This window comes from Sphingomonas sp. TX0543 (assembly GCF_048565505.1).
Taxonomy (GTDB): domain Bacteria; phylum Pseudomonadota; class Alphaproteobacteria; order Sphingomonadales; family Sphingomonadaceae; genus Sphingomonas.
Map to the genome: position 1 here is coordinate 3,357,501 of NZ_JBLZUS010000002.1, position 54,990 is coordinate 3,412,490.

The window sequence follows — 54,990 nt, forward strand, 5'->3', positions numbered from 1 at the left end:
AAACCGACGCCCTGCCCAACCCCTTTTCCTCGGGGCGGCCATAGCGCCTGATTTCCGGTGACCAACAAAGCAAACCAAATGGCCACCCCGTCGGTGAAACCCCTCTAGGCCCCACCACACCAACTCGTCAAACACTTTTTGCAATTTTGTTGCGGTCGACAGAGAAAAGTACGGTTTTCTGCCATTTTCCGTTCTCGCGGGCCGCCGACGGCCGCTCCCGGGCCGGCGAATCATCCACGCTCCGGTCCCCTTCCGGCGTAAGTTTCGTCAGCGGTCAGCCGATGCGGCGCAGCCAGTTGTGCGGGTCGGGCGAGCGACCGCGCTGGATGGCGGTGAGCTGCTCGAGAAAGCGCTGGGTCTTCTGCCCCATGCCACCGGCGCCGATCTGAAACGAATAGTCCGGCCCGGATACCTGCCCGATGGGCGTGACCACCGCAGCCGTCCCGCAGGCGAAACTCTCGACCAGCTTCCCGCTCTCCGCATCCGCGCGCCACTGATCGATGCCGTAGAGTTCTTCGCGCACCGCCAGCCCCTGATCGCGAGCGAGCGCGATGATCGAATCGCGGGTGATGCCCGGCAGGATCGTGCCGGTCAGCGGCGGCGTCACGATCGAGCCGTCCTCGAACACGAAGAAGATGTTCATGCCACCGAGTTCCTCGATCCAGCGCCGCTCCGCCGCGTCGAGGAACACCACCTGATCGCAACCGCGCCGAATCGCTTCGGCTTGGGCGACCAGGCTGGTCGCGTAATTGCCGCCGCACTTCGCCTCGCCGGTGCCGCCCGGGGCGGCTCGGCTGTAATCATGGCTGACCCACAGCGAAATCGGCTTCACCCCGCCCTTCCAGTACGAGCCGACCGACGATGCCAGCACCATGTAAAGATATTCGGACGACGGCTTCACCCCGAGAAACGCCTCACTGGCGATCATGAACGGGCGCAGGTAGAGCGAACCACCCTCGCTCGCCGGAATCCAGTCCCGATCGGCGCGCACCAGCGCCTCCACCGAACCGAGGAACAGATCGTCGGGAAGCTCCGGCATCGCCAGACGACGCGCCGAATTCCGGAACCGCTGGGCGTTCGCGTCCGGGCGGAACAGCGCAGCCGCGCCGTCTTCCATCCGATATGCCTTGAGGCCTTCGAAAATTTCCTGCGCGTAATGCAGCACGGCGGTGGCGGGATCGATCGTCAGCGTCGTCCGCGCAGTCACCTTCGCGTCATGCCAGCCCTTGTCATCCGACCAGCGCACGATCGCCATATGGTCTGTGTGAACGCGCCCGAATACCGGATCGACAAGACGCGTGGCACGCTCATTCACTGGCACCGGATTGGGGCTCGGCTCGAACGCGAATTGCAGGGTGACCTCCTGTCGATCTGGCGCGCATGAAGGGCGCGGTTGACGGTTGCGATCGGGTAGGGCCGATGGCAATGCCGGTCAACATGGCCGCCTCAACCCAACCCGCCTCCCCGCTTTTCCTGCGCGAACCCGAAATCCGTCGCGGTCTGGAGCTGCTCTATTTCGGCAACAGCCACGTCACGCGATCGATCGATCAGGGGCTGGCGCAGCAGGGATTGGGGCGCGCGCATCACCGCGCGCTGTATTTCATCGCGCGCCGCCCGAACATGGCCGTAAGCGACCTGCTCGCGCTGCTGGCAATCACCAAACAGTCGCTGGGGCGGGTGCTGAACGACCTGACGGAACGCGGTCTGGTGGAAAGCCGCCCCGGCGAGCGGGACCGGCGGCAACGTCTGCTGCGCCTGACCGAACCGGGGCGTGATCTGGAAAGCGGGCTGTACGAGGCGCTGCGCGAGAAAATGTCCGCCGCCTATTCGAATGCCGGGCAGGAAGCGGTGACCGGCTTCTGGGCGGTGCTTGAGGGATTGATTCCAGAGGAAGAACGCGAACGGGTCGAGGCGCTGCGCCGGTAAGGCGTGGCTCAGCCGCGCGCCGAGGCGGCCATCTCCTCGCCACGCGCCGCTGCGGCACGGAGCGTCTCGCGCACCAGCCGGTTGAGCGCTTCCCCCGCGTCCAGCACGTCGAGCCCGGCGCGTGTCATCCCGCCGGGGCTGGCGACGGCATCCGCCAGCGCGGCAGGTGCCCGCCCATCCGCACTGGCCAGCGCCGCCGCGCCGCGCACGGTGGCCAGCGCAAGCCGCGCGGCTTCTGCCTCGGGAAGGCCCATCGCCACTCCGGCCTGCCCCAGCGCGTCGATGAAGCGAAAGAGATAGGCCGGCCCGCAGCCGGACAAGGCTGCGGCGGCGGCATAAACCGCGCCTTCGGCCCAGATCACCTCGCCAAGCGGCGCGAGCAATGCGTCGACGACCGCGCGGGTGGCGCCGGATGCGGACGGCGCGTTCACCACGCACACGCCCTGCCCGAGGGCGACGGGAAGGTTCGGCATCACCGGCACGGGCACCGGGCCGGGAAAAGCCCGCGCCAGCACGGCCTCATCCACCCCGGCGAGCATGGACAGCAGGATCGGTGCCTGACGGACCTGCGAAGCATAGTGTCTGGCGGCGTCGGCCAATTGCTGCGGTTTCACGCCCAATACGACGATATCCGGGGCTTCTTCCGCGGGCAGCTCGCGCGACTGGTGCACGCCAGCCGGCAAAGCCCGATCGCGGCGGTTGACCACGTGCACATCGGCCGCGCGCACGGCGCCGCTTTCGATCCAGCGCGTGAGCATCGCTCCCGCCATGTTGCCGCAACCGACCATCCAGAGCCGCATCACGCCTCGCCCTGGGTCTCGATCAGCGCGGCGGCGATCGCCTCGCGCGGGGTCTTGCCGCCCCACAGCACGAACTGGAACACGGGATAGAAACGCTCGCACTCGTCGATCGCGGTTTCGACCAGCAATTCCGTCGCGCCGAGCGACATCACCTGTTCGCCGTCCTCGTCACCATCCACCACCATCGCATGGCGATAGAGCAGAATGCCGCTGGACGACCATAATTCGAAATGCCCGACCCACAATTGCTCGTTCACGAGCGTCAGCGCCTCGTAGATCGCGGCGCGGCGCTCCTCGGCCACCTTCACGTCCGGGAAGCACAGAAACTGGAGGACGCTGTCCTCCTCCCGCCAGAGGCCGCGCACTTCATATTCCGTCCAGCTGCCTTTTACGGTCGCGCTGATCTCGTCGTCGTGCCGCTCGTTGGTCCAGCCATGCGCGGCGAAATAGCGCTCGAGCATATCAAGCGGCGCGGAGGCCTCGTGGTCGTCTTCGGCTTCATCAAGCATCATCTGGCCCTTATCGCACGAAGGCCGACGCGGACGCAAAGCCCGCGACGGCCCGATCATGCGAAATCTGTGAATGTCGCTCTGGCAAAAGCGCCTTATGTGCCCGCTTTCGCCTGCGCGGCTTCCAGCTTGTCGAGCCGCGCCCGCAGTTCGTCCGCCTCGTCACGCGCGGCGATCGCCATGGCCTTCACCGCCTCGAATTCCTCGCGGCTGACGAAATCCAGCCCGCCGATCCATTCGCGCGCGCGATCCCGCGCGCCGGCCTGCGCCTCCCGCCCGACACCCGCGAACGTCCCTGCGGCACCGTTCACGAACTTCACGAAATCGTCGAATATCCGATTTTCGGATTGCATCAATGTCACCTTCCGGCTGGAACTCAGCCGATTACCTGGGATGTATGCGCGGCCGGCACAAGTGTTTCCGCTCCCGGGTTGAGTTGCCCGATCCGCCACGTGAGCACGCCGGCGAAGCTTACCCATATAAGATAGGGCAGCATCAGCCACGCAGCGATGGTGCGAATCCGGCCGAACAGCACGGTCGCGGCGATCGCGATCACCAGCAACGCGACCAGATCGGCAAGCGCGAGCCAGACTTGGTGGGCGCCGAAGAACAACGGCGTCCAGACGAGGTTGAGCGCCAGCTGTACCACGAACAGCGTGATCGCCAGCCCGCGCCCCCTGGCGCCGCGTGCGTGCAGGATCATGGCCAGCGCCACGCCGATCAGCACGTAGAGGGTCGTCCAGGCGACGGGGCAGAGCCAGTTGGGCGGGGTGACCTCGGGCTTTACAAGCGCCGCATACCAGGGGCTTTCCGAACCGACCGGCACACTCCGCCCGGAAAGAAAGCCAAGCAGCAGTATCAACGGGACGGTGACGACCGCCCAGCGCAAGAATGACAGGCGCAACTGCGCCCTTGACGCTAATCCTCCCACACCGCCTCCCTGTTTGTGGCGCGCCGAACCTGCCCTGCACCTTGGCCCGCGTAAACCACTTATCGCTTGCGGCAGTGCGTCAATCCCGGACAGCGGCGATCAGGAATTCAACATTTCCCTCCGGCCCGGTGATCGGGCTGCGCTCCGTGCCCAGCACGCGCCAGCCCCGCCCGGCAAGCCACGCGGCGACTTCATCGCAGACGCGCGCGTGGATCGCGGGATCGCGGACCACCCCGCCCTTCCCCACCTCGTCGCGACCCGCCTCGAACTGCGGCTTTATCAGCGCGAGCAGTCGCGCGCCCGGCGCGGTGAGCGTCAGCGGCACATCAAGCACCTTGGCAAGCGAGATGAAGCTCGCATCGCACACCACCAGATCCACCGGCGTCGGAACGTGTTCGCTCGTCAGGATCCGCGCGCTGGTCTGCTCATGTACGATCACGCGCGGATCCTGCCGCAGCTTCCACGCAAGCTGATTGGTGCCGCTGTCCACGGCATAGACCCGCACGGCGCCCCTCGTCAGCAGCACGTCGGTGAATCCGCCGGTCGAAGAGCCCACGTCGATTGCCGTCGCGCCCGCCACATCCCAGCCGAAATGATCCAGCCCATGTGCCAGCTTGATCCCGCCGCGCGACACCCAGGGATGATCGCGTCCCCGCACATCAAGCGCTGTGTCCGTATTGAGCTGCTGACCCGGCTTGTCGACCTTCCGATCGGCGATGAACACCAGGCCGGCCATGATGAGCGCCTGCGCCCGCGTACGCGATTCGGCGAGCCCGCGATCGACAAGCAATTGATCCGCACGCGCCTTTGCCATGCCTCGCTATCGCCTGCCGATCAGTTCGTCGCAAGCCGCCTTCGATCGGGCGCGCAGTATGGAACGACCTATTGCCTATTGGATTGGTCGGAATATCTTCAACCCGAGGTCGTGGGCTGGCTGCACCCTAGAGCGGCGGTTCACGGCCTCGCCCTGACGACGAGGAGTGGCCGTCATGAGTCCGTTCTCATCCGATCTTTCGCGCCGTCCCACGATCCTGACCGTTCCGGGCCTCAACGGGTCCGGCCCTGCGCATTGGCAGACGCTTTGGGAACAGTCGCGACCGGATACGTCGCGGATCGAACTTGGGATGTGGAACACGCCGCATCGCAACGCCTGGGTCACCAAGATCGATCAGGCGGTGTCGTCCGCGCGCGCGCCGGTGATCCTGGTCGGTCACAGTCTTGGCTGTATCGCAATCTCCTGGTGGGCGACGCTCAGTCCGCAGCCTTATGGCTGGCCCGTCGCCGGCGCGCTGCTGGTGGCGCCGGCGGATGTGGACCGCGCGGAGACGCCGTCCGAAATCGCCGGCTTCGCCCCCGTGCCGCGCACGTCGCTCCCCTTCCCGTCGATCGTCGCGGCGAGCACCGATGATCCGTGGGTCTCGATCGAGCGGGCCCACAGCTTGGCCGCGGACTGGGGCAGCCATTTTGTCGATCTCGGCGCGCACGGCCATGTCAATGCGGCGAGCGGGCTGGGATGGTGGCCGGAGGGTCAGGAGTTGCTCGAACGCGTGATGGACGCGTCCGGCGGTCCGCGGGGTGAAGCCCGGTCTCCGGGAGACGCGCGCGCGATTCTCGCCCGGGAGGCGCGGCTCACCGCTGACAATCATCTCCCGGCCTCGTGAGGTTCAGCGATGATCGTCCGTCGATGAAACGCCGGGCGTCTCGCGCATGCGGGCGGCCCGCAAGCGCCGCCAAAGCGAAAGGTTGAAACAGGCCAGTGCGATGGTCATCAGTGCGGTGGCGAGGATGACCTTTGACCAGCCGGTCACGCTGTGGCGCCGACGGTGTCGGCCTCGTTCCATCGGAGTGCGGTGAGGACGGTCTTGACGATATGGTCGGCGTCGAGGCCGGCCTGGGCATATTGCGCTTCGGGTTTGTCGTGATCCTGGAAGATGTCGGGCAGGCGCATGGTGCGCAGCCTGAGCCCGGCGTCGATCAGCCCGGCGTCGGAGGCGAACGTCAGCACATGTGCGCCCAGCCCGCCGATCGCGCCTTCCTCGATCGTCACCGCCACCTCGTGCGTGGTCAGCAGCCGCCGGATCAGTTCCTCGTCCAGCGGCTTGGCGAACCGCAGGTCCGCCACCGTCGTCGACAGGCCCTTCGCCTCCAGCGCATCGGCCGCCTTCAGCGCCTCCGCCAGCCGCGTGCCCAGCGACAGGATCGCCACCGTCTTGCCCTCGCGCACCACCCGGCCCTTGCCGATCGCCAGCCGCTCCGGCACCGCCGGCAACGCCGCGCCCGTGCCGTTGCCGCGCGGATAGCGCACCGCGATCGGCCCTGCATCATGCTCCACACAGGTGTGGACCATATGCACCAGTTCCGCCTCGTCCGCCGCCGCCATCACCACGAAGTTCGGCAGCGAGGCCAGATAGGTCACGTCGAAGCTGCCCGCGTGCGTCGCCCCGTCCGCGCCGACCAGCCCCGCCCGGTCGATCGCGAAGCGCACCGGCAGGTTCTGGATCGCCACGTCATGCACCACCTGGTCATAGGCGCGCTGCAGGAACGTCGAATAAATCGCGCAGAACGGCCGCATCCCCTGCGCCGCAAGCCCCGCCGCGAACGTCACGCCATGCTGCTCGGCGATCCCCACGTCGAACGCGCGCGCCGGGTGCCGCTTCGCGAACCGGTCCACCCCGGTGCCCGACGGCATCGCCGCCGTGATCACGCACACCCGCGGATCGCGATCCGCCGCGTCCGCCAGCGCATCGCCGAACACGTTCTGATAGGCCGGCGGGCCCGGCGGCGCCTTCGCCTGCGCGCCCGTTATCACGTCGAACTTCTGCACCCCGTGATATTTGTCCGCCGCCGCCTCCGCCGGGGCATAGCCCTTGCCCTTCTTCGTCACCACATGGACGAGGATCGGCCCCTCCTCGGCATCGCGGACATTCTCCAGCACCGGGATCAGATGATCCAGATTGTGCCCGTCGATCGGCCCGACATAGTAAAAGCCCAGCTCCTCGAACAACGTGCCGCCCATCGTCATCCCGCGCGCGAACTCGTCGGTCTTGCGCGCGGCATTGTGGAACGGGCGCGGCAGCCGCCGCGCGATCCGCTTCATCACCTCGCGCAGCGACAGGAACTCGCGGCTCGACACGATCCGCGACAGATACGCCGACAGCCCCCCCACCGGCGGCGCGATCGACATGTCGTTGTCGTTCAGGATCACCACCAGCCGGTTGCCCGCGCTCTCCGCGTTGTTCATCGCCTCATAGGCCATGCCCGCCGACATCGCCCCGTCGCCGATCACCGCGATCGCCTTGCCCGGCGCTCCCGACAGCCTGTTCGCGATCGCAAACCCCAGCGCCGCCGAAATCGACGTCGACGAATGCGCCGCGCCGAACGGATCATACTCGCTCTCGCTGCGCTTCGTGAAACCCGAAAGACCCCCGCCCTGCCTCAGCGTGCGGATCCGCGCGCGCCGACCCGTCAGGATCTTGTGCGGATAACATTGATGCCCGACATCCCAGATCAGGCGATCCCGCGGCGTATCGAACACGTAATGAAGCGCCGTCGTCAGCTCCACAACCCCAAGGCCAGACCCCAGATGACCACCCGTCTGGCCCACCGCCGAAATCACCTCCAGCCGCAGCTCATCCGCCACCTGACGAAGATCAGACGCCGAAAGCAAACGCAAATCCGCCGGCTCTGCTATCCTGTCCAGCAACGGCGTCTCAAATATTCCAGTCATCCGCCGCTATTACTCCACGCAAAAACCAGTGTCGATTGCGACAATTCGAAGATCAGCTGGCTACGCGCGCGCAATCTGCGCAGATGCCGCGCACTTCGATCACCGGTCGCTCCGGCGAAAACCCGGCGGCTTCGGCGGCCTGCCTTACCGCCCGGGTAAGCTTGTCGTCATCGAGATGCGTCGTCTGCCCACATGAATCACACACCAGGAATATGCAGTCGTGTCGACAATCAGGATGCGTGTTGGCGACATAGGCATTGGCGCTTTCCACCCTACGCGCGAGATTGGCACCGACGAAGAGATCGAGGATGCGATAGATGCTGTTTGCCGCGATCCGCCTCCCCTCTCGCTTCGATACCGCATCGGCAATGTCATAAGCGGAAGCTGGCTTGTCGAATCCGGCAAGAGCATCAAACACGCTGGCGCGCATCATGGTCCATTGCTCGCCGGAGCGTTCGAGCGTCTTTTGCGCGGCGCGGGTCAGGTCCTCGCCGCGCGATTCGTGGTGCTGGTGGGCATGGCCGGGCATTGTCGGGAAATAGGCCGGAGCAGGCGACGCTACAACCCGCGGCGCTTATCAGTTCTCCGCCCGGCGGTTCAGATCGTGGCCGAAGGCGAGAATGCCGACGCCCACCACGGTCCATAGCGATTCGGCATGCCCGCCATCGTGCGGGAGCGACAGCGCCCCCATCATGATGCCCAATCCTAGCGAGCCCATCGCGAGCGGCATCAGATACCCGTGATGGATCACCCCACGGATCAGCGCGATCGCGCCCAGCCCGATGGCGACTGTCAATCCCACCTCGTGAAAGATCGGGTTGCCGAGCATTCCCCCGACGGTCGAAAGCATCGCGAGCAATACCGCACTCGCCAGGCAATGCACGACGCACAATCCTGACAGCATGATCGCCAGCCGATCTAGCGTCCCAAATCGACCGAGGCGAGTCGCGTTTCCCATTCGGCAGTCGATGTAGAACAGCAGGAGAGATGTTACAATATCACATCGGTAAAATCGTGTCGTGCCGGCTCGGCTTGGCAGGGTTGCCGGGCTCCGCTAGTGCGGAGCCATGTTGCAGCCTACACCGGGATACGTCTCCACCGCGCGCCCGGCGGCGCTTGCCCGCTGGCTATGGTGTGTCGCGGCCCTTATTGTTGCCATGGTAGTTGTTGGCGGCATCACCCGGCTGACCGAATCCGGCCTGTCAATCACGCAGTGGAAGCCGATCAGCGGCATCATTCCGCCACTGAACGACGCACAATGGCAGGCCGAGTTCTCAAACTACCAGAAAATCCCCGAATATCAGCAGCTAAACAAGGGGATGACGATCGCCGGCTTCAAGGCGATCTTCTTCTGGGAATATATCCATCGCGTGCTCGGCCGTGTAATCGGACTTGCATTCGCGCTGCCGCTGATCTGGTTCGCGTTCAGACGGCAGATACCACGCGGCTATGGCTGGCGATTGAGCGCGATCCTCGCGCTGGGCGGCCTGCAGGGAGCGATCGGCTGGTGGATGGTCAGCTCCGGCCTGTCGGTTCGCACGGATGTCAGCCATATTCGCCTTGCGGTGCATCTGCTGACCGCGCTGTTCATCCTGGCCGGCATCGTCTGGACAGCGCTCGATCTTCGGGAACAGACGCATGATCCGCTCGCGCGGCCTGCCCGTCTGAGCCCCCCCGTCGCGTTAGTGCTGCTGCTGCTTGGCGCTCAGATCATGTATGGCGCTTTCACCGCCGGGCTAGACGCGGGCTACGCCTTTTCAAGCTGGCCGCTCATGGGCGACGAGCTATTCCCCTCGAACGTGCAGATGCTGACACCGGCGTTGAGCAATGCCATCGACAACCCCATCGTCGTTCAGTTCATTCACCGCTGGCTCGCATTTCTGGCCGCGGGCGGGCTGTTCTGGCTAGCGCTGCGCGCCGGGCGGCCGGCCGGGAACGCTGTAGTGCTGCTTGTCGTGCTCCAGATATCGCTCGGCATTGCGACACTGCTGAGCGGGGTTCAGATCGGCATTGCGGTAGCGCATCAGGCAAATGCCGCGCTGCTTCTGATCGCATCGGTATCGGCATCTCACGCGATCGGCGCTCGGCGACGGTAGCTGCGAGAAGAGGCGGCCATCACACCGAAAAGCGCCATTCAAATTTAACGGGTAAAATAATACCTGTCGCGGATCGCCCGGAAATCTTGACTTCCCGATACTGCTGACGCATTGACCGGCGGTCGGCGCTGCGCCCGTGGGCGCGGCGTCCTTTTGTTTTGATGAGGTCAAACAGCCATGAAGGCGCTGATGAAGACCACCAAGTCGGCCAAGCCGCACGAGGTGGAGAAGAAATGGCATATCGTCGATGCCAGCGGCCTGGTGGTCGGTCGCGCGGCGGTGGTTATCGCAAATGTCCTGCGCGGCAAGCACAAGACGAGCTTCACCCCCCACGTTGATTGTGGTGACAATGTCATTGTCATCAACGCCGACAAGATTCGTTTCACCGGCAAGAAGCTGGCTGACAAGATCTATTACAAGCACACCGGCTATGCCGGCGGCATCAAGGGAATCACCGCGGGCAAGGTGCTGGAAGGCCGCTTCCCCGAGCGCGTGCTCGAAAAGGCCGTTGAGCGCATGATCCCGCGTGGGCCGCTCGGTCGCCAGCAGATGCGCAACCTGCGCATCTTCGCGGGCAGCGAGCATCCGCACGAAGCGCAGAACCCGGAGCCGCTCGATATCGCCGGCATGAACCGCAAGAACAAGGTGGGCGCATAATGTCCGACAATCGCCAGTCCCTCGCCGATCTCGGCGCCGCCCTCGCGCATCAGCACGACGCAGCCGTCGCAGCGTCCGATGAAAAGGCCGAGGCCTATCTCGACGGCAAGATCGACGAGCCGGTTCAGCGCGGCCCGCTGCGCGCGCAGGAAATCGACAAGCAGGGTCGTGCCTATGCCACCGGGCGCCGCAAGGACGCCGTCGCGCGCGTCTGGCTGAAGCCGGGCTCGGGCAAGATCACGATCAACGGTCGCGATCAGGAAATCTATTTCGCGCGCCCGACGCTGCGCCTCGTCATCAACCAGGTGTTCGGCATCACCGAGCGTGAGGGCCAGTATGACGTGGTCTGCACCGTCAAGGGCGGCGGACTGTCGGGCCAGGCAGGCGCGGTGAAGCATGGCATCAGCCAGGCGCTCACCAAGTATGAACCGGCACTGCGTTCGCCAGTGAAGGCCGCCGGCTTCCTCACCCGTGACAGCCGCACGGTGGAACGTAAGAAGTACGGCCGCGCGAAGGCGCGCCGCAGCTTCCAGTTCTCGAAGCGCTGAGCGAACTGCTCCGGCAGCGCCGGGGTTATTGCAATCGCAACCGATCGAGGCGGTCCGGCAACGGGCCGCCTTTTTCGTATCCGGTCATCCTGCGTACAGCGACGTGCAGCTAGCGCCGCTGCATGCCCGCCAGCCTAGATCTCGCCCAGCATCTGCCGGTCGCCGCGCTGCTGATCGCCGTGCTGCTGCTGGCCGCTTTTCTTCGGCGAATTCCGATCGTCGGCCGTCTTTTCGATCTGTCGCTGCTGCTGGGGCTGGCGTTCATCCTGGCGACGCTCGTCGATCAACGCGGGCGCACGAATCCCTATGTCGCCAGCATCATGCGCGCACTCAATCTCGCCCCGACTGCCGAGCAGGTGACGGGCAAAGAAACACGCGTTCGCATGTCGCCGGACGGACACTTTTGGGTAACCGTCCGGTTCGGCGATACGACGCGACGAATGCTGGTGGACAGCGGCGCGACAGTGACTGCTTTGTCGGCTGACAGCGCCAGCGATGCCGGGCTGGATGTTCAGCAACCGGCGTTGCCGATACTGATACGTACCGCAAACGGCACGATTCACGCGCAAACATCCACCATCGATGAAATGCGATTGGGCAATGTCGTGGCGCGCGCGCTGCCGGTAGTTGTCTCCCCGGCGTTCGGCGATGTCGACGTGCTGGGAATGAATTTCCTGTCCCGGCTGCAATCATGGCGCGTCGAGGGTAACACGCTGATCCTCGTTCCGCATCACCCGCAAGAACGGCCGGCCGCAGCGTAATCCCGGCAGGATTACATCCGCACGATGACGTCGGCGAGCCGCTCGGCTTCAGCTTCGTCGTGCGTCACCAGCAGCAGCGGCACGGCAGTGTCATCGCGGACCCGCTCGATCAATCGCATCGCCTCTTCCCGCCGCGCGCGGTCAAGCGACGAGAGGGGCTCGTCTAACAGCAGGAACTGCGGCCCGGAGAGGAGCACGCGACCGATCGCCACCCGCCGTGCCTCGCCACCGGATAGCGCACGCGGCCAGCGATCGAGCAGGTGTGCGACGTCGAGAGACTCGGCGATCGACAGCAGCCGCCCCGTGCCGGTCGCGCCGTAAAGAAGGTTCCGGCGGACATCGAGGTGCGGAAACAATCGCGCGTCCTGAAACACATAGCCGGCCCGCCGACGATGCACAGGCACATCCACCCGAGTCGCACGATCGGAAAGCAGCCGGCCATCGATCCGCACATGGCCATGATCCGGGCGCAACAGCCCCGCGATCATATCCAATACGCTTGTTTTCCCTATCCCCGACGGACCTACCAGCGCCACCGCGCGCGCATCGGTGGCGAATGCGGTGGCGATCAGCGCATCCCCACGGCGCAGCGTCAGGTCGATGTCAAAGGACATTCACGCCCCGTCCCGCCCGCCGAGCGAGCCATTCAGACGTCAACAGCGCAATCAGACTGATGGCGACGGAAATAGCGGCGAGGCGCCACACGGCGCCCTCCCCGCCCGGTCGCTGCAATGCTGAATAGATCGCGAGCGGCAGCGTCTCCGTTTCGCCCGGCACGTTCGAGACGAAGGTGATCGTTGCGCCGAACTCCCCGAGCGCACGGGCGAACGCCAGCATTGCTGCGGCCAGCACCCCTGGCCAGCACAACGGCAGGGTGACGGTGCGAAAAGTGCGCCAGCGCCCCGCCCCGAGCGTCCGCGCGGCATCCTCGAGGCGCCGGTCGACCGCCTCGAGTGAAAGGCGGATCGCACGCACCGCGAGCGGCAGAGCCATAACCCCCGCAGCGATCGCCGCGCCCGTCCAGCGAAACAGCAACGTCACGCCAAACCAGTTCAGCAACGGCCCGCCGAGCGGCCCCGTCGGGGCGAACGCGAGCAACAAAAGCCAGCCAGTCACCACCGGCGGCACGACCAGCGGCAGATGGATCACCGCATCGAGCAGGGTTCGCCCAGGAAACTTTCGCCGCGCCAGGAGATAGGCGAGCGCGAACGCGACCGGCAGGACGGATAGCGTTCCCACGCCGCCAACGAGCAACGACAGCCTGACGATCGGCCAGATGCCCTCCGCCATCAGGGGCGCAGGAAGCCGAAGCGAGCGAAGGTAGCGCGGCCCTGCGTGCTGATGAGAAAATGCCTAAAAGCTTCGGCGGCAGGATTGCGAGAGTTTACCAGGCGCGCGATCGGGTAGCGAATTGGCGGGTGGCTTGAGGCCGGGAAGATGCCGGCGATCCGCACCTTGGGCGAGGCGCGCGCATCCGTTTCGTAGACGATTCCGAACGGCGCCGCGCCGCGCTCCACCAGGGCCAGCGCCGCGCGGACATTTTCGGCGCGCACGATATGCGGCGCAACTGCAGACCACGCCCCGAGCTTTTCCAGCGCCGCCTGCCCGTATTTCCCGGCCGGGACGGCGGCCGGATCGGCCATCGCCACGGCGCCTTGTGCCAGCACCGCGCCGAGCGTCCGTAGGGTTATGCGCGTTCGGGCATGGGCCGGTTCAATCACCACCAGCCGATTGCCGACAAGATCGACCCGCGTGCCGCGCGCGAGCAGCCCTTTTGCCGCCAGAGCATCCATCCATTCTTCGTCGGCCGAAACAAACAAGTCCGCCGGCGCGCCCGCGATCAGCTGCCGCGCGAGCGCGGATGAGGCGGCAAAGGAAATCACAGGCCGCGCATGCCCGGCGCGCGCCCATGCATCCGCCGCGGCGTTCATCGATTCCTGCAGCGATGCGGCGGCGAGCACCAAAGGTGCACGCTCCTGCGCGGCAACCGGCAGGGCTAACAGCGCGAGCACCATCGCGACAAAGGCGGCCAGGCGCCGCGTCATGCTCCCGCTCATGTGATTGCGGAAGCGCGGCCTCATCCCTCGTCACCCATGCGCAGCGCGGCGATAAACGCCTCCTGAGGGATCTGCACCGAGCCGTATTCGCGCATCCGCTTCTTGCCTTCCTTCTGCTTGTCCAGCAGCTTGCGCTTGCGGCTGATATCGCCGCCATAGCATTTCGCAGTCACGTCCTTGCGCATCGCGGCGATCGTTTCGCGCGCGATCACCTTGCCGCCGATCGCCGCCTGGATCGGAATCTTGAACAGGTGCCGCGGGATCAGATCCTTCAGCCGCTCGCACATCCCGCGCCCGCGCGTCTCCGCCGTCCCGCGATGGACGATCATGCTGAGCGCATCGACCGGCTCGTTGTTGACGAGGATGCTCATCTTCACGAGATCACCATCGCGATAACCGATCTGGTGATAGTCGAAACTGGCATAGCCGCGGCTGATCGATTTCAGGCGATCATAGAAATCGAACACCACCTCATTGAGCGGCAGCTCATAGGTAACCTGCGCGCGGCCGGCGACATAGGTAAGGTTCTTCTGGATACCGCGCCGATCCTGGCACAGCTTCAGGATCGAGCCGAGATATTCGTCAGGGCAATAGATGGTGGCTTCGATCCATGGCTCGGCAATGCTCTGGATCTTGTTGGGATCGGGCATGTCCGCCGGATTGTGCAGTTCGATATGGCCTGCGCCATGCGTCAGCTCGATCTGATAGACCACGCTCGGCGCGGTGGTGATGAGATCGAGGTCATATTCGCGCGTCAGCCGTTCCTGAATGATTTCGAGGTGCAGCAGGCCCAGGAAACCACAGCGGAAACCGAAGCCAAGCGCCGCGGAGGTTTCCATTTCGAAGCTGAAAGAGGCGTCGTTGAGCCGCAGCTTGCTGATCGATTCGCGCAGCTTCTCGAAATCGTTCGCGTCGACCGGAAACAGGCCGCAGAAGACGACCGGCTGCACTTCCTTGAAGCCAGGCAGCGCCTGCGTCGCCGGGCGTTTCGCATCGGTGAGCGTATCGCCGACGCGAGCCTGCGCGACATCCTTGATCTGCGCGGTGATGAACCCGATCTCGCCGGGGCCGAGATCGGACAATTGTTCTATTTTGGGACGGAAGCAGCCGACGCGGTCGACGAGATGCTGGGTGCCGGCCTGCATGAACGTAACCTGCTGGCCCTTGCGCAGCACACCGTCGATCACGCGGACGAGGATGACGACGCCGAGGTAAGGATCGTACCAGCTATCGACGAGCATCGCCTTCAGCGGCGCGGACGCATCGCCCTTCGGCGCCGGAATGCGCTCCACCACCGCATCGAGAATCTCGTCGATGCCGATGCCGGACTTGGCCGAGGCGAGAATCGCATTTGATGCATCCAGCCCGATGACATCCTCGATCTCAGTCCGCACCTTCTCCGGCTCGGCGGCGGGCAGATCGATCTTGTTGATGACGGGCACGATCTCGTGATCGTGTTCGATTGACTGATAGACGTTGGCAAGCGTCTGTGCCTCCACGCCCTGCGCGGCATCCACCACCAGCAACGCGCCCTCGCAGGCAGCCAGGCTGCGCGACACCTCATAAGCGAAATCGACATGCCCCGGCGTGTCCATGAGGTTGAGAACATGGCCCTTCCATTCAAGCCGCACCGTCTGCGCCTTGATGGTGATGCCTCGTTCCTTCTCAATCTCCATGTTGTCGAGCACTTGCGCGGACATTTCGCGATCGGAGAGCCCGCCGGTGCGCTGGATCAACCGATCTGCAAGCGTGGACTTGCCATGATCGATGTGGGCGATGATCGAAAAATTGCGAATGCGGTCGAGCGGCGTTGTCATGATGATAGCGCCTCTAGGCGGCGGCGCGACACGCGTCAAAGCCCCCGCTGGCCACTCGCTACGGCTGATGTTAAGCCGATGGGAACAAAGATGTGAACATCAGGGGCCGCATCGTTCTGTCTTGCGCCGCATGTGACGGCGTTACTCGGGGAGTGAGAAAATGTTGAGGAACTTCGCGTTGATCGCCGCAGGGTCGGCGATCGCACTGGTTGCGACGCCGGCCGGCGCCCAGAAGCTTGCCAAGCCTTCCGCCGGCCAGCGGCTCCAGGAGCAGACCGCGAATGACGTGCCGCGGTGCTTCCGCAAGCTCGGCACGCTCTCGATCGTAGATGGTGACGACCCTCGCCCGTGGACGCAATACAGCCTGGCTGCGCCCTCGAAGTTGCTGAAGGTGCTCGTGCAGCGTTCGGGCTGCTTCAATCTGGTCGATCGCGGCAGCGGGCTGCAGGCCGCGCAGCGCGAGCGAGATATCGGTGCGGACCTTGGGCTGCAGCGTCGCTCAAACGTCGGTCAGGGCCAGATCAAGGCTGCCGATTACGTTCTGGTCGCCGAAATCCAGGGCGCGAACTCCAATGTTTCAGGCGGCGGCGCGGCTGCGGGGATCGGCGGGCTGGTGGGCGGCCGCTTCGGCGGGCTGCTCGGCGGGATCGGCAGCAAGAAGATGGAGGCGAACACCGTCCTTTCGATCACCAACGTCCGCACCACCGAAACGCTTGCAACCACCGATGGCTATGCCGCGAAGAACAATCTGACGTTCGGCGCCGGCGGCGGCGTGGGCTTCTTCGGCGGCGGTGCGGCGGCCGTCGGCGGCGGCTATGACAACACCGATATCGGCCGGATCGTCACCCTGTCTTTCATCCAGGCCTATTCGAAGCTGGTGAACGAGCTCGGCCTGGTCCAGCCCGGGCAGCAGGGCACGGCCGAAGCGGCACCGACCAAGAGCTTTACCGCGCAAGGCCCGGTCGCGCTCCATGCCACCGCACTCGCCACGTCCAAGACGATCCGCACGCTGCCGCCGGGCACGATCGTCTATCCGACCGGCAACAAGAACGGTCTGTGGTGGGAAGTCGCCGACGAGAATGACAATGTCGGCTGGGTGCTCAATTCGCGGCTCGCGCCATCACGTTGACCGGACGACCGCTCAGGCCCGGCGCGCGATGCGCTCCGGGTCTGGTGCCGCGCCGGCCCGGGCGATGGCATCGAGCACATGCTCGTAACGTGCTTCCCCGGATCCGCTGATCGTCTCCCAGCGTACGCCGCGACGATCCAGTTCAGCCTTCGAAAGATCGAAGAATCGCTGGCGCTCACCCGCGCTGCCGAATATCCGCGTGCCGTCTTCGATCCACGGCAAATCGATATCGAACAGCAGATAGAGATCGGCGGTATTGTCCCACCGCGCAAACCATGGATCGCGGCGGCCGAACAGCATGTCCGCCCACACCGCACTCATCAGGGCGTCGGTATCCACGATCACGGGAAACTGGCCGGCATCGCATGCGGCACGCACCTGCAAGTCCTGCGTGTGCGCGATCATCACCAGATCGGACATGGTGAGATCGACGCCGTAACGCTCGCAATAGGTGCGCCCGAATTCCGCCACCACTGGCGTGCCGAATTCCCGCGCCAATCGGATGGTCGTGGTGGATTTGCCAGTACTTTCCGGGCCGTGCAGGCAGACAGTCCGCGGCATCATGCGGGCAATGGCCCGCCAGCTACGCGATGCTCGGCGCGCCGCCAGTCGAACAATCCCCAACAGGCCAGCGCCAGATAGATCACGTAAAGCCCCGCAAACAGATACAAGCCCTTGGTCAGATACAGTGGGACCGAGGCAAGGTCCACGGCGATCCAGATCAGCCAGTTCTCGATCCGTCGCTGCGCCATCAGCAACTGTGCCGAGACGCTGGCGATCGCGATTCCGGCGTCCCACCAGGGATAGGACGCATTGGTGAAGCGATGCATCAGCGCGCCCCAGGCGATTGCGGCGGCAAGACCGCCGATCATCCATCCGCCGCGTTGCGCGGCGCTCATCCGCTCGACCGAGACCTCGCCAGAACGCGCGCGGGAGCGCCACCAGTTAAACCAGCCATAGATGTTCGCGATCACGAAAAAGCCCTGGAGCAGCGCATCGCTGTATAGTCGGGTTTCGAACACCACGACACCGATCAGCACGACCGATCCGATCGCGATAGGGAACGTCCACACGCTGCGTCTCGCCGCCAATGCGACGCACGCCACCCCCAGGACCGTCGCGACCGATTCGAGCATCGACATTGCCATGGCGATAAGCAGCTTGCCCTCCCTCGCCAAGCGGTTAGCATCCCGCGGGACAAGGAGAGACGCAATATGCGCCACGTCGCCGTGATCGGGTCAGGCCCCGCAGGCTATTACACTGCGGAAGCCTGTCAAAAGACGTTCGGCGACGATGTCCGCGTCGACATCATCGATCGCCTGCCAGTGCCCTATGGCTTGATCCGCACCGGGGTCGCGCCGGATCACCAGTCGATCAAGGCGGTTTCCAGGCGGTACGAAGCGACCGCGCTCAGCGACAATGTCCGCTTCGTCGGCAATGTCGCGGTGGGGCGGGACGTCTCGATCCCGGAATTGCGCGACCTTTATGATGCGGTCGTGCTGGCGACCGGGGCGCCGCATGATCGCCCGCTCGGCATACCCGGCGACGATCTGCCCGGCGTGATCGGGTCCGCCGCGTTCGTCGGCTGGTATAACGGTCACCCCGATTTCGCCGACCTCGCGCCGCCGCTGGAGGGCCCGGGCGCGGTTATCGTCGGCGCGGGCAATGTCGCGCTGGATGTGGCGCGTATCCTTGCCAAGACAAGCGACGAATTTGCGGGATCCGATATCGTCAAGCACGCGCTCGAAGCGCTCGGGCCGCACGCGATCACCGATGTCACGATCCTTGCGCGGCGCGGGCCGCACGAGATCGCGATGACGCCCAAGGAACTTGGTGAGCTTGGCCATCTCAGCAGAGCGACGCCGCTCGTCGACAGCGCGGACCTGCCGTCGATCGACACGGATGCCGCGCTGGAGCCGGGGTTGCGCAAGTCGGTGAGCCACTTGCGCGCCTTCGCCGGGAACCGCCCTGCCTCGCCCGTTTCGATCACGTTCGATTTCTTCGCCATGCCGCTCGCGATCAAGGGCAACGGCAAGGCCGAGCGCGTGGTCGTCGAGCGGACCCGCGTGGATGAAGATGGCCGCGCGGTGGGCACCGGGGAGACCTATGAAATTCCGGCCAGACTGGTTGTCAGTTGCATCGGATATCGCACGCCGCCGATCGAGGGCGTGCCGTATGACGCGAGGCTCGGGCGCTTCGCCAATGACGAAGGGCATATCGCGCCGGGGCTTTACGCCGTCGGCTGGGCGCGGCGCGGGCCAACCGGCACGATCGGCACCAACCGGCCCGACGGGTTCATGATCGCCGACAGGATCGCATCGGAAACCCCCGGCGACAGCGGAAAAGCCGGTCGCGTGGGGCTGGATGCGCTACTCGCCGAACGTGCGGTGGATGTCGTCACGTTTCGCGACTGGCAGGAGATCGAGCGCTCCGAAATAGCCAACGCCCGGGATGGCGCCCCGCGCGAGAAGTTCACCACCCTGGACGCGATGCTTGCAGCCCGCGCGCCAATATGAATACGCAGCTTGCGCAGCCCAAATCCGCTGGCTATAGGCGCGCCTCCAGCGACCGGTAGGCCCCCGAAAGGCCGATGACCGATACTCCGTCGGGGAGTAGCTCAGCCTGGTAGAGCACTGCCTTCGGGAGGCAGGGGCCGGAGGTTCGAATCCTCTCTCCCCGACCATCATTCATTCGGCGATGCGCCTGACCTCAACCCCTGCGCGAGCAAGCAGGTGGTGGTTCAGCCGGCGGCCGCGATCACCTCGTCCAGGGAAGCGGAACGCACGCCACGTCGATCGAGTTCGTCAAGAACGTGATCCCACCAGCGCCAGAACCGCGCCAGATCCGTCCTGTCGCGAACATACGGCGTATTCCCCGGCACCAGCGAGGGGGAATGAAAAGCGAAATTCAGCACGCGCGCGCCTTCCCCGATCGCAATCGCGATCGCCTCGAGCGCGTCGTTCAACGGCACGCCCTCAGGAGTCAGCGGCACGCGCGCGAGCAGACCGGCGCGGGAGAACAGGCCGCGCCCGCGCGGAACGGCGCCGAGCCGCGCATGAAGCCTCGCGCCGTGTCTCCGCAGCGCGCCTGTAAAGACGGTCGATAGCGGCAACTCGATCATTTCCGACACCCGCCAGGCGTCACCGCGGGCATGCGTGAAATCCGGGCCGCCTTCAGCGCGATAGTCGAAACCGGGGCGAACCGAACTATCCAGTTGGTAGCCGTGCCGCGCCAGCATCCCGAACATCTCCGGCGAGAGCCCGTATCGACCGGCACGAAAGGCGCGCGGCGCGCGCTCGAACGCACCGGCGATCGCTCCTGTCAGCCGCACAAGCTTTTCCTCAAGCATTCGCCCGGGAAGATTGCCCGCGAAGGACGCAACCGAGGACAGCGGCTCGTCGAACGGCGGATTGACCCACGGATGCAGTTGCGCGCCAATCGCAGCGCGAGGATTGTCCGAAAGAATGCTCCGCAATAAATCCGCCCCGCCGGGATCGGATGCCACCGGGTAATCGATGAAATACGCAGGCGCCGCTCCCGCGTCCGACAGGCGCCGGTGCGCCTCCGGCAACGCCGCGAGTGCGGTAACCGTCCCTGCGTCACGCGAGAAAGGAGCAGCCCAGTCGAACTCCTCCTCGGTATCGATGAACACGGTGTAGCGGACGCCGAAATCGATCGGCCAACGCACCAGCGTTTCCGCTTCCGGGGGCGGCACACGCCAGCGCCGCGGGACGATCGCGGGCGATGCCACCGTCGTCAGTTTGTCGAGGCCTGCCCCATGTCGCCGATCAATCCTGTCGGGAGCAGCAGAGTCAAGCGCTCCGCCTCGATCATCAGCGAACCGCGCAATTCCGTCGCGAGGTTGCGCGCCAGCCGGATCGAGAATCCGGTGCCGAGCAAGGGGGCGCCTGGCATCTCCACCTCGCGCTCGGCATCCAGCGTCAGCAGGGTCGCATCCGGCACGGCGGCAAGCGCGCGCGGACGGGTAATCTGGATGGCGACGTGGGTGTCCTCGTCGCGCACGTCAATCGTCAGCCGCTCGCCGTGAGCGGCGCTGGCCACCAGCGCGGCGATCAATCGCCCGATCAGGCGCTCGGCAATCCGCTCGTCACAGGCCAGCGTTATGCCCGCGGGCCCCGGCGCAAGATCGACCACGCAATCGCGCAATCTGACCAATGGCGCGAGATCATTCAGTGTGCGGGAGAGCAGCGGCGCCAGCATCACCGTCTCGTCCCGCAGATTCAGTGCATTCCCCTCGAGCCGCGCGGCAAGTTCGAGATCCTCGATCGCCGCCACCAGATCGCTCGCATGCGCACGGATGGTCGCTGCGCGTTCGCGATAGACCTCGGGAACGGGTCCGAGCATCGCGGTCTCAATCAATTCGGAGAAGCCAGCGATTGCATTGCTGGGTGTGCGCAGTTCGTGGACCAGTCGCCGCAAGCCCTCGATGCCGCTTGCGTCGGTGCGCCGGCCAATCGCGCCTTCGTCGATCCGCGGACGGCGCGCGGCACCCCGAAAGCCGACAAAGCGGCCAGTGGCCGGATCGAACATCGGCACGCCGGATATGCGCCAGTCCCCCGCGAGCGCCGATCGTCCACCAATATTGAGGCGCGCGTCGCTGAATGCGGTACGGTGGCGGAACGCGCCGCTGGCCACGCCATCGACCTGCGGCTGGCCATCGGCGCCAGGCAAGAGGAAGCCGACTCCGATCACCGCCGCGCGTGGCGCAGCGTCGATCCAGCGAATCACGCCGGCCGAATCGGTCTCGAAGCTGAATCGATCGACCGCGTCCGCTTCATCGCCGGAACCTGCAGGAAGTGGCTGTTGATCGCGATGCAGCTCGCGAAAGGCAGCAATGCGGTCAACCAGCGCCGCGATCTCGAAGCCACCGCCAGCCGCCACTGCCGGCTCGAGATCGAGCACGTCGGCGGGAGGGGCAGACGGTTGGGTAACGGCTTCGGCGGGAAGCGATTCGATGGCGGCGGCGCACGCCGGCAACATCGCGGCCTCTTCGCCATCATACCCCAGCGCAAAATCAGCGGGTCCAAAGCTGTCCAGCGCGCGCGCAACGTCATCCGACAGATCGGCGCGGTGACGGAGCACGGCGCGTCCCGTAGGGCCAAGCGTCGGCAGCAGCGCACGCCACGCCGCATCGTCAAGGCGTGCGGCGCGCAGCACTGGCGCAGCAACCGCATGCTCGTCTTCGGCAAACACCGCGACCAGCCCGGCCGAGGGCGCCGCGAGCGCGAGCGAGCGACCGGCAGCGGCACGCACCGACAGCGGCACCCGCTCCCGCAAAACGCGCAAATGATCGAGCACCTCGGCGCTCTCTACGATCCGCCCGCGTGCCAGAAGATCGGCAACCTGCCTGAACGCCGCCTGCGCGCCGAAGGGCGTGGAGGCGTCCGCAGCGAGAACGGTCTTCAGGCTGTCGTCGAATCGCACCGATATCATCCTTTCCGGCAGGCGACCGTTTCGCCGCCGGGGATCGCCTGAGTAATCTGCATCAGACGATCGTGGAACAGCAGATTTCGGCACGTCGCAATGTGGGACAATTGCGTTTAGGCGCAATTTTCCTATGGATACGTGAACGAAATCGCCATGAAGCTGCTTGGCGACAGCCGGAGAATGAAGTGCTCGACCGTATCGACAGGCAAATCCTGGCGTTTCTGCAAGACGACGGGCGGATGACCAACGTCGAACTGGCAGACCGCGTCGGGCTGACGGCCCCACCGTGCCTGCGGCGTGTCCGCGCGCTGGAGCAGGCGGGCGTGATTCGCGGCTACCATGCGGATTGCGATGCCGCGCAACTGGGTTTTCCGATCACCGTTTTCGCGATGGTGAGCCTCAGAAGCCAGGCAGAGGCGGACTTGTCCGCCTTTGAGGAGCATGTCGCCGCGCTACCGGAGGTGCGCGAGTGCCACATGCTGAATGGCGAGATAGATTTCGTGCTCAAGATCGTCGCGACCGATCTGGAGAGTTTTCAACGTTTCCTGACGACGCATCTGACGCCCGCGCCCAATGTCGCCAGCGTCAAGTCGTCGCTCACGATCCGCAGCGCCAAATCCGCTTCGGGTGTGCCGATTCTCGAGTAAAAGGATTTTCGGATCGCGGAAGAAAAAGGGCGGCCCGGAAGCCGCCCTTTTCTTATCGATATCGCGTGCGCCTCAGGCGGCCGGCGTGTTAAGCGCGGTCAGCCAGAACGATGCGATATCGGCGCGCGGTGCGCCCTTCACCGCTTCAAAGGCAGCCTTGGCACCAGCCGTGTCGCCGGACTGCGCCAACGCGATGCCGAGGTGCGTGTTGACCGCATCCGCGTCCACGCCGCCCTTCTGCAGGGCGACCTTGTACAGCTCAATCGCCTTCGCATAATTCCCCGAGCCGAGATGCGCGTCGGCGGTGCCCGCGGCGAGCTTGCCGTTGGCCGCCGCCTTCGCCTTGGCATCGAGCGGATCAAGCGACCCCTCGTTGGCGATCGACTGCTTGGCGACGCGATACAGATCGCTGGCGGTTGCCGAGTCGGCCGGCAGCTTGCCCGCTGCGCGCCCCTCGTCGATCACCGACTTGCCCTCGTTCGGCAGCCCGAGATCGATCGCATATTGCGCGTAGATCTCATAATCAAACTGGTCGGCCAGGGCCTTTTCCTTGCGTAGCAGCCGGAACAGATCCACCTTCTGCGCCTTGTCGAGCGTGACGGCGCTGCCCTGCTGAATGCCGTACACGAATGCGATGTCGCGCCAGTTCTTGGCGGTCGGATAAGCGGCCACGTAGCGCTTCATCCAGCCGATCGTATCGGGGATCATCCGCTTTTGCAGCGTCTTCGCCATGGCGTAGCGATAGAGCGACTCATCGGGCTTCTGGCCGGCGGCGATCTGCGCATCCATCGCCTTCTGGAGATCGGCGGAGCCGCCGGCGATATCGCCGCCCTCCATCTTGATCTTGACCATCTGCAGCGGAAGGTTGGGATCGGTGTAGCCGAGCTGCTGCGCGCGCTGGAAGAAGGTGATCGCTTCCTGGGGCTGCTTGGCATTGGCGGCGATGATGCCGCGCTGGTAATTGAAACGCGCCTGATCGGCAGCCGGCGTGCGGGGATTGGCGATCAGCGCGTCGAGCGGGCCCTTGATCTTGTTGTCATCGATCTGGCCGCCTTGCATCTGGCCGACGGCGAGCTGAAGCTCGAACACCGAGGCGATATACTTGTCGTCGTCGCTCTTGGCGCCGGCGGAAACCTGCTGGATCAGCGGCGCGGCCGTGGCATAGTCCTTCGCCTGGAGCGCGGCCTGCGCCTTCGCGGCGAGCGGCTGGACGTCCTTGCTGAGCTTCAGCGGCGGCGCTTTGCTGCCGGCCTCTTCCTTCTTTTCCTTGGCGGACGCCGGCGCGACGAAAGCGACGCTGCCGACCCCGGAAAGAAGGGCGGCGGCGATCGCGGCCCGGTACATGCTCTTCATCGCTTCATTCTCTCCATCGTGGAAGGCGCGCTGGCGCCCCGGCGCCGCTCTACTCCGCTGCCCCTGTTGGTTCAAGAAACCCGACGTCCCTGACGTCACTGCGCTGAACATGGATTGAACGCATCCGGTTCCCCCGATAGGCGCAGGCACCATGATCGCCGTCATTTCACCCGCCAAGACGCTGGACTATCAGACCCCGCTTCCGCCGATGCAGGCGTCCGCCCCGCGGTTCGCGGCGGAGGCGGCAACGCTGGCGGGCGCAGCGGCGAAGATGTCGCGCAAACGGCTGGGTGAGCTGATGCACATCTCTGACAAGCTCGCGCAGCTCAATATCGAGCGGTTCCGCGGATTCGACGCGCTGCCCGAACGGCCTGCGATCCGTGCCTTCGCCGGCGACGTCTATACCGGACTGGACGCGGCGACGCTTGACGAGCCCGCGATAGCCTTCGCGCAGGATCATTTGCGCATGCTTTCCGGCCTGTACGGCCTGCTGCGCCCGCTGGATCTGATGCGCCCATACCGGCTCGAGATGGGCACGCGCTGGGCGCCGCGTCGCAAGAAGCTGACCGACTGGTGGGGCAAGCGTATCGCCGACGCGCTGGCGCAGGATCTGCTGGCCGAAGGATCGAATGTGGTGCTGAACCTCGCCAGTCAGGAATATTGGGCGGCGGTGGATGGATTGCTGCCGCGCGACGTTCGCATAATCACCGTCGATTTCCGCGAGGCCGACGGGCGGTTCATCAGCTTCCACGCGAAGAAGGCGCGCGGGATGATGGCGCGCTGGCTGGTGGAGCATCGCATAACGGATTTCGATGCGATGCGCGGCTTCGACAGCGATGGCTATGTATTTGACGGTGCGGAGAGCGAGGGCGACCATTGGTCGTTCCGTCGCCAGTGAGCGCGGTCGTCATCGGTGCGTCGGGCGGCATCGGCGCGGCGCTGGCCGAAGCGCTGGAGGAAGAGGGCGAGACCGTCCTGCGCTTCGCTCGACCCGAACTCGATCTGACGGACGAGACGACGATTGCCCGCGCCGCCGCACGCGCCGGATCGCCGGAGCTGGTTATCGTCGCGACCGGCCTGCTGCATGAGGCCGGGCGCGGGCCGGAAAAGGCGATCCGTGATCTCGATCCGGTGTGGCTGGCCAGGCAATATGCAATCAACACGATCGGTCCGGCGCTCGTCGCGAAACATTTCCTGCCGATCATGCCCCGAACGGGCCGCAGCATTTTCGTGGCGCTATCGGCGCGGGTCGGCAGCATTTCCGACAATCGGCTGGGCGGCTGGTATGGCTATCGCGCGTCGAAGGCGGCGCTGAACCAGCTCGTCCGCACGCTGGCGATCGAAGACAAGCGGCGTAACGATCGCGGCATCGTCGCAGCGCTTCATCCGGGCACGGTCGATACCAAATTGTCGCAACCATTTCGCCAGTCAGGCCGCGATATATTCGCACCTGACCGCGCCGCGGTGCAACTGCTCGACGTTATCGATGGCCTCAAGCCCCAGGACAGTGGACGTATTTTCTCCTGGGATGGCGCCGAAATCTCTCCCTGACCGATATTTAATCTTCGCGTCACGACATGGCGATCCCTGCGGGAGCATTACGGCCTTCGACGCCGACAGACGTCGTTCGAAACGGAGTGATGCAATGATGAAGTCCGCGATCCTCGCAGCAATTTCCGCCGCCGCGCTCGCCTCGGGCGGGATGGCGTATGCGCAGGCGCCCGTCGCGAAGGCGACCACGGCGGTCAAAACCACCACCGCCGCCAAGACCACTGCGGCGAAGACGACGGTCGCGGCCAAGACCACCACGGTGACGAAGCCGGCGTTTGGCGCGCCCAAGACCACGGTGGCCGCCAGGAACACCACGATCGTCAAGCCGGCCGCCACGACGGTCGCACGGACGACCACCGTCGCGCGCAAGACTGCTGCCGCCCCCGCCGGCCGCATGGTCACGACCAAGACCTCGACGGGCAAGACGATCACCTACAATTGCTCGAAGGCGGGCAACGCCAACAAGAAGGCGTGCAAGTAACCGCCTGACGAAGCCCATTCTCCCGGGCGCCTTCAGAAAGGCCGCTCGGGCCACCGACACCCCCGCGCGCGCAGGCGCGCGGGGGTGGTCAGCGCTTCCGCACTGGGCTAGGGTTCGTCATCGAAACGACACAACCCGAAAGCGCTGATTCTTGACCGACGAGACTCTCCTCGCCGACCCTTCGGACATTGCACCCATCTCCATCGTCGAGGAGATGAAGACGAGCTATCTCGATTACGCGATGAGCGTGATCGTCGCCCGCGCGCTGCCCGATGTACGCGACGGGCTGAAGCCGGTGCACCGGCGCATCCTGTTCTCGGCGAACGAGAGCGGGTTCGTGTGGAACCGGCCGTATCGCAAGTCGGCCCGCATCGTCGGCGACGTGATCGGTAAATATCACCCGCACGGCGATAGCGCGATCTACGATGCCCTGGCGCGCATGACGCAGGACTGGTCGATGCGCGCGCCCCTGATCGACGGCCAGGGCAATTTCGGCTCGATGGATCCCGATCCGCCGGCCGCGATGCGTTACACCGAGGCCCGGCTCGCCAAGATCGCGGATTTCCTGCTCGACGATCTCGACAAGGACACCGTCGATTTCCAGCCCAATTACGACGGCTCGGAAAGCGAACCACAGGTCCTGCCCGCCCGGTTCCCGAACCTGCTCGTCAACGGCGCGGGCGGCATCGCGGTCGGCATGGCGACCAATATCCCGCCGCACAACCTTGGCGAAGTGATCGACGCGTGTTTCGCCTATATCGACAATGGCGCGATCACCACCGAGGAATTGATGGAGATCGTGCCCGGCCCGGATTTCCCGACCGGGGCGATCATCCTGGGCCGATCCGGCGCGCGCTCTGCGTATGCGACCGGTCGCGGGTCGATCATCGTGCGTTCGCGTCATGTGGTCGAAGAGGGGCGCGGTGATCGCCGCTCGATCGTGCTTACCGAAATTCCCTTCCAGCAGGGCAAGAACGCGCTGGTCGAGAAGATCGCCGAAGCCGCCAAGGACAAGCGGATCGAGGGCGTCAGCGATATCCGCGACGAATCCAATCGCCTCGGCGTGCGCATCGTCATCGATCTGAAGCGAGATGCGACACCCGAGGTGGTGCTCAATCAGCTGTGGCGGCACACCCCGGCACAATCGAGCTTCCCCGCGAACATGCTCGCGATCCGTGGCGGACGGCCCGAAATGCTGGGCCTGCGAGACATCATCCAGTCGTTCATCCAGTTCCGCGAGATCGTCATCACGCGGCGCTCGAAGTTCGAGCTGGCCAAGGCGCGCGACCGTGCGCACATCTTGCTCGGGCTCGTCATCGCAGTCACCAATCTGGACGAGATGGTGCGGATCATCCGTGGCTCGGCCAGCCCGGCCGAGGCGCGCGCCGCGCTGCTCGCACGCGAATGGCCGATCGCGGAGATCGCCCCCTATATCCGGCTGGTCGAGGCGGTTGACGCCGAGGTCACCGGCGACACGTACCGCCTGAGCGAAACTCAGGTTCGCGCGATTCTCGACCTGCGCTTGCACCGACTTACCGCGCTGGGCCGGGACGAGATCGGCAACGAGCTTGAGCAACTGGCCGCCTCGATCGCGGAACTGCTCGAAATCCTCGCCAATCGCGTCAAACTCTATCAGGTGATGCGCGACGAGCTGACTGAGGTGCGCGCGCTGTTCGCGAATCCGCGCCGCACCGAGATCGCCGCCGCCGCCGACGGGATCGAGGACGAAGACCTGATCGAGCGCGAGGACATGGTCGTCACCGTGACCATGCAGGGCTATATCAAGCGCACCCCGCTGGAGGCGTTCCGCGCCCAGGCACGCGGCGGCAAGGGTCGCAGCGGCATGGCGACGAAGGATGAGGATGTCGTCACCGAATTGTTCGTCACATTGACGCACACGCCGGTGCTGTTCTTCTCCACGCTCGGCAAGGTCTATCGCATGAAGGTGTGGAAGCTGCCCGAGGGAGGGCCGGCCACACGCGGGCGTCCGATGGTCAATCTGTTGCCGCTGGCGGAGGGGGAGACGATCTCCACCGTTCTACCGTTGCCGGAGGATGAGGCGGAATGGAGCAAGCTCCACGTCATGTTTGCCACCGCCAGGGGCAACGTCCGTCGCAACAGCATGGACGCCTTCACCAACGTGCCCTCGAACGGCAAGATTGCGATGAAGTTCGAGGGCGAGGACGAGGATGATCGCCTCATCGGCGTCGCGCTGCTGGACGAGGAGGACGACGTGCTGCTCGCCACCCGGCAGGGCAAGGCGATCCGCTTCGCCGGCAACGAGGTGCGCGAGTTCCAGAGCCGCAACTCCACCGGCGTGCGCGGCATGCGGCTCGCCGCGGGCGACGAAGTGATCTCGCTGTCGATCCTGCACAAGATCGGCATGCGCGATCAGGACGAGCGCGACGATTATCTGCGCCACGCGCCGTGGAAGGGCGAAGACCCGGAGCGCAGCCCGCGCGCAATGAACGACGAACGCTTCGCGCATCTCGCCGAGCAGGAGGAATTCATCCTGACGCTGTGCGCCAACGGTTATGGCAAATTATCGTCGGCATATGAGTATCGCCGCACCGGGCGCGGCGGCCAGGGCATCACCAATATCGACAATATCGCGCGCAACGGCCTCGTCGTCGCGAGCTTCCGCGCCACCAAGGCGCAGCAACTGATGCTCGTTACCGATCAGGCCAAGATGATCCGCATCCCGCTCGCGGACCTGAGGGTGATCGGGCGTGGCTCGGCCGGCGTGCGCTTGTTCAACGTGGCGAACGACGAACATGTCGTCTCCGCTGCGCGGATCGAGGAAAGTGAAGAGGACGAGACGGTCGCGATTGCCGAAACTGCGTCACCGGACGCGACCGCGACAGGCGACGCGGAATGACCGATCGGCCAACCGTCGCCTACAAGGTGCTGACCGCCGATCAGATGGCGGCATTCGAGCGCGACGGCAGCTTCGCCGGCGCACCGGTGGACCTGGCCGACGGCTATATCCACCTGTCGACTGCTGCACAGCTGACCGAGACGGTGGAAAAGCATTTCTCCGGCCAGCAGCATCTGCATGTCGTGGCGGTCGATCTCGGGTCGTTCGGCGCGACGCTGAAGTGGGAGCCATCACGCGGCGGGCAGATGTTCCCGCATCTGTATGAGCCGCTGCTGCTTGAGACGGCGATCGCTTATGGCCCGCTTGAGCGCGATCACGAAGGGGCGGTGAAGCTTCCCGTCGCAGGCTGATCCGGCCCGGTGCGCTCGGCCAACGCACCGCGAAGCGCAGCGATGAAGGCGGCGGGATCGTCGAGGCGGTGCGCGATCCGGCGCGCCGCGCGACGTCCCGGAAGCGGCTCGTGCAGATCAACGATCACATTGGGATGCGCGACCAGCGCCAGATTGAGTGCGCTGCGATCGCGCGTGTTGCCTGCGGCATCCACGCCAGCGATCGCGTCCAGCGGCACGGTAATGCTCTTGATCCCGCCGGCACGCATCGTGAGGGCGCGCGCGCCAATCTCCACCGGCAGTCGCTTCATCGCGGCGATTGCGCGGATCAGCCACACCAGCCCCGCGAGGCTGGCGAGCGAAAGCGCCAGCGCGATACGCGGGTACCAGAATGACACCAGCAGATGCACCACCACCAGCTCGGTCGTCGCCAGTCCAACCAGCACCCAAAGCATGGGCGCGACCGCGCGATGATAGGGGAAAGCGCTCACCGCGTGGCCGCGTCAACGATCGCCAGCAGGAATCCGTCCCATTTCTTGCCGCCCACCGTCTGGATCGCGGTGGCGGTGAGCCGCGGCTCTGCCGCTACGTAATCGAACAGGGCGCGGGTGCCGATGATGCGCGGATCGGCGCTGTTCTCATCAAGCACCCCGCCCTCGCGGATCACATTATCCACGACGATCACCGTTCCCGGTCGCGACAGCCGGATCGCCGCCTGAACATATGCGACGTTGCTCTCCTTGTCCGCATCGATGAACACAAGGTCGAACGGTCCGGCGAGCGCCGCCAGCGTATCGAGCGCCGCCCCCGTGACCACCTCCACGCGATCGCCCACGCCAGCCTTTGCGAGGTTTATCCGCGCGACATCCGCGTGTTTCGGATCGATCTCCAGACTCGTGACCCGGCCATCCGCGCCCACGCCGCGCGCCAGCCAGATCGTCGAATAGCCGCCGAGCGTTCCAACCTCCAGCACGCGGCGGCTTGCGCTCGCCAGTGCGATCAGATGAAGCAGTTTCCCCTGCGGTGGTGAAACGTCTATGTCCGGCAGACCACCCGCCGCATTGGCGGCAAGGGCGGCGGCCAGGACGGGGTCAGCCCTCAGCAGCTTCTCGCCAATGTAATCGTCAACCGCGGACCAGCGCTCGTCCAATGGATCGAGCCGCTCGACCATCTCAGTGAGCGCCCAGCCCCGTGCCGCCGATCGGCCGGGTCTCCGCGATGGTTTCGAATCCGGCGATCAGCGGCCTTGCCTTCGCGATCGCCGCCTGCACGGCCGGAAGCTTCAGCGAGGCGGCGTGGCTCTCCTTGCTGTCCCACGCCTCGGAAACCAGCAACGCGTCCGGGTTCGCCATATCCTCGGCGACGACATAGCTGAGGCAGCCGGGCATGTCGCCGCTGCCGGCAATCAGCAGCTCCGCCAGCATCGCGCGCTGGCCAGGAATTGCAGTGATTCTGCCGATCATGCCATGCATTGCGCGCCTCCCACCGGCAGCAGCGATCGCAGCGCCGCCAAGCATCGTCGCCAGCGGAAGGCCGACGACGATGCTGCGGCGATCCACTTATTCTTCGCCCGTGTAGATGCGAACCAGCTTGTCGAGCATCGCCAGCGCTTCGCCGCGCTCGCGCTGGAAGGTGTTGCGGCCGATGATCGATCCGTTGCCGCCGCCGTCGCGGATGTCACGCGCATCCTGATATACTGCGTCGGCACCCTTGGCGGCGCCGCCGGAGAACACCACGATGCGGCGGCCCGCGAAGCTCGATTGCACGACATGCGCGACACGCTTCGCCTGGGTCGACCAGTCGCCACCCTCGTAGGCCTTCTTCGCGTCCGCCTGCTCGATATGGGCGGTCGGCAGCTTCACCTTGATGATGTGCGCGCCCAGCAGCGCCGCCATATGCGCGGCATATGCGCCGACATCCAGCGCCAGTTCACCGTCCTTGGAGAGGTTGCCGCCGCGCGGATAGGACCAGATGACGGTGGCGATGCCAACGGATTTCGCCTGCGCGGAAAGCTCGCGGATTTCCTCCATCTGCTCGAACACATGGTCGGAACCGGGATAGATGGTGAAGCCGATCGCGGCGCAGCCGAGGCGAAGCGCATCGTCCACGCTCGCCGTCACCGCCTGATCGACGCTGGTCGCCCAGCTGTTCGAGCTGTTGCACTTCAGGATCGTCGGCACCTGCCCGGCGAAAGTCTCCGCGCCCGCTTCCAGCATGCCCAGCGGCGCTGCATAGGCGGAAAGCCCGGCATCGATCGCGAGCTGATAATGGTAATGCGGGTCATAGGCCGGCGGGTTGATGGCGAAGCTGCGCGCCGGGCCATGCTCAAACCCCTGATCGACCGGCAGGATGATGAGCTTGCCCGTGCCGCCCAGCCGTCCGTGCATCAGGATGCGCGCAAGGTTCGCCTTTGTGGCCGGCGAATCGGATTCATATTTGTCCAGAATGGCCTTGACCGTCGGCGTCATCGCTTTCCCCTAATCGCAAATGGAATGGTTTCCGCGCCTGTTAGCGAGGGGTGCGACGGGGCGCCAGAGGGGATTGACGACGACTGTCCCACACCCTTTGTTGCCACGGTATCCGGGGGGAGAAATGCGATGCTACGCGCGATGATGGCTTTGGCCGGGTTTGCCGGGGCGGTGCTGGTGGGGCCGGCGGCGTCGGCCGGTGCGGAGCGGAGCACGCTCATCGGCGAGCGCGCACCGGATTTCGAACTGACGCTGTTCACGGGTGAGAAAGTGCGGCTGTCCGAGTTGCGCGGCACCGTCGTGGTGATCAATTTCTGGGCGACCTGGTGCGTGCCGTGTCGCACCGAACTGCCCACGCTCGATAGCTATTATCGCATCACGCAGAAGCATGGCCTGCGGGTGTTCGCGGTGACCACCGAGGATTCGGTGCCGGCCTACAGGCTCAAGCCGCTTTTCGCCAAGCTCGCGATTCCCGCCGTGCGGCGCTTGAAGGGGCCTTATGCGGTGCTGGGTGGAGTACCGACCAACTATGTCATCGATCGCGCCGGCGTGGTGCGTTACGCAAAGGCCGGCGCGCTCGATCTGGATACGCTCAACGCGGTGTTGATCCCGCTGCTGAACGAACACCCGTCCTGATCAGCGCGTCAGCGCCTTCACGCCGGGCAGTTCCTTGCCCTCCATCCATTCAAGGAATGCGCCCCCCGCAGTCGAGACGAAAGTGAATTCGTCAGCGACGCCCGCGTGATTGAGCGCGGCCACCGTGTCGCCGCCGCCCGCCACCGAAACGAGGCTGCCATCCTGCGTCAGTGCAGCCGCCGTGCGCGCAAGCGCAACCGTCGCCGAGTCGAACGGCGGTGTCTCGAATGCACCGAGCGGACCGTTCCACACCAGCGTCCGGCAAGTCTTGAGCACATCGGCCAGCGCCTCTACCGCCGCCGGGCCGACATCGAGAATCATCTCGTCGGCGGCGACCTCGTGCACGTTTACGGTGCGCGTCGGTGGGTTGGCGCGAAATTCCTTCGCCACCACCACGTCGTAGGGCAGATGGACGGTACAGCCGGCACGGTCGGCGGCATCGAGGATTTCGTCGGCGGTGCCGGTAAGATCATGTTCGCACAGGCTCTTGCCGACATTCACACCGCGCGCGGCAAGGAAGGTGTTGGCCATGCCGCCGCCGATGATAAGATGATCCACTTTCGCGACGAGATGCTTGAGCACGTCGAGCTTGGTCGAGACCTTCGCGCCACCGACGACTGCCGCGACGGGATGCTCGGGATTGCCGAGCGCCTTCTCCAGTGCGTCTAGTTCGGCCTCCATCGCGCGACCGGCATAAGCGGGCAGCGCGTGCGCCAAACCCTCCGTGGAGGCATGGGCACGATGCGCGGCGGAGAAGGCATCGTTGACGTACAGGTCGCCGAGAGCGGCGAAGCGCTCGATCACTTCGGGTGCGTTCTTCTCCTCGCCGGAGAAGAAGCGCGTATTTTCCAGCACCGCGATGTCGCCGGGCGCGAGCGCGGCGACCGCCTGCTCGTCGCCCTCCCAGTCGATGTAACGCACCGGGCGCCCGAGCACGGCGGCATAGGGATCGACGATCCGCGCCAGCGACATTTCCGCGTTGGGCTGTCCCTTCGGGCGGCCGAAGTGGGCGAGGACGAGAACGATCGCGCCTTTGTCGGCAAGCTCGGCCACGGTCGCGACGGTGGCGCGCAACCGCGTGTCGTCGCTGACCCGCCCATCGGCGAGCGGCACGTTGAGATCCTCACGGACAAGCACGCGCCTGCCGTGAATTTGTCCGATATCGTCCAGCGTCTTGAAAGGCTTGGGCATCGTTCCTCGCAATATAAGCCGTCACCGGCGACGGCGCGTCGCCGGTGACTATCCGGCGTCAGCCCAGCTTCGCCATCGCGGTCGCGGTATCGACCATGCGGTTCGAGAAGCCCCATTCATTGTCATACCAGCTCACGACGCGCACAAGCTTGCCATCGATCACCGCGGTTTCGAGGCTGTCCACGGTCGAGGAGGCAGGCGTATGCTGCAGGTCGATCGAGACGAGCGGCTCGTCGGTATAGTCCAGGATGCCCTTCAGCGCGCCGCTTTCGGACGCTGCCTTCAGGATCTGGTTTACCTCGTCCTTCGTGGTGTCGCGCTTGGGCGTGAAGGTCAGGTCGACGAGGCTGACGTCGGGGGTCGGCACGCGAATTGCCGAACCGTCGAGCTTGCCCTTAAGCTCGGGCAGCACCTCGCCCACCGCGCGCGCGGCCCCGGTGGTCGTGGGAATCATCGACATCGCCGCCGCACGCGCGCGCCGGAGGTCCGGATGGATCTGATCGAGGATCTTCTGGTCGTTGGTATAGGCGTGAACGGTGGTAATCAGGCCGCGCTCGATCCCGATCGCATCGTTAAGCACCTTGGCGACCGGCGCGAGGCAGTTGGTGGTGCAGGACGCGTTCGAAACGATCGTGTGCGATGCCTCGAGCTTGTCGTGGTTGACGCCGAACACGACCGTGAGGTCCACGTCCTTGCCCGGCGCGGAGATCAGCACCTTCTTCGCGCCCGCCGCGATATGCTTTTCGCATGCGGCGCGATCGGTGAAGAAGCCGGTGCATTCCAGCACCAGCTCGACGCCCAGTTCCTTGTGCGGCAGGTTCGCCGGATCGCGCTCCGCCGTGACCCGGATGTGCTTGCCGTCGATGACGAGATCATTGCCCTCGGCAGTCACCGTGCCGGGCCAGCGGCCGTGCACGCTGTCCCGCGCGAAAAGCCACGCATTGGACTTGGCATCGGCGAGATCGTTGATCGCGACCAGTTCGAGGTCTCCGCCCCGCTCCAGCATGGCCCGCGCCACCAGGCGGCCGATGCGCCCGAAACCGTTGATCGCAACCTTGGTCATAAAACCCTCATAGCCTCCCGATAGCGTCGGTCGGGGCGGCGTCAGCCCGCCCCATCGCTCGCGCGTGCCTTTGCGCGAGGGATGCGTCGCACGTCAACCGCGCAACGGGCCGCCGATAGCGGGCTTGTCCCGAAACCGGCTGGTTTCTATCGTGCGCGAATGACAGACTCCTCCCCGTTGCTTCGGATCGAGGCGGCCGTCGCGCGGATCGATGCCGCCGTCGCCGCCCAGCGCCAGGAAAGCGATTCGCTCGCCCGCCGCCATGCGAAACTGCGCGATGCGATGGAAAAAGCCGTTAGCGCGCTGGACGAGATTATCGCGCAGGAGGATAAATAGTGGCGACGATCACGCTGGAGATCGGCGAGAACCGCTGGCCGGTCGCCTGCCGGGACGGTGAGGAAGCGCGACTCGAGCAACTCGGATCGATGATCGCGGATCGCTGGGCCGACGCGCAGCGCGCGTCCGGCAACACCGGCACGGTACAGACGCTGCTGCTCGCCGCGCTGATGCTGGCCGATGATCTCGCCGACGCGAAGGCCAGCGCCCGCGCGCCGGGCGAGACAGATGCGCTTACCGCCATGGCCGAGCGGCTCGAAGAACTCGCGACACGCCTTGAGAAAAGCACCGCGAGCGCCTAGATTGGCGTTGGCGGGTTCTGCCCGGTACGAGCCTTGATTTATCCCTGAGGCTATTCATCATCCAAGGGGGCTGTCCCTGCGCAGATCCTGGTCTGCAGTATATGGTCCCCACCTGACGTTTTGGGCGTCGGCGGATACTCCGGCAAACGGCCATGGCGGTCCCGCCACCCTTCATGACTGACCGGACATGAGCGATCCCAGCGACAAGAGAGCGATCCGCACCGCAGCCCGCGCCGCGCGCGCCCGCTTCGTCGCCGCCGACGGCGCTGCGGTTCCCTGCCCCGCGCCGTTCCGCGCCCTGCTGTCCCCGGGCCTGACCGTCGCCAGTTACATGCCGCTCGGCAGCGAGGCCGATCCCGCGCAGCTCGCTCGCACGGCGGTGGAGGCGGGATGCGTGATCGCGCTGCCGCATGTCGTTGATCGCGCGCACCCGCTGCGCTTCCTCGCCTGGGATACCGAGGCCGCGCTGGCCGCCGGGCCGTTCGGACTGTCCCAGCCGCATGGTGACTGGGCCGAGCTGGCGCCGGATATCATCCTCACGCCGCTCGTCGCGTTCACCCGCGCGCTCGACCGGCTCGGGCAAGGCGCCGGGCATTACGATCGCGCCTTCGTGCAATTTCCCGATGCCCGGCGGATTGGGGTTGCGCTTTCGGCGCAGGAGGTGAAGGCGCTGCCGCTCGACGCGTGGGACATGCCGCTCCATGCGATCGCGACCGAGAAGGAATGGATCACGCCATGACGCCGAGCTGGCGCAAACCAGTGGGGATGTTCATCATTCTCGCGCTCATCGCAATGTGGTGCATCGCCGTGGTGAGTCTTTCCGGCATCGTCGGGCGATGGCATTGGGCGCTGCAGCTGCCCTTCTATCTCGTCACCGGCATCATCTGGATCGCGCCGTTGAAGCCGCTGCTGCGCTGGATGGAAATCGGCCGCTGGCGTTGATGCTCATATTTTATCCTGATGCGCCGAGGCGACGGAACAGCCCCGGCGCAAATCCCGCGCGATACGCAGTGCTACGCGAAACGACGAAAGCCGCCGACTAACCTGCCGCAGACGCAGGCTGACGGAGACTGGCTCGGCGATCATCCCCCGCGCCTTCGATCGCTCGATCAACCCCTATCGCGGCTGCGAGCGTGCACACACGGTTGTGTAGTAGTGGAATGTCCGGATTTGGGTGGAGAGTGGACGCCCAAGTATCAGGAGTAAAACGAGAAAAGCTGTCATAGCCGCGGATGCCAAATGATGGTTTGGCTCCTCAGCTTCGATCAGCCGTGTCTCAAATGAACCTTGAAGAATTCCGGATCGAACTCGACCCTCTTGATGGGAACGGGAATCTTGCGTTGGGCTACAAGAGATTCGAGGTTTTCGACAAAATCAGGCTTTGCGGCGGCTCCCAAGATGACCGTGGTCAACGCCGCAGCCGGGAACGGCATCTTGCCGGGGCCCTCCTTAATCTGGATACAGCGCCATTCCTGCTCGTATTCCCAAAAATCTGCCTTGCGAAGGAGGATGCGTTCCATAAGGTCAGTTCGATCTCTGTCTAACGGCCGGAACACCGGCCTTTTCGCATCATAGACGACCTTACCTGCGCCATTGAATGGGACGTGAGCGGTGGCAAATTCGAGGCAGACGCCCGAGTGATCGCGGGCGTAATGGCTCCACATAAGGATGTTTTGGCAGGACTCCGCGAACGACACGACGCCGAAACCTGCGATCGATTCCTTCCAAAGTTCGGCCGTGCTCTTCTCGCTGATCGCTGCGACGCCATCCTTGGCGATCTTCCGAGCGAAGGCGCGGCGGTTGTTGCGACCCACTTGTGCGGCACCGCGTTCTTGTCGAACGTTGATCCAGTTTTTCGCCTCACCGTATGTTCCGCGTTTATCGATGAAGGGAAAACAGTCGAACGGATCGTTGAAGTCGGTCGGATTGGAGGCCCATAGCTCGTCACCGATCAAGATGTGCCGGAGCTTGTCCATGTCTGGCGCACGATACTTATAAAGTAACTTTGGAACCTCGGGTGTGGTCTCCAAGTCAGACATTCATCCGAGCCTCAAAATCGTCCGCACGCGACCGCAGTTCTCGTACCCGTAGTCAACCCGACGAGCACGACCGCTCCATTCAGCCGGTCCGCAATCCGCTGATCCCATGCGGGTCGATTGTCATCCATAGCTCTATGATAGGCGGAAGATGCCGCTGGTCGCAACGGCGCTTACGGGATCACAGCGAAACAGTAGGAAAGGCAACAACTGGGCGAATGCCGCCGTCGCCGGTTTGACGCGCTTGAGCATTTGTTCTTTTTATGTTCTACTCCCGCTATGTTCAAGATCGCTGGCAGAGGCGCAACCGGGAATACAACGAGCAGGCGCTTCAACCTGCCCGATCGCGAGGCTGATGGCGATTGGCTCGACGCGCAACACGGAGTCGACGGTGAGCCATCCCGGCTTAGGACGACAGTCACGATTGCAAAGCCCAAGACGATCATCAGCTACAACAAGTCGCCCGATGTACCTTTCGATCGTTCCATTAACCCATTCAATGGCTGCGAGCATGGCTGCATCTACTGCTTCGCGCGGCCGAGCCATGCCTTTCACGATCTGTCCCCCGGCCTCGATTTCGAGACGAAACTGTTCGCCAAGCCCGATGCCGCGCCATTGCTGCGCGAGGAGCTGGGGAAGAAAAGCTACGTCTGCCAGCCGATCGCGATGGGAACGAACACCGATCCCTATCAGCCGATCGAGCGCGAGTGGCGGATCACGCGGCAGGTGATCGAGGTGCTGGCGGCATGTGATCATCCGCTCGTCATCACCACCAAGTCCGATCGCGTGGTGCGCGACATCGATCTGCTGGCGCCGATGGCGGCGAAGGGGCTGGTGGCGGTGGCCGTATCGATCACCTCGCTCGTGCCGCGCATCGCGATGACGATCGAGCCGCGCGCGCCGCATCCCGAGCGCCGGCTCACGGCGGTGCGACGGCTCGCGGACGCCGGTATCCCGACATATGTGAACATGGCGCCGGTGATCCCGGCGATCACGGATGACGAGGTGGAGGCGATCGTGGCGCGGGCGGCGGAGGCCGGCGCGCGCGGCGTGTCCTTCATCCCGGTCAGGCTGCCGTGGGAGGTCGCCCCGCTGTTTCGCGCGTGGCTGGACGAGCATTTCCCGGAGCGCGCGGGCAAGGTGATGTCGATCATCCAGTCGATGCGCGGAGGCGGAAGGGATAATGACCCGGGGTTCTTTACGCGGATGCGCGGGCAAGGCCCGTGGGGCGATCTGCTGCGGGCGCGATTCCTGATCGCGCGGCGGCGCCACGGGATCGAGCGCAACGGCGAAAAGATGCAATTGCGCACCGACCTGTTCCGCCCGCCGGCGGGGCCGCAAGGCGAATTGTTCTAGCTGGACCGACCCGGTGCGTGAGGCTTAGGATCGACCGCAAAGGAGCATCCCCATGACCTCGACCATCGACCGCCGCACCGACTGGACCGCGATCGGCGCCGGAGAACTGGCGGACGTCATCGCGCTGCGCCGCGCGATCCATGCCGAGCCGGAAATCGGCAACGATTGCCCGCGCACCACCAGCAAGCTGAAAGCCGCGCTCGCCGGCCTGCCGCTGGAAATCCACGACAGCAGCTCGACCACCGGCTTCGTCGCGATCCTGCGCGGCGGGCGCGCCGGCGAGGGGAGCAACACCCGCACTGTCCTGCTGCGCGGTGATATGGATGCGCTGCCGATGACCGAGGAGACCGGGCTGGATTTCGCCTCCACCATCCCCGGCGCGATGCACGCCTGCGGCCATGACGCGCACAGCGCGATGCTGGTGGGAGCGACCAGAGCCTTGTGCGCGCGCAGGGACGAACTGGCGGGAACGATCGTCTTCATGTTCCAGCCCGGCGAGGAAGGGCATCACGGGGCGCGGCACATGATCGAGGATGGCCTGCTCGACATCGCGCGGCCCGATGCCGCTTTCGCGCTCCACATCTCGCCCAACGCGCCGGCGGGCGTATTTGTGGGGCGCGACGGGCCGCTGCTCGCCTCGACGGACACAGTCCACGCGGTGGTGCGCGGCAAGGGCGGGCATGCCGCGATGCCGCATGATTGCATCGATCCGATCCCGGTGGCGTGCGAGATCGTCTCGGCGCTCCAGATGTTCATCGCCAGGCGCGTGCCGGTGAGCGATCCGGCGGTGTTGACGATCACCCAGATCCATGCCGGCTCGTCGCACAACATCATTCCCGACGAGGTGAAGCTGATGGGCACGCTGCGCACGCTGTCGGAAACGACGCGCGAGAATGCGCGCGCCGCCTTCCGCCGCATCGCGACCGACGTGGCGGCGGCGCACGGCTGTACCGCCGAGATCCGGATCGACGCGGGCTATCCGGTCACGATGTGCGATCCACGCGCGACCGGGCTGATGCGCAGCCTCGCGGGCGAGATTTCCGGCGAGCGTGGCTGGTCCGAAATGCCTGCCCCGATGATGGGCGGCGAGGATTTCTCCTATGTGCTGCGCGAAGTGCCCGGCGCGATGGCGTTCATCGGCGTCGCGCCGGAGGGCAGCGATCCGCGCACCAATCCGCCGCTACACAATACGAAGATGACGATCGAGGAATCGGTGATGGCGAAGGGCATCGCGATGCATTGCGCGGCGGCCGAACGCTATCTTGCCAGCGGTTTCGATTGAACGGGCGCGGGCATCAGCCCGCAACCGCTGCCGCGATCGCAAGCGTGCGGCGGGCATCGTCGCGGTGGAGCAGCTCCACCATCTTGCCGCCGACGCGAATCGCGCCCTTGCCGGCATTCGCTGGATCATCGAACGCATCCACGATCGCCCGCGCCCAGGCGATCTCATCCTCGCCGGGCGAGAAAACGGCGTTGGCGGGCGCGATCTGCGACGGGTGGATAAGCGTCTTGCCGTCGAAGCCCCACGCCAGCCCCTGGCGGCATTCCGCTTCTACGCGCGCGGGATCATCGATCGCGTTGCATACGCCATCGAGCGCGGCGATCCCCGCCATGCGCGCGCACAGCACCAGCTGGCTCATCGCCGGGAGCAACGGCGCGCGATCGATACCGGGGCGGCAGCGCATCTCCTTGGCCAGATCGTTCGGCCCCAGCACCAGCGCGGCAAGCCCCGTTTCAGCCGCCGCCGCGACGATCCCGGCCAGATCGACGATGCCCCGGCACGTCTCGATCATCGCCCACAACGCCGGCCCCGCCCCCAGCGGCGCGCGCGCCGCGCGCAGCGTGTCTTCGGACGAGACCTTGGGGAGCAGCACCGCATCGGGCGCCGCCCCGGCCAGCGCCGCAAGGTCATCCGCGCCCCAGCCGCTATCCGGGCCATTGACCCGCACCACCAGTTCGCGCCGGCCGAACCCGCCCTCGCGCACCGCCGCCACCGCCTGCTCGCGCGCCGCCACCTTCTGGTCGGGCGAAACGGCATCTTCCAGATCGAGGATCACGACATCGCAATCCAGCCCGCGCGCCTTCTCGATCGCCCGCGCGTTGGACGCGGGCATGAACAGCGCGCTGCGCCTCGGCCTGGTCAAAGCCTGGCCTCCACCGCGTCGTGAAACTGGCGGATGCCCGCTTCCATCGCGCCGAGCGTTATCCGGTCGACAGTGCCGGATTGCAGCCCCTCCTGCCCCAGCGCCGCGGCGCGGAAATCCTCACTGCCGAACACCCCGCCATCGAGCAGCGCCCAGCTTTTCTCCCAGTGTTTCAGCGCCTTTTCGGTTGCCGGCGGCTCCGGGATCAGCATGAAATCTTCCACCAGCACGCGATTGTGCGCCTGCGGCATCATCACCATCAGATTCACGTAATCGGGGCTGACGATCAGGACGGTGCCGGGAAAAAGCTGATAGGTGTAGGTTATCGCGGAGCGCAACGTGGGCCAGTCGCCCGCGCGCACCGCCGCCTCCTCCACATCGCGCCCCACCGCCGATCGTTGATGCGGCCCGATCGCATCGGCGGTGGAAACGCCATCCTTGAAGAACGGCCCGATCGTGTTCGCATGGAGGCGGAGCACATGATAGCTTTCCAGAAACGCATCCATGATGAGTTTCCAGTTGGCCGGCACGTCATGCGTCCGGCGCTTGAACAGATGGAGCCCGGCCAGCCCGAAGGCATCGAAATCGTGCCCCAGCGCGTCCGCCTCGGAGAAGTCGGCATGCTCGTCGAACGAAAACCAGATCAGCCCGCCCGCCTCGCGCGTCGGCAGGCGCTTCAGGCCATAGTCGGCCTTGTCGAGCCCCGGAAAGGTTTCGGCGCGCGGCAGCCCGGTGAGCTTTCCGTCCAGCGCGTAGCTCCACGCATGATAGGGGCACACCAGCCGGGGAGCGCAGACGATTTCCCTCCCTTCGACCAGACGGGTGGCGCGATGCCGGCACACGTTCAGGAACACATGCGCCGCCCCGGCCCTGTCGCGCGTGATGAGCAGCGGCTTGCCGAAGCCATCGTGCGGCACCGCCATATTCGGCTCCGGCAGCAGCGCGGATGGCGCGATGACGAGCGGCACGCGCGTGAAAATCCGCTCCTGTTCGGCCAGGTGCCGCGCGGGATCGGTATAGGCGGCCGCATCGACATAGCTGATGCGCGGCGCGCGCGGGGTGCCGCCATCGGCCAGTCTGGCGGCCAGGGCGAGTTGTCCGGCCGTTGGCTGGAGGCGGCCAGCGGGTGCGTTCATGGCTGTCCTCTCACTCTTTTCCCGCTAAGTGTCGCGGAACGTGACGCGGGGGGCAAGGGGCCAGATGAACGCACAGGCTGAACGGACGTGGGGCGACGGTTTGCGCCCCTATCTGGAAAAGGCGCCGCTCGCCGCGCTGGCGCTGGGCGTCTCATCCGGCTTTCCCTACGCGATGATCGGCGCCACGCTCACCACGCGGCTGGCGCAGAGCGGGATCGACAAGAAGACGGTGACGGCATTCAGCCTCGCCTTCCTCGTCTATAACCTGAAATTCCTGTGGGCATGGATCGTGGACGGGGTGCGGCTGCCGGGGATCGGCCGGCTTGGCCAGCGCGTATCGTGGCTGCTGATCGCGGGCGTGCTGGTGATCGCGGCCGTCACCCATCTGGCGCTGATCGATCCGCAGGCGGATATCGCGGCGACGGCGCTGGCCGCGATCCTCGTCGGCGCGGCGGGTGCGACGTTCGACATCGTCATCGACGCCTATCGAATCGAGATACTGGAGCCGCGCCAGCTGGGCGTCGGCGCCGGCATGAGCCAATATGGCTGGCGCATCGGATCCGCCGGTGCGGGCGCGCTGGCGCTGGTTATCGCCGCCCGCAGCGGATGGAGCCTGGCCTATCTCGCCTGCGCATCCTTCGCGCTGCCGGCGATGATCGCCGCGCTCGTCGTGGGCGAGCCGGAGCGACGCCATGTCGTCGCGGAGCGCAAGGGTCTGCCGGCGTTGCTGGAAGCGATCTGGCGCCCGTTCGTGCAATTCTTCGCGCGGCCCGGCGCGCTGGTGATCCTTGCATTCATCCTGATCCACAAGATCGGCGACACGCTCGCCAATCTCACCTTCCGATTGCTGTTCGACGATCTCAAATTCAGCAATGACGAGATCGCCTTCTACGATGTCGGCCTTGGCTTCTGGGCCTATCTGATCGGCATCTTCGCTGGCGGGATCCTCTATGCGCGCATGGGGCTGAAGCGATCGGTGCTGCTGGCGCTGGTGCTGATGGCAGTATCGAACCTGAGCTTCGCCGGTCTGGCCGCCGCCGGGCATTCCAACGTCGGCATGGCGGGCGCGATCGGGTTCGAGAATTTCGCCAGCGGTTTCGGCGGGGTCGCGGTGGTCGCCTATTTCTCGGCGCTCTGTGATCTGCGCTTCACCGCCGCGCAATATGCGCTGATCTCGGCGGCGGCGAGCATCCTCGGCCGGATCGTCACCGGCACGACGGCGGGCGCACTGATCGAATGGATGGGCTATGTGAACTTCTACCTGTTCACCACCGTGATCGCGCTTCCGGGCGTGCTGCTGTTCTGGTGGATGAGCCACACCGGCATGATCGATCGCTCGATCGGCAGCGCCGGCACCGCGGGGGACGGAGACGTGCGGCAGGAAGGTAGCATCTGACCCCGGCTATTCCAGCGCGAAATCCAGCGTGAAGACGGCGCCGCCCGCATCGCCATCACGCGCGCCGATCGTCATCCGCATCACTTCGGCGAAGCTGCGCGCGATCGCCAGCCCCAGCCCGCTTCCCCCGCGACTGTCCGATCCGGTGCCGCGCGCGAACGCCTCGAACAACGCCTCTGCGCCCCCGGATGGCAATCCCGGCCCCTGATCGGCGATCGACAGCCGCACGCCCTGCGGCAGCCGCTCGCCCGCGATGGTGACGCGCCCGGCGCCGTGCGTAGCGGCATTCGTCAGCAGGTTCAGCAGGATGTGATGCAGCAAGCGCGGGTCTGCGGGGACGAGCGGCAGATCGGGCGGCACACGAAAATCCAGCTTCGCATCCGGCAACAGATCGCGCAGGTCATGCACCGCCCCGGCTACCGCGTCGGTAAGGTCGACCGGCTCGATCGCGGCGGCGAGCGTACCGCTGTCGATCCGCACCATCTCGATCAGGTTGGCGAGGAACCGCCGCAGCCGCGCCAGCTCCGCGCGGGCGATCGGCAGCGCCGGCTCGGCCGGATGATTCGCCCCGATCGCATCGAGCGCCGTGCCGACCGCGGTGAGCGGCGTGCGCAGATCATGCCCGATCGACGATAGCAGCGCGGATCGCAGCCGATCGCGCTCCTCGATCACCTTCACCTCGCGAAGCTGATCCTCCAGCCGCAGCCGTTCGTGCGCGAGCGCCGCCTGCCCGAGCAGTGTCGACAGCAACGTCGCGCGCGTCGCCGGCACCGGCGCGCCGCCATCGCCGCGCGCCAGCGCCACCACCGCCAGCGTGCCCAGCGTCGTGCGCAGCGGGTGAAACTGCCAGTCGGCCGCATTGAGCGTGCCGGTGTCATAGCCGGTGACCTCGCCCCGGCTCCACGCCCATTCCGCCGCCGCGCGGTCGACCGGGCTCAGCTCGGGCGGCGTATCGGGGGGGCAGGCGGAGATCACCGTCAACGCCCCGCTCGGCGCGGCCAGCAGGAGAACCGACACGTCCAGCGTCCGCGCCAGCTCGGTGCACACCGTATCGCTGGTCGTCTGCCAATCCGAGCTGCGCGCCAGCGCCTGTCCGAACGCGGCAACCGCCGCATTCTCGACAGCACTGCGCGCGCCGATCGACGCGCGCACGCGCAGGCGATCGGCGAGGCTTGCGACAAACACGGCGATGCCCAGCAACACGATCACCGTCAGAACGCTCTGCGGGTCGGCGATCGTGAAGGTGTAGATCGGCGGCAGGAAAAAGAAATTATACGCCAGCCCCGCCAGCCCACCCGTAACGATCCCCGGCCAGCGCCCGAACAGCAGCGAGATGAGGATCACCGGCAGCAGATAGATAAGATCGATCGCGCCCGTCCCGATCACCGGCTCGACGATCGTGGCGAGCGCGGTGGTGGCCGCGATCGCGATCCCGCCGGCGGCCATGCCGCGCCAGTCCACCTTGCGCGCCGAACGCTCGGCGCGCGGCGCCGGCGCCGCCTGTTCCGAGGGGATGACATGCACCGCCAGCCCCTCGCTCTGCCGCAGCAGCCGCTCGACCACGGAGCCATGCCGCAGCTCGAACCACCAGCTCCGCCGCGACCGGCCGAGCACGAGCTGCGTCGCACGCATCCCCGCGATATGCGTGGTCAGCCCGTCGATCACGGTTTCCGCCGGCACGCTGGCGATCGTCGCGCCTAGGCTGGCGGCGAGTTGCAGCGCGTCCGCCACGCGCCGGCGCTCGTCCGGCCCGAAACCGGCGGTGCGCGGGGTTTCGATATGGATCGCCTGCCACGGCGCGCGCAGCGCATCCGCCAGGCGCTTGCCCGCGCGGACGAGCGCGTCCCCACCGGCCAGTTCGCTCACCGCCACCAGCACGCGCTCGCCGCCGGCATAGGTGCCCGACACGGCATGGGCATCCAGGAAATCAACGAGGCTGCGATCGACGCTCTGCGCGGCACGGCGCAGCGCCATCTCGCGCAGCGCGGAAAGATTTTCCTTGGAGAAGAAATGCCCCAGCGCCCGGGTCGCCTCGGCGGGAACATAGACCTTGCCCTCCTTGAGCCGGTCGATCAATTCGTCCGGCGGCAGATCGACCACTTCGATCTCCGCGCCCTCCAGCACATGATCCGGCACGGTTTCGCGCACCCTGACGCGCGTGAAGCTCGCGACCACGTCGTTGAGGCTTTCGACATGCTGGACGTTCAGCGTGGTGTGAACGTCGATCCCCGCGTCGAGCAGTTCCTCCACATCCTGCCAGCGCTTCGCATGGCGGCAGCCCTCGGCATTGGTGTGCGCCAGTTCATCCACCAGCGCGAGGCGCGGCGCACGGGCGAGCACCGCATCGAGGTCCATCTCCTCCAGCACGTGGCCGCGATGCTCGATCCGCCGGCGCGCGATGACGGGCAACGGCGCCACGAGGCGCTCGGTATCCTGTCGCCCGTGCGTTTCGACCACGGCGATGGCGACATCGACCCCGGCGGCCATCCGCTCCGCCCCCTCACGCAGCATCTCGAACGTCTTCCCGACGCCGGGCGCGGCACCGAGGAAGATCTTCAGCCGTCCGCGCTTCTCGCGCGCGGCGGCACGCAACAGGGCCTCGGGTGATGGGCGACGATCGGTCAACACGCACTCCTCATGCCGCGAGCATATGGCAAATCCGGCCGAAAGCACGCCCCGCGCCGCGATCTTTACGCGATCCTTATGCGAAACGCCCGCTTTCGCCCGCGCATCCTTATGCCCTGACCTCCTAACTGAGCCTCCGAGGCCGCATCCCGCGGTTTGCGAGGCATTTCCATGTCCGATCTGTTGTGGCTTGCCGTGCTCGGCGGCCTTTTCCTGCTCACCGTGGCGTTCATCCGCCTGTGCGACGCGGCCTGACGCGATGACGCTGCACCTGTGGCTCGCCGGCCTGACGGCGCTCGCGCTCCTTGGCTATCTCGTGGCCGTTCTCGTGCGGCCGGAGCGGTTCTGACATGACGGCTCAGGGCTGGGCGCTCATCGCCCTCTTCATCGCCATTCTTGGCCTGGCCGCGAAACCGGCCGGGCTGTGGCTCTTCGCGCTTTACGAGGGGCGGCGCACGCCGCTCCATGCGGTGCTCGGCCCGGTGGAGCGCGGCTTCTACCGCGTCGCCGGCGTGAACCCCGCGAAGGAGCAGGGCTGGCGCGCCTATGCGCTGCACATGCTGCTGTTCCAGCTCGCGACAGCGCTGCTCACCTATTTCGTGCTGCGCGCGCAGGCGGTGCTGCCGCTCAATCCCGGCAAGCTGCCCGGCGTCGGTGCGGACGGCGCGATGAACACGGCGATCTCGTTCGTCACCAATACCAACTGGCAATGGTATTCGGGCGAAAGCACGCTTTCGAACCTCAGCCAGATGCTCGCGCTGACGATCCACAATTTCCTGTCGGCCGCGACCGGCATCGCGATCGCCTTTGCGCTGTTCCGCGGCTTCGCGCGGCGCGAATGCGCCACCGTCGGGAACTTCTGGGCCGACATGACGCGCGTGACGCTCTACATCCTCGTGCCGATCAGCGTGATCTACGCGCTGTATCTCGTCTGGGCGGGCGTGCCGCAGACTTTCGTCGCCGGGATCGACACGCATACGCTGGAAGGCGCGAAGCAGACGCTCGCGCTCGGCCCGGTCGCCTCGCAGGAAGCGATCAAGATGCTCGGCACCAACGGCGGCGGATTCTTCAACGCCAATTCCGCGCATCCGTTCGAAAACCCGAGCGCGATGACGAACCTCGTCCAGATGCTCTCGATCTTCGTCCTCGGCGTGGGGCTGACCTATACCTTCGGCAAGGCCGTGGGCGATACGCGCCAGGGCTGGGCGATCCTCGCGGCGATGACGATCCTGTTCGTTGCCGGTGTCGCCGTGTCTTATGGCATGGAGGCGCATTCCACGCCGCTGATGCACCAGCTCGGTCTTGCCGGCGGCAATATGGAGGGCAAGGAAGTCCGCTTCGGCATCGTCGGCTCCGCGCTGTTCGCGGTGGTGACCACGGCGGCATCGTGCGGCGCGGTCAATGCCATGCACGACAGCTTCACCGCGCTCGGCGGGCTGATCCCGATGTTCAACATGGAACTGGGCGAAGTGGTGATCGGCGGCGTCGGCGCCGGCATCTACGGTTTCCTGCTGTTCGCGATCCTCTCGGTATTCGTTGCGGGTCTGATGGTGGGGCGCACGCCGGAATATGTCGGCAAGAAGATCGAATCGCGCGAGGTGAAGCTCGCCGTGCTGGCCATCGCGGTGCTGCCGCTGATGATCCTGGGCGGCAGCGCGATCGCCACGGTGGCGCAGGCCGGCCTCGCCGGGCCGCTCAACAAGGGGCCACACGGCTTCTCCGAGATCCTCTACGCCTTTTCCTCCGCTACCGCGAACAACGGCTCCGCCTTCGCCGGGCTCACCGCCGGCACGCCCTTCTACAACGGCTTGCTCGGCATCGCGATGTGGGTGGGGCGGTTCTTCATGATCGTGCCGGTGCTGGCGATCGCCGGCAGCCTGGCGGGCAAGAAGCACACGCCCGCCAGCGCTGGCTCCTTCCCCACCACCGGGGCGCTGTGGGTGGGTCTGCTCGTCGGGATCATCGTGATCGTCGGCGGCCTCACCTTCCTGCCGGGCCTCGCGCTCGGGCCGATCGCCGATCATTTCACCGCCGTCTCCGGCCAGCTTTTCTGAGGGCTATCCCATCATGGCCAACGCAACCTCCATGTTCTCGCCCACGTTAGTGGTGCCCGCGATCGGCGATGCCTTTCGCAAGCTCGATCCGCGCGCGCTGGTGAAGAACCCGATCCTGTTCGTCACCGCCTGCGTCGCCCTGCTGCTTACCCTGTTCCTCGCCATCGGCGGCGAGCAGGTGTCGACCGGGTTCCTCGCGCAGCTTATCGTGTGGCTGTGGCTGACGGTGCTGTTCGGCACCTTCGCCGAGGCGCTGGCCGAAGGGCGCGGGCGCGCCCAGGCCGCCTCGCTGCGCGCCACCAAGTCCGAGCTGCGCGCGAAGCTCCTCTCCGGCATCGGGGAAACCTGGGAGCTGGTTCCCGCCACGCAGCTTCAGAAGGGCGAGCTGGTGCTGGTGGAAACCGGCGATCTCGTTCCCGCCGACGGCGAGGTGGTGGAAGGCGTCGCCAGCATCAACGAGGCGGCGATCACCGGCGAGAGCGCCCCGGTGATCCGCGAGGCGGGCGGCGATCGTTCCGCCGTCACCGCGGGCACGCGCGTCATCTCCGATCAGATCAAGGTGCGCATCACCGCGGAGCCGGGCCACGGCTTCCTCGATCGCATGATCGCGCTGGTCGAGGGCGCGGAGCGGCAGAAGACACCGAACGAGGTGGCGCTGACGATCCTGCTGGTCGGCCTGACGATCATCTTCCTGATCGCCGTGGGCACGATCCCGAGCTTCGCGAGCTATGCCGGCGGCAGCGTTCCGGTCGCGATTCTCGCGGCGTTGCTCATCACGCTGATCCCCACCACGATCGCCGCCCTGCTCTCCGCGATCGGCATCGCGGGCATGGACCGGCTGGTGCGCTTCAACGTGCTCGCCAAATCGGGCCGCGCCGTGGAAGCCGCTGGCGACTGCGACGTGCTGCTGCTCGACAAGACCGGCACGATCACGATCGGCGATCGCCAGGCCAGCGCGTTCAGCCCCGTCACCGGGGTGGACGAGCGCACGCTGGCGGAAGCGGCGCTGTTCGCCAGCCTCGCCGATGAAACGCCCGAGGGCCGCTCGATCGTCGTGCTCGCCCGCGACAGGTTCGGCCTGACGCAGACGCTGCCGGCGGGTGCGGAGGTGATCCCCTTCACCGCCCAGACCCGGCTTTCCGGGCTCAGCTTCGACGGCGGCCTTGTTCAGAAGGGTGCGGTCAATTCGATCCTGCGCGCCTACCCCGATCTCGCCGCCAGCGTCGCCGCCGCCGAGCTGCGCCGCGCGACCGACGAGATCGCGCGCGCCGGCCAGACCCCGCTCGCCGTGGTCCGCGATGGGCGGCTGATGGGCGCGGTCGCGCTGAAGGACGTGGTGAAGGCGGGCGTCCGGGAACGGTTCGCCGAGCTGCGCCGCATGGGCATCCGCACGGTGATGATTACCGGCGACAACCCCCTCACCGCCGCCGCCATCGCCGCCGAGGCCGGCGTGGACGATTTCCTCGCCGAAGCGACGCCGGAGGACAAGCTGGCGCTGATCCGCAAGGAGCAGCAGGGCGGCAAGCTCGTCGCGATGTGCGGCGATGGCACCAACGATGCCCCCGCCCTCGCCCAGGCGGATGTGGGGGTCGCCATGAACACCGGCACGCAGGCCGCGCGTGAGGCCGGCAACATGGTGGATCTGGATAGCGATCCCACGAAGCTGATCGAGATCGTCGGGCTCGGCAAGCAATTGCTGATGACGCGCGGCGCGCTCACCACCTTCTCCGTCGCCAATGATGTCGCGAAATATTTCGCGATCATCCCGGCGATGTTCGTGGCGCTCTATCCCGGCCTTGGCGTGCTCAACGTGATGCACCTTTCAAGCCCGCAGAGCGCGATCCTCTCCGCGATCATCTTCAACGCGCTCATCATTCCGGCGCTGGTGCCGCTCGCGCTGCGGGGCGTGACGTACAAGCCGATGGGCGCCGGCCCGCTGCTGGCGCGCAATCTTGCCATCTACGGCGTCGGCGGCCTGCTCGCGCCATTCGCCGGCATCAAGCTGATCGATCTCGCGGTCAGCGCGCTCCATCTCGCCTGAGGGACAGTCCCATGCTCAACGACATCAAATCCGGCCTGCGCCCCGCGCTCGTGCTCACCGTGCTGTTCGCCGCGCTGCTCGGGCTCGCCTATCCGGCGCTCATCACCGGCATCGCGCAGCTCGCCTTTCCGTGGCAGGCGAACGGCAGCATCGTGACGGACACGAAGGGCCAGGCGATCGGCTCCGCGATCCTGGGGCAGCAATTCGCACAGCCCGGTTATTTCCACGGCCGCCCGTCCGCTGCCGGCAAGGGATATGATGCGCTGGCTTCCTCCGGCTCGAACTTCGGCCCTGCCGCAAAGCCGCTCGCCGATCGCCTGAAGGCCGACATCTCCAGCAATCGCCATTCACCGGACGTATTGGCTCCTCCTGCCGATCTGGTGACAGCCTCCGCCTCGGGTCTCGATCCCGATATCAGCCCCGAGGCGGCTTTTTATCAGGCGCCGCGCGTGGCGGCCGCGCGCGGCATCGGCTTTGCCACCGTCCGCGCGCTGGTGGAGCGGCACGTGCGACAACCGCTGCTCGGCTTCATCGGCGAGCCGCGCGTCAACGTGCTGGCGCTCAACCGCGCGCTCGACGCGGCCGCGCCGCGCCCCTAACACGGTGGCGATGATCAATGCCGCCCGCGTCCTGCTGATCGAGGATGATGCCGCGATCCGCCGCCTGCTTCATGCGGCGCTGACGCGGGCGGGCTATCGCGCCAGCCAGGCCGCGACGGCGCGCGAGGCGATGAGCCTCGTCGATATCGAGCGGCCCGATGCGGTGCTGCTCGATCTGGGCCTGCCCGATCGGGACGGGCTTGAGCTGGTGCAGCTCATCAAGGCGCGCGGGGATATGGTGCTGCTGGTCGTCTCCGCCCGCAACGAGACGGAGGAGAAGGTCGCCGCGCTCGATCTGGGCGCCGACGATTATATCACCAAGCCGTTCGATACCGAGGAGCTGCTCGCCCGCATCCGCACCGCGCTGCGCCATCGTCGCGCGGGCACGGCGGCGAACGACGAACTGGAGGCGGGGCCGGTATCGATCGACCTCGCCCGCCGCCGCGTCCGGCGCGACGGCATCGACGTTCATCTGACGCCGAAGGAATTCGGGGTGCTGGCCGAACTGGCGCGCCATCCCGATCGCGTCATCAGCCATGCGCAATTGCTGCGCACCGTATGGGGGCCGGCGCAGGAGGATCATGTGGAATATCTGCGCATCGTGATCCGCGCGCTGCGCGCCAAACTGGAAAGCGATCCCGCCCAGCCGCGCCTGATCGTCAACGAACTGGGTATCGGATACCGGCTGGCGACCGGTTAGGCCGTCTTGCTCGCTCGCTCACGTTTGTCCGGCGGCGTCGATCCGCCAGGGGTGACCGAGATTTGCTTCGATAAAGCGATCCCGCACAGCCGCACGTCATCATAACGGATTGGGTTGGCGGTCGTCAGGCGCTGGCACTCAGTCAGCTTATCGAGCGGCACGGCCCGGCTGGGGGCGACTTGTATCCGCCATAAAAGGCGATCAGGCGCGGTCGCGGTTCAGCGTGAACGAACCGGGCAGCGAATATCTGCCGAGGCCGGTCGGCGGTTTCGCTCAGTCCACGGTATCCAGTGGCGCCGGGCCGGTGGTGACGACCGGGATCTGCTTTACGCTGCTGTCCTGCGCGGTGAGCAGATAATCGGCGGTGGTGAGGAACGGCACCGGGTTCACCGCGTGTCCGTCGATGCGCACCTCATAATGAAGGTGCGGCCCGGTGGAGCGACCCGTCGAGCCCATCAGCGCGATCAATTGCCCGCGCTTCACGCGCATGTTGTCGCCGACCAGGATCTTGGAAAGGTGGCCATAACGGGTCGCGATGCCCTTGCCGTGGTTGATCTCGACCATGTTGCCATAGCCGCCAAGCCGCTCGGCATGGCTCACCACGCCATCGGCGGTGGCATAGATCGGCGTGCCGACCGGGCCGGGGATATCGACGCCGGCATGCATCGCGGCGGTGCCACGGAACGGGTCGCTGCGCACGCCGAAATTGCTGGAGAAATTGAGGTGCGCGACCGGCTGGACGGAGGGGATGGCGATCGCGCCCTGCCCCTGCTCCATCGTGTCCATCTTCTTCCACGTCATGAAGAGCGAGCGGAACTGCGCCTCGCCGCTCATTTCGCTCGAGGCTTCCACGCTGCTGGCGGCAAGAAGCGGGCCGCCTACGGCAGGCTTCTGGGCCGCTTCGGGCGCCGCGCTGGCATGACCGGCCAGCGACAGGGAGGCGATTGCGGTCAGGATAGCCCGACCAAGGCCCCGGGTAAGCTGCGTTGAAGAAAATTGCGACATCAGACCCCGACGAGCGACAGTTGATCGACCACCGCCGAGGCGACCCGGCGCTATTATCTCTTGTCTGGATCGCACCCCCGCGCCCCGGACGACGCTTTCTGGCTCGGACCGGTAAAGATACGCAATAGATCACGCCCTTGGTCGCGTCGGGGCGGGTCGAACGCACGTCGAGTCGTTATAACATGCGTTCAAATGCCTGAGTTTGGCTGTTTGAACCGGGGATGAATCGGCTTACACCATTGCCATCAGGCTCGCATTACCCCCTGCCGCCGTCGTGTTGATCGAGGTGGACACCTCCTCCACCAGCCAGTCGAGCCGATAGCTTCCGGCCTGCGGAAGCACGATCGGACCGGGCAGTTCGGCCAGGGTGGATAGCACGCCACGGAGCCTTTCGGTGTCGCCCTCGATCAGGGCGCCCGCGAAGGGCCCTGCCTTCGCCCAATCCGCAACCCACTCCACGCGACGCGACACCGATTGCGGCAGACCGGAGAGCCGTCCGGCCTCGCCAGCGGCCACCACTTGATTGCCGCCGGCAAGCGCGGCACCAAGTTGCGCGACGAACCCGTCGCGCGTTTCCGGCACCAGCAGAATCCGGCCGCGCGGGTGAAGCGCGTACAGATTGCGCTCACCGACCGGGCCGGGAAGTTCCACTTCAACGCCGAGCAATGACGCGCGGATCGCGTCGCGCACATGGCCTGCCGCCACGGCGTCGCCCATCTCCTCAAGCCACAGCGCCAGATCGCGCGCGGCCGGATCGCCGTTGTTCGACGAAAGCTGCGGCGGCACAGGGATACGCGTCACCAGCCGCCCGAGATAGAGCGGGCCTCCCGCCTTCGGCCCCGTTCCTGAAAGGCCGCGTCCACCGAATGGCTGCAATCCCACCACCGCGCCAATCACGTTGCGGTTGATATAGAGATTGCCTGCCCGCACCCGTTGGGTCACATGCGCGATCGTTTCGTCAAGCCGCGTATGCAGACCGAACGTGAGGCCGTAACCGGTGGCGTTGATCGCATCGATCAGCCGATCCAGCCCGTTGCGCCGATAGCGCACGACATGCAGCACCGGGCCGAACACCTCGCGCTGCAGATCGGCGATATCGTCAAGCTCGATGATCGTCGGTGGCACAAACGTGCCGTGCGCGGTCTCGCCTGCGAGCGCGATCTGCTCCACCTGCCGGCCGAGCTTGCGCATCCGCTCGATATGTCGCTCGATAGTCGCCTGCGCCTCAGCGGTGATGACCGGGCCGATATCGACCGCCAGCCGATCGGTCCGCCCTATCGACAACTCGTGCAGCGCGCCCTTGATCATCGCCAGCGTGCGATCGGCCACATCCTCCTGAAGACACAGGATGCGCAGCGCCGAACAGCGCTGGCCAGCACTGTCGAAGGCGGACGCGATCACATCTGCCACCACCTGTTCGGCAAGCGCGGAGGAATCGACGATCATCGCATTCTGCCCGCCTGTCTCGGCGATCAACGGAATCGGATGGCCATCTTGTGAAAGTCGGCCGGCCAGTTCGCGCTGGATCAGTCGCGCTACCTCAGTCGATCCAGTAAACATTACCCCCGCTGTTTCGGGTGCCGCGACCAGCGCCGCACCGATCTCGCCATCGCCGGGCAGGAGTTGCAGCGCGTCCGCGGGTACGCCCGCCTCGTGCAGGATCGCGACGCCCTGTGCGGCGATCAGCGGCGTTTCCTCTGCCGGCTTGGCGAGCACCGGATTGCCTGCGACGAGTGCGGCGGCAATTTGCCCGGTGAAGATTGCTAGCGGGAAGTTCCACGGGCTGATGCACGCGACCGGCCCGAGCGCACCATGCACCGGCCCCAGCGTGCGCCGTGCCTGTTCGGCATAATAGCGAAGGAAATCGATTGCCTCGCGCACCTCGGCGATGGCGTTGGGCAGAGACTTGCCCGCCTCGCGCACTATCAGACCAAGCAGGGTGGGCATGCGATCCTGCATGATATCCGCCGCGCGATCGAGACAGCCAGCGCGGTCCCCCGGCGATACTGCCGCCCATGCCTTTGCGGCCCCCACTGCCCGCGCCGCAGCTTCGCGCGCCTGTTCCACGGAGACCTCGATCACCGTTCCCACAACATCGCGATGATCGGCCGGATTTAGTATCTTGCGCGGCGCGCCCACGCCGTCCGCCGCCGCCGCGCGCCAGGCGTAGGTCGCGCTGGCCCGCATCGTTTCACCAAGTTCCGCGAGTACGCCTTCGTCGCTAAGATCGAGCCCCGCTGAATTGAGCCGCGCACCA

The 54,990-nt window shown here is 65.8% G+C and carries 58 protein-coding genes and 1 tRNA gene (1 of these 59 cut by a window edge); 28 read left to right on the forward strand and 31 right to left on the reverse strand.

Features of this window, described 5'->3' with window-relative positions:
- Positions 1–274: 274 nt before the first annotated feature.
- Positions 275–1,315 (reverse strand): branched-chain amino acid aminotransferase, encoded by a 1,041-nt coding sequence (locus ACM61V_RS16695; protein WP_249341752.1) that lies wholly within the window; start codon positions 1,313–1,315, stop codon positions 275–277.
- A 104-nt stretch (positions 1,316–1,419) separates the two neighbouring features.
- On the opposite strand from ACM61V_RS16695, the gene ACM61V_RS16700 reads away from it, so the two are divergent.
- The gene (locus ACM61V_RS16700; RefSeq protein WP_419714278.1) at positions 1,420–1,926 is read left to right on the forward strand and encodes a MarR family transcriptional regulator; all 507 of its coding nucleotides are present in this window, start codon (positions 1,420–1,422) and stop codon (positions 1,924–1,926) included.
- Positions 1,927–1,934: 8 nt separating this feature from the next.
- On the opposite strand, the gene ACM61V_RS16705 is transcribed toward ACM61V_RS16700, so the two are convergent.
- The 5 genes from ACM61V_RS16705 to ACM61V_RS16725 form a co-directional block, all read right to left on the reverse strand.
- Positions 1,935–2,726: a pyrroline-5-carboxylate reductase family protein gene (locus tag ACM61V_RS16705; RefSeq protein ID WP_137788460.1), complete on the reverse strand. Its 792-nt coding sequence runs from the start codon at positions 2,724–2,726 to the stop codon at positions 1,935–1,937.
- Positions 2,726–3,238, reverse strand: coding sequence for a YbjN domain-containing protein (locus tag ACM61V_RS16710; RefSeq protein WP_171007702.1), 513 nt, complete (start codon positions 3,236–3,238; stop codon positions 2,726–2,728). Before ACM61V_RS16710 ends, ACM61V_RS16705 begins: the two co-directional genes overlap by 1 nt.
- A 92-nt stretch (positions 3,239–3,330) precedes the next feature.
- Entirely contained in the window at positions 3,331–3,588 is a 258-nt protein-coding gene (locus ACM61V_RS16715) for an accessory factor UbiK family protein (RefSeq protein ID WP_137788458.1), read from the reverse strand.
- A 23-nt stretch (positions 3,589–3,611) separates the two neighbouring features.
- On the reverse strand, positions 3,612–4,133 hold the full coding sequence (locus ACM61V_RS16720; protein WP_419714279.1) for a TspO/MBR family protein: 522 nt from the start codon (positions 4,131–4,133) through the stop codon (positions 3,612–3,614).
- A 112-nt stretch (positions 4,134–4,245) separates the two neighbouring features.
- Entirely contained in the window at positions 4,246–4,980 is a 735-nt protein-coding gene (locus ACM61V_RS16725) for a TlyA family RNA methyltransferase (protein ID WP_137788457.1), read from the reverse strand.
- A 175-nt stretch (positions 4,981–5,155) separates the two neighbouring features.
- Here ACM61V_RS16725 and ACM61V_RS16730 point away from each other — a divergent pair, with 175 nt between their 5' ends.
- Complete coding sequence (locus tag ACM61V_RS16730; protein ID WP_137788456.1) at positions 5,156–5,827, forward strand: RBBP9/YdeN family alpha/beta hydrolase; 672 nt, start codon at positions 5,156–5,158, stop codon at positions 5,825–5,827.
- Positions 5,828–5,830: 3 nt separating this feature from the next.
- Here ACM61V_RS16730 and ACM61V_RS16735 read toward each other — a convergent pair whose 3' ends face one another.
- Genes ACM61V_RS16735 through ACM61V_RS16750 form a run of 4 tightly spaced genes read right to left on the reverse strand, consistent with a single transcriptional unit; the run spans position 5,831 to position 8,851 of the window.
- A complete protein-coding gene (locus tag ACM61V_RS16735; RefSeq protein ID WP_171007700.1) occupies positions 5,831–5,974 on the reverse strand; it encodes a hypothetical protein in 144 nt (47 codons plus the stop codon).
- Complete coding sequence (dxs, locus tag ACM61V_RS16740) at positions 5,971–7,893, reverse strand: 1-deoxy-D-xylulose-5-phosphate synthase (RefSeq protein WP_419714193.1); 1,923 nt, start codon at positions 7,891–7,893, stop codon at positions 5,971–5,973. Before dxs ends, ACM61V_RS16735 begins: the two co-directional genes overlap by 4 nt.
- Before the next feature lie 52 nt (positions 7,894–7,945).
- Positions 7,946–8,422, reverse strand: a complete 477-nt coding sequence (locus ACM61V_RS16745) for a Fur family transcriptional regulator (protein WP_137788206.1) — start codon at positions 8,420–8,422, stop codon at positions 7,946–7,948.
- 48 nt (positions 8,423–8,470) lie between these two features.
- Complete coding sequence (locus tag ACM61V_RS16750; RefSeq protein WP_137788205.1) at positions 8,471–8,851, reverse strand: MerC domain-containing protein; 381 nt, start codon at positions 8,849–8,851, stop codon at positions 8,471–8,473.
- A gap of 109 nt (positions 8,852–8,960) precedes the next feature.
- Between ACM61V_RS16750 and ACM61V_RS16755 the strand changes: the two genes are divergently transcribed.
- From ACM61V_RS16755 to ACM61V_RS16770, 4 genes are all read left to right on the forward strand, one after another.
- Entirely contained in the window at positions 8,961–9,989 is a 1,029-nt protein-coding gene (locus tag ACM61V_RS16755) for a COX15/CtaA family protein (protein ID WP_137788204.1), read from the forward strand.
- Between the two features lie 177 nt (positions 9,990–10,166).
- Positions 10,167–10,646 carry a 50S ribosomal protein L13 gene (rplM, locus tag ACM61V_RS16760; RefSeq protein ID WP_137788203.1) on the forward strand — a complete coding sequence of 160 codons (480 nt, stop codon included), beginning with the start codon at positions 10,167–10,169 and terminating at the stop codon, positions 10,644–10,646.
- Positions 10,646–11,194, forward strand: a complete 549-nt coding sequence (rpsI, locus tag ACM61V_RS16765) for a 30S ribosomal protein S9 (RefSeq protein WP_419714194.1) — start codon at positions 10,646–10,648, stop codon at positions 11,192–11,194. The genes rplM and rpsI overlap by 1 nt, the downstream gene beginning before the upstream one ends.
- A 122-nt stretch (positions 11,195–11,316) precedes the next feature.
- Positions 11,317–11,955, forward strand: a complete 639-nt coding sequence (locus ACM61V_RS16770) for a retropepsin-like aspartic protease family protein (protein ID WP_137788201.1) — start codon at positions 11,317–11,319, stop codon at positions 11,953–11,955.
- 11 nt (positions 11,956–11,966) lie between these two features.
- Here the strand turns inward: ACM61V_RS16770 and ACM61V_RS16775 are convergent, their stop codons facing one another.
- Genes ACM61V_RS16775 through lepA form a run of 4 tightly spaced genes read right to left on the reverse strand, consistent with a single transcriptional unit; the run spans position 11,967 to position 15,829 of the window.
- Positions 11,967–12,569 (reverse strand): ATP-binding cassette domain-containing protein, encoded by a 603-nt coding sequence (locus tag ACM61V_RS16775; protein ID WP_137788200.1) that lies wholly within the window; start codon positions 12,567–12,569, stop codon positions 11,967–11,969.
- On the reverse strand, positions 12,559–13,245 hold the full coding sequence (gene modB, locus ACM61V_RS16780; protein ID WP_171007678.1) for a molybdate ABC transporter permease subunit: 687 nt from the start codon (positions 13,243–13,245) through the stop codon (positions 12,559–12,561). Before modB ends, ACM61V_RS16775 begins: the two co-directional genes overlap by 11 nt.
- Positions 13,245–14,000: a molybdate ABC transporter substrate-binding protein gene (gene modA, locus ACM61V_RS16785; RefSeq protein ID WP_137788198.1), complete on the reverse strand. Its 756-nt coding sequence runs from the start codon at positions 13,998–14,000 to the stop codon at positions 13,245–13,247. Before modA ends, modB begins: the two co-directional genes overlap by 1 nt.
- A gap of 32 nt (positions 14,001–14,032) precedes the next feature.
- On the reverse strand, positions 14,033–15,829 hold the full coding sequence (gene lepA / locus ACM61V_RS16790; RefSeq protein WP_137788197.1) for a translation elongation factor 4: 1,797 nt from the start codon (positions 15,827–15,829) through the stop codon (positions 14,033–14,035).
- Between the two features lie 160 nt (positions 15,830–15,989).
- Between lepA and ACM61V_RS16795 the strand changes: the two genes are divergently transcribed.
- The gene (locus ACM61V_RS16795; protein WP_137788196.1) at positions 15,990–16,958 is read left to right on the forward strand and encodes a CsgG/HfaB family protein; all 969 of its coding nucleotides are present in this window, start codon (positions 15,990–15,992) and stop codon (positions 16,956–16,958) included.
- A 12-nt stretch (positions 16,959–16,970) separates the two neighbouring features.
- On the opposite strand, the gene ACM61V_RS16800 is transcribed toward ACM61V_RS16795, so the two are convergent.
- Both ACM61V_RS16800 and pnuC read right to left on the reverse strand, forming a co-directional pair.
- A complete protein-coding gene (locus tag ACM61V_RS16800; RefSeq protein WP_137788195.1) occupies positions 16,971–17,522 on the reverse strand; it encodes an AAA family ATPase in 552 nt (183 codons plus the stop codon).
- A complete protein-coding gene (gene pnuC, locus ACM61V_RS16805; protein WP_419714195.1) occupies positions 17,519–18,094 on the reverse strand; it encodes a nicotinamide riboside transporter PnuC in 576 nt (191 codons plus the stop codon). The genes ACM61V_RS16800 and pnuC overlap by 4 nt, the downstream gene beginning before the upstream one ends.
- Before the next feature lie 78 nt (positions 18,095–18,172).
- On the opposite strand from pnuC, the gene ACM61V_RS16810 reads away from it, so the two are divergent.
- On the forward strand, positions 18,173–19,474 hold the full coding sequence (locus ACM61V_RS16810; RefSeq protein WP_137788194.1) for an FAD-dependent oxidoreductase: 1,302 nt from the start codon (positions 18,173–18,175) through the stop codon (positions 19,472–19,474).
- 90 nt (positions 19,475–19,564) lie between these two features.
- Positions 19,565–19,641, forward strand: a tRNA-Pro gene (locus ACM61V_RS16815).
- A 57-nt stretch (positions 19,642–19,698) separates the two neighbouring features.
- Here the strand turns inward: ACM61V_RS16815 and ACM61V_RS16820 are convergent.
- Positions 19,699–20,709, reverse strand: coding sequence for a WalW protein (locus tag ACM61V_RS16820; protein WP_249341726.1), 1,011 nt, complete (start codon positions 20,707–20,709; stop codon positions 19,699–19,701).
- A 5-nt stretch (positions 20,710–20,714) separates the two neighbouring features.
- Complete coding sequence (locus ACM61V_RS16825; RefSeq protein WP_137788193.1) at positions 20,715–22,403, reverse strand: sensor histidine kinase; 1,689 nt, start codon at positions 22,401–22,403, stop codon at positions 20,715–20,717.
- 188 nt (positions 22,404–22,591) lie between these two features.
- Here ACM61V_RS16825 and ACM61V_RS16830 point away from each other — a divergent pair, with 188 nt between their 5' ends.
- Positions 22,592–23,053: an Lrp/AsnC family transcriptional regulator gene (locus ACM61V_RS16830; protein ID WP_283214578.1), complete on the forward strand. Its 462-nt coding sequence runs from the start codon at positions 22,592–22,594 to the stop codon at positions 23,051–23,053.
- A 72-nt stretch (positions 23,054–23,125) separates the two neighbouring features.
- Here ACM61V_RS16830 and ACM61V_RS16835 read toward each other — a convergent pair whose 3' ends face one another.
- Entirely contained in the window at positions 23,126–24,406 is a 1,281-nt protein-coding gene (locus tag ACM61V_RS16835; protein ID WP_137788192.1) for a tetratricopeptide repeat protein, read from the reverse strand.
- A 151-nt stretch (positions 24,407–24,557) separates the two neighbouring features.
- Between ACM61V_RS16835 and yaaA the strand changes: the two genes are divergently transcribed.
- The 5 genes from yaaA (at position 24,558) to ACM61V_RS16860 (ending at position 29,666) form a co-directional block, all read left to right on the forward strand.
- Entirely contained in the window at positions 24,558–25,304 is a 747-nt protein-coding gene (gene yaaA, locus ACM61V_RS16840; RefSeq protein ID WP_137788191.1) for a peroxide stress protein YaaA, read from the forward strand.
- Positions 25,301–25,957, forward strand: coding sequence for an SDR family NAD(P)-dependent oxidoreductase (locus ACM61V_RS16845; RefSeq protein ID WP_249341725.1), 657 nt, complete (start codon positions 25,301–25,303; stop codon positions 25,955–25,957). Before yaaA ends, ACM61V_RS16845 begins: the two co-directional genes overlap by 4 nt.
- Positions 25,958–26,051: 94 nt before the next feature.
- Positions 26,052–26,438 carry a hypothetical protein gene (locus ACM61V_RS16850; RefSeq protein WP_249341724.1) on the forward strand — a complete coding sequence of 129 codons (387 nt, stop codon included), beginning with the start codon at positions 26,052–26,054 and terminating at the stop codon, positions 26,436–26,438.
- Between the two features lie 151 nt (positions 26,439–26,589).
- Positions 26,590–29,316, forward strand: a complete 2,727-nt coding sequence (gyrA, locus tag ACM61V_RS16855; protein ID WP_137788189.1) for a DNA gyrase subunit A — start codon at positions 26,590–26,592, stop codon at positions 29,314–29,316.
- On the forward strand, positions 29,313–29,666 hold the full coding sequence (locus ACM61V_RS16860; RefSeq protein WP_137788188.1) for a DUF952 domain-containing protein: 354 nt from the start codon (positions 29,313–29,315) through the stop codon (positions 29,664–29,666). Before gyrA ends, ACM61V_RS16860 begins: the two co-directional genes overlap by 4 nt.
- Here the strand turns inward: ACM61V_RS16860 and ACM61V_RS16865 are convergent.
- The 4 genes from ACM61V_RS16865 to ACM61V_RS16880 are packed head-to-tail and all read right to left on the reverse strand — an operon-like array spanning position 29,630 to position 32,113.
- Positions 29,630–30,136, reverse strand: a complete 507-nt coding sequence (locus tag ACM61V_RS16865; protein WP_212742231.1) for a hypothetical protein — start codon at positions 30,134–30,136, stop codon at positions 29,630–29,632. The two genes, ACM61V_RS16860 and ACM61V_RS16865, sit on opposite strands and share 37 nt — an antisense overlap.
- Positions 30,133–30,816: an O-methyltransferase gene (locus ACM61V_RS16870; RefSeq protein ID WP_137788187.1), complete on the reverse strand. Its 684-nt coding sequence runs from the start codon at positions 30,814–30,816 to the stop codon at positions 30,133–30,135. The genes ACM61V_RS16865 and ACM61V_RS16870 overlap by 4 nt, the downstream gene beginning before the upstream one ends.
- 1 nt (position 30,817) lies before the next feature.
- Complete coding sequence (locus tag ACM61V_RS16875) at positions 30,818–31,204, reverse strand: putative quinol monooxygenase (protein WP_349290335.1); 387 nt, start codon at positions 31,202–31,204, stop codon at positions 30,818–30,820.
- Positions 31,205–32,113 (reverse strand): class I fructose-bisphosphate aldolase, encoded by a 909-nt coding sequence (locus ACM61V_RS16880; protein WP_137788186.1) that lies wholly within the window; start codon positions 32,111–32,113, stop codon positions 31,205–31,207.
- A 129-nt stretch (positions 32,114–32,242) separates the two neighbouring features.
- Here ACM61V_RS16880 and ACM61V_RS16885 point away from each other — a divergent pair, with 129 nt between their 5' ends.
- Positions 32,243–32,749, forward strand: a complete 507-nt coding sequence (locus ACM61V_RS16885; protein WP_249341723.1) for a TlpA family protein disulfide reductase — start codon at positions 32,243–32,245, stop codon at positions 32,747–32,749.
- Here ACM61V_RS16885 and ACM61V_RS16890 read toward each other — a convergent pair whose 3' ends face one another.
- Both ACM61V_RS16890 and gap read right to left on the reverse strand, forming a co-directional pair.
- On the reverse strand, positions 32,750–33,940 hold the full coding sequence (locus ACM61V_RS16890) for a phosphoglycerate kinase (protein WP_137788185.1): 1,191 nt from the start codon (positions 33,938–33,940) through the stop codon (positions 32,750–32,752).
- Between the two features lie 58 nt (positions 33,941–33,998).
- Positions 33,999–35,003 (reverse strand): type I glyceraldehyde-3-phosphate dehydrogenase, encoded by a 1,005-nt coding sequence (gap, locus tag ACM61V_RS16895; RefSeq protein ID WP_419714196.1) that lies wholly within the window; start codon positions 35,001–35,003, stop codon positions 33,999–34,001.
- 159 nt (positions 35,004–35,162) lie between these two features.
- On the opposite strand from gap, the gene ACM61V_RS16900 reads away from it, so the two are divergent.
- From ACM61V_RS16900 to ACM61V_RS16915, 4 genes are all read left to right on the forward strand, one after another.
- Positions 35,163–35,339: a hypothetical protein gene (locus ACM61V_RS16900; RefSeq protein WP_171007677.1), complete on the forward strand. Its 177-nt coding sequence runs from the start codon at positions 35,163–35,165 to the stop codon at positions 35,337–35,339.
- Complete coding sequence (gene zapA, locus ACM61V_RS16905) at positions 35,339–35,641, forward strand: cell division protein ZapA (protein ID WP_419714197.1); 303 nt, start codon at positions 35,339–35,341, stop codon at positions 35,639–35,641. The genes ACM61V_RS16900 and zapA overlap by 1 nt, the downstream gene beginning before the upstream one ends.
- 187 nt (positions 35,642–35,828) lie before the next feature.
- Positions 35,829–36,380: a 5-formyltetrahydrofolate cyclo-ligase gene (locus tag ACM61V_RS16910; protein WP_137788182.1), complete on the forward strand. Its 552-nt coding sequence runs from the start codon at positions 35,829–35,831 to the stop codon at positions 36,378–36,380.
- Positions 36,377–36,583 carry a DUF2842 domain-containing protein gene (locus ACM61V_RS16915; RefSeq protein WP_137788181.1) on the forward strand — a complete coding sequence of 69 codons (207 nt, stop codon included), beginning with the start codon at positions 36,377–36,379 and terminating at the stop codon, positions 36,581–36,583. The genes ACM61V_RS16910 and ACM61V_RS16915 overlap by 4 nt, the downstream gene beginning before the upstream one ends.
- 323 nt (positions 36,584–36,906) lie before the next feature.
- Here the strand turns inward: ACM61V_RS16915 and ACM61V_RS16920 are convergent, their stop codons facing one another.
- On the reverse strand, positions 36,907–37,680 hold the full coding sequence (locus tag ACM61V_RS16920; RefSeq protein WP_137788180.1) for a DUF2971 domain-containing protein: 774 nt from the start codon (positions 37,678–37,680) through the stop codon (positions 36,907–36,909).
- 276 nt (positions 37,681–37,956) lie between these two features.
- Between ACM61V_RS16920 and ACM61V_RS16925 the strand changes: the two genes are divergently transcribed.
- Positions 37,957–39,033 (forward strand): PA0069 family radical SAM protein, encoded by a 1,077-nt coding sequence (locus ACM61V_RS16925; RefSeq protein ID WP_137788179.1) that lies wholly within the window; start codon positions 37,957–37,959, stop codon positions 39,031–39,033.
- A gap of 52 nt (positions 39,034–39,085) precedes the next feature.
- Positions 39,086–40,315, forward strand: coding sequence for a M20 metallopeptidase family protein (locus tag ACM61V_RS16930; protein ID WP_137788178.1), 1,230 nt, complete (start codon positions 39,086–39,088; stop codon positions 40,313–40,315).
- Between the two features lie 13 nt (positions 40,316–40,328).
- On the opposite strand, the gene ACM61V_RS16935 is transcribed toward ACM61V_RS16930, so the two are convergent.
- Together ACM61V_RS16935 and ACM61V_RS16940 are read right to left on the reverse strand one after the other, a co-directional pair.
- A complete protein-coding gene (locus ACM61V_RS16935; protein ID WP_249341722.1) occupies positions 40,329–41,177 on the reverse strand; it encodes an HpcH/HpaI aldolase/citrate lyase family protein in 849 nt (282 codons plus the stop codon).
- Positions 41,174–42,313 (reverse strand): aromatic ring-hydroxylating oxygenase subunit alpha, encoded by a 1,140-nt coding sequence (locus ACM61V_RS16940; protein WP_137788177.1) that lies wholly within the window; start codon positions 42,311–42,313, stop codon positions 41,174–41,176. The genes ACM61V_RS16935 and ACM61V_RS16940 overlap by 4 nt, the downstream gene beginning before the upstream one ends.
- Before the next feature lie 64 nt (positions 42,314–42,377).
- On the opposite strand from ACM61V_RS16940, the gene ACM61V_RS16945 reads away from it, so the two are divergent.
- The gene (locus tag ACM61V_RS16945; RefSeq protein WP_419714198.1) at positions 42,378–43,709 is read left to right on the forward strand and encodes an AmpG family muropeptide MFS transporter; all 1,332 of its coding nucleotides are present in this window, start codon (positions 42,378–42,380) and stop codon (positions 43,707–43,709) included.
- 6 nt (positions 43,710–43,715) lie between these two features.
- On the opposite strand, the gene ACM61V_RS16950 is transcribed toward ACM61V_RS16945, so the two are convergent.
- A complete protein-coding gene (locus ACM61V_RS16950) occupies positions 43,716–46,334 on the reverse strand; it encodes a sensor histidine kinase (protein WP_249341721.1) in 2,619 nt (872 codons plus the stop codon).
- 259 nt (positions 46,335–46,593) lie between these two features.
- On the opposite strand from ACM61V_RS16950, the gene kdpF reads away from it, so the two are divergent.
- From kdpF to ACM61V_RS16975, 5 genes are read left to right on the forward strand one after another with little or no spacing between them, the layout of a single operon-like run.
- Positions 46,594–46,683, forward strand: coding sequence for a K(+)-transporting ATPase subunit F (gene kdpF / locus ACM61V_RS16955; protein WP_137788175.1), 90 nt, complete (start codon positions 46,594–46,596; stop codon positions 46,681–46,683).
- Between the two features lies 1 nt (position 46,684).
- A complete protein-coding gene (kdpA, locus tag ACM61V_RS16960; protein ID WP_137788174.1) occupies positions 46,685–48,388 on the forward strand; it encodes a potassium-transporting ATPase subunit KdpA in 1,704 nt (567 codons plus the stop codon).
- Between the two features lie 13 nt (positions 48,389–48,401).
- Positions 48,402–50,429, forward strand: coding sequence for a potassium-transporting ATPase subunit KdpB (gene kdpB, locus ACM61V_RS16965; RefSeq protein ID WP_419714199.1), 2,028 nt, complete (start codon positions 48,402–48,404; stop codon positions 50,427–50,429).
- Between the two features lie 11 nt (positions 50,430–50,440).
- On the forward strand, positions 50,441–51,028 hold the full coding sequence (gene kdpC / locus ACM61V_RS16970; protein ID WP_137788172.1) for a potassium-transporting ATPase subunit KdpC: 588 nt from the start codon (positions 50,441–50,443) through the stop codon (positions 51,026–51,028).
- Between the two features lie 10 nt (positions 51,029–51,038).
- Complete coding sequence (locus ACM61V_RS16975; protein ID WP_171007674.1) at positions 51,039–51,728, forward strand: response regulator; 690 nt, start codon at positions 51,039–51,041, stop codon at positions 51,726–51,728.
- A 273-nt stretch (positions 51,729–52,001) separates the two neighbouring features.
- Here the strand turns inward: ACM61V_RS16975 and ACM61V_RS16980 are convergent, their stop codons facing one another.
- Positions 52,002–52,733, reverse strand: a complete 732-nt coding sequence (locus ACM61V_RS16980; protein WP_137788171.1) for a M23 family metallopeptidase — start codon at positions 52,731–52,733, stop codon at positions 52,002–52,004.
- Between the two features lie 231 nt (positions 52,734–52,964).
- Positions 52,965–54,990, reverse strand: partial view of a trifunctional transcriptional regulator/proline dehydrogenase/L-glutamate gamma-semialdehyde dehydrogenase gene (gene putA / locus ACM61V_RS16985; protein WP_419714200.1) — the 3' portion only. It continues 1,595 nt past the right edge of the window; the window shows 2,026 of its 3,621 coding nt (coding positions 1,596–3,621); the start codon falls outside the window, past its right edge — the gene reads right to left on this strand; its stop codon occupies positions 52,965–52,967.

Excerpts from the sequence above, each read along its gene's own strand:
- ACM61V_RS16700 (WP_419714278.1), top strand. The coding sequence starts at position 1,420 with ATGGCAATGCCGGTCAACATGGCCGCCTCAACCCAACCCGCCTCCCCG.
- ACM61V_RS16705 (WP_137788460.1), bottom strand. The coding sequence starts at position 2,726 with ATGCGGCTCTGGATGGTCGGTTGCGGCAACATGGCGGGAGCGATGCTC.
- ACM61V_RS16710 (WP_171007702.1), bottom strand. The coding sequence starts at position 3,238 with ATGATGCTTGATGAAGCCGAAGACGACCACGAGGCCTCCGCGCCGCTT.
- ACM61V_RS16715 (WP_137788458.1), bottom strand. The coding sequence starts at position 3,588 with ATGCAATCCGAAAATCGGATATTCGACGATTTCGTGAAGTTCGTGAAC.
- ACM61V_RS16725 (WP_137788457.1), bottom strand. The coding sequence starts at position 4,980 with ATGGCAAAGGCGCGTGCGGATCAATTGCTTGTCGATCGCGGGCTCGCC.
- ACM61V_RS16730 (WP_137788456.1), top strand. The coding sequence starts at position 5,156 with ATGAGTCCGTTCTCATCCGATCTTTCGCGCCGTCCCACGATCCTGACC.
- dxs (WP_419714193.1), bottom strand. The coding sequence starts at position 7,893 with ATGACTGGAATATTTGAGACGCCGTTGCTGGACAGGATAGCAGAGCCG.
- ACM61V_RS16745 (WP_137788206.1), bottom strand. The coding sequence starts at position 8,422 with ATGCCCGGCCATGCCCACCAGCACCACGAATCGCGCGGCGAGGACCTG.
- ACM61V_RS16750 (WP_137788205.1), bottom strand. The coding sequence starts at position 8,851 with ATGGGAAACGCGACTCGCCTCGGTCGATTTGGGACGCTAGATCGGCTG.
- ACM61V_RS16755 (WP_137788204.1), top strand. The coding sequence starts at position 8,961 with ATGTTGCAGCCTACACCGGGATACGTCTCCACCGCGCGCCCGGCGGCG.
- rplM (WP_137788203.1), top strand. The coding sequence starts at position 10,167 with ATGAAGGCGCTGATGAAGACCACCAAGTCGGCCAAGCCGCACGAGGTG.
- rpsI (WP_419714194.1), top strand. The coding sequence starts at position 10,646 with ATGTCCGACAATCGCCAGTCCCTCGCCGATCTCGGCGCCGCCCTCGCG.
- ACM61V_RS16770 (WP_137788201.1), top strand. The coding sequence starts at position 11,317 with ATGCCCGCCAGCCTAGATCTCGCCCAGCATCTGCCGGTCGCCGCGCTG.
- ACM61V_RS16775 (WP_137788200.1), bottom strand. The coding sequence starts at position 12,569 with ATGTCCTTTGACATCGACCTGACGCTGCGCCGTGGGGATGCGCTGATC.
- modB (WP_171007678.1), bottom strand. The coding sequence starts at position 13,245 with ATGGCGGAGGGCATCTGGCCGATCGTCAGGCTGTCGTTGCTCGTTGGC.
- modA (WP_137788198.1), bottom strand. The coding sequence starts at position 14,000 with ATGACGCGGCGCCTGGCCGCCTTTGTCGCGATGGTGCTCGCGCTGTTA.
- lepA (WP_137788197.1), bottom strand. The coding sequence starts at position 15,829 with ATGACAACGCCGCTCGACCGCATTCGCAATTTTTCGATCATCGCCCAC.
- ACM61V_RS16795 (WP_137788196.1), top strand. The coding sequence starts at position 15,990 with ATGTTGAGGAACTTCGCGTTGATCGCCGCAGGGTCGGCGATCGCACTG.
- ACM61V_RS16800 (WP_137788195.1), bottom strand. The coding sequence starts at position 17,522 with ATGATGCCGCGGACTGTCTGCCTGCACGGCCCGGAAAGTACTGGCAAA.
- pnuC (WP_419714195.1), bottom strand. The coding sequence starts at position 18,094 with ATGCTCGAATCGGTCGCGACGGTCCTGGGGGTGGCGTGCGTCGCATTG.
- ACM61V_RS16810 (WP_137788194.1), top strand. The coding sequence starts at position 18,173 with ATGCGCCACGTCGCCGTGATCGGGTCAGGCCCCGCAGGCTATTACACT.
- ACM61V_RS16835 (WP_137788192.1), bottom strand. The coding sequence starts at position 24,406 with ATGAAGAGCATGTACCGGGCCGCGATCGCCGCCGCCCTTCTTTCCGGG.
- yaaA (WP_137788191.1), top strand. The coding sequence starts at position 24,558 with ATGATCGCCGTCATTTCACCCGCCAAGACGCTGGACTATCAGACCCCG.
- ACM61V_RS16850 (WP_249341724.1), top strand. The coding sequence starts at position 26,052 with ATGATGAAGTCCGCGATCCTCGCAGCAATTTCCGCCGCCGCGCTCGCC.
- ACM61V_RS16860 (WP_137788188.1), top strand. The coding sequence starts at position 29,313 with ATGACCGATCGGCCAACCGTCGCCTACAAGGTGCTGACCGCCGATCAG.
- ACM61V_RS16870 (WP_137788187.1), bottom strand. The coding sequence starts at position 30,816 with ATGGTCGAGCGGCTCGATCCATTGGACGAGCGCTGGTCCGCGGTTGAC.
- ACM61V_RS16880 (WP_137788186.1), bottom strand. The coding sequence starts at position 32,113 with ATGACGCCGACGGTCAAGGCCATTCTGGACAAATATGAATCCGATTCG.
- ACM61V_RS16885 (WP_249341723.1), top strand. The coding sequence starts at position 32,243 with ATGCTACGCGCGATGATGGCTTTGGCCGGGTTTGCCGGGGCGGTGCTG.
- ACM61V_RS16890 (WP_137788185.1), bottom strand. The coding sequence starts at position 33,940 with ATGCCCAAGCCTTTCAAGACGCTGGACGATATCGGACAAATTCACGGC.
- gap (WP_419714196.1), bottom strand. The coding sequence starts at position 35,003 with ATGACCAAGGTTGCGATCAACGGTTTCGGGCGCATCGGCCGCCTGGTG.
- ACM61V_RS16900 (WP_171007677.1), top strand. The coding sequence starts at position 35,163 with ATGACAGACTCCTCCCCGTTGCTTCGGATCGAGGCGGCCGTCGCGCGG.
- ACM61V_RS16910 (WP_137788182.1), top strand. The coding sequence starts at position 35,829 with ATGAGCGATCCCAGCGACAAGAGAGCGATCCGCACCGCAGCCCGCGCC.
- ACM61V_RS16915 (WP_137788181.1), top strand. The coding sequence starts at position 36,377 with ATGACGCCGAGCTGGCGCAAACCAGTGGGGATGTTCATCATTCTCGCG.
- ACM61V_RS16920 (WP_137788180.1), bottom strand. The coding sequence starts at position 37,680 with ATGTCTGACTTGGAGACCACACCCGAGGTTCCAAAGTTACTTTATAAG.
- ACM61V_RS16925 (WP_137788179.1), top strand. The coding sequence starts at position 37,957 with ATGTTCAAGATCGCTGGCAGAGGCGCAACCGGGAATACAACGAGCAGG.
- ACM61V_RS16930 (WP_137788178.1), top strand. The coding sequence starts at position 39,086 with ATGACCTCGACCATCGACCGCCGCACCGACTGGACCGCGATCGGCGCC.
- ACM61V_RS16940 (WP_137788177.1), bottom strand. The coding sequence starts at position 42,313 with ATGAACGCACCCGCTGGCCGCCTCCAGCCAACGGCCGGACAACTCGCC.
- ACM61V_RS16945 (WP_419714198.1), top strand. The coding sequence starts at position 42,378 with ATGAACGCACAGGCTGAACGGACGTGGGGCGACGGTTTGCGCCCCTAT.
- kdpF (WP_137788175.1), top strand. The coding sequence starts at position 46,594 with ATGACGCTGCACCTGTGGCTCGCCGGCCTGACGGCGCTCGCGCTCCTT.
- kdpA (WP_137788174.1), top strand. The coding sequence starts at position 46,685 with ATGACGGCTCAGGGCTGGGCGCTCATCGCCCTCTTCATCGCCATTCTT.
- kdpB (WP_419714199.1), top strand. The coding sequence starts at position 48,402 with ATGGCCAACGCAACCTCCATGTTCTCGCCCACGTTAGTGGTGCCCGCG.
- kdpC (WP_137788172.1), top strand. The coding sequence starts at position 50,441 with ATGCTCAACGACATCAAATCCGGCCTGCGCCCCGCGCTCGTGCTCACC.
- ACM61V_RS16975 (WP_171007674.1), top strand. The coding sequence starts at position 51,039 with ATGATCAATGCCGCCCGCGTCCTGCTGATCGAGGATGATGCCGCGATC.
- ACM61V_RS16980 (WP_137788171.1), bottom strand. The coding sequence starts at position 52,733 with ATGTCGCAATTTTCTTCAACGCAGCTTACCCGGGGCCTTGGTCGGGCT.